This is a genomic window from Caballeronia sp. EK, assembly GCF_014384845.1.
Taxonomy (GTDB): domain Bacteria; phylum Pseudomonadota; class Gammaproteobacteria; order Burkholderiales; family Burkholderiaceae; genus Caballeronia; species Caballeronia jiangsuensis.
Window position 1 is genome coordinate 856,421 of record NZ_JACSUE010000002.1, and the last position, 56,230, is coordinate 912,650.

At 64.5% G+C, this 56,230-nt stretch carries 51 protein-coding genes and 1 pseudogene (2 of these 52 cut by a window edge); 22 read left to right on the forward strand and 30 right to left on the reverse strand.

Annotation, left to right across the window (positions count from 1 at the left end; translation table 11 throughout):
- On the reverse strand, positions 1 to 7,166 hold the 5' portion of the coding sequence (locus tag IAG25_RS08335; protein ID WP_187604416.1) for a non-ribosomal peptide synthetase. 2,395 nt of this gene lie to the left of the window's left edge; only the first 7,166 of its 9,561 coding nucleotides appear in the window; its start codon is at positions 7,164 to 7,166; its stop codon lies off the left edge, out of view.
- A 205-nt stretch (positions 7,167 to 7,371) separates the two neighbouring features.
- Here IAG25_RS08335 and IAG25_RS08340 point away from each other — a divergent pair, with 205 nt between their 5' ends.
- Positions 7,372 to 9,111 carry a cyclic peptide export ABC transporter gene (locus IAG25_RS08340; RefSeq protein ID WP_187604417.1) on the forward strand — a complete coding sequence of 580 codons (1,740 nt, stop codon included), beginning with the start codon at positions 7,372 to 7,374 and terminating at the stop codon, positions 9,109 to 9,111.
- Positions 9,112 to 9,261: 150 nt separating this feature from the next.
- Positions 9,262 to 9,675 (forward strand): inner membrane protein YiaA, encoded by a 414-nt coding sequence (gene yiaA, locus IAG25_RS08345; protein ID WP_187604418.1) that lies wholly within the window; start codon positions 9,262 to 9,264, stop codon positions 9,673 to 9,675.
- Positions 9,676 to 9,699: 24 nt separating this feature from the next.
- On the opposite strand, the gene IAG25_RS08350 is transcribed toward yiaA, so the two are convergent.
- The 7 genes from IAG25_RS08350 to IAG25_RS08380 form a co-directional block, all read right to left on the reverse strand.
- Entirely contained in the window at positions 9,700 to 10,686 is a 987-nt protein-coding gene (locus IAG25_RS08350; protein ID WP_375336508.1) for an ABC transporter substrate-binding protein, read from the reverse strand.
- Entirely contained in the window at positions 10,683 to 11,450 is a 768-nt protein-coding gene (fhuF, locus tag IAG25_RS08355) for a siderophore-iron reductase FhuF (protein ID WP_187604419.1), read from the reverse strand. The genes IAG25_RS08350 and fhuF overlap by 4 nt, the downstream gene beginning before the upstream one ends.
- Positions 11,447 to 13,537, reverse strand: coding sequence for a Fe(3+)-hydroxamate ABC transporter permease FhuB (gene fhuB / locus IAG25_RS08360; protein ID WP_187604420.1), 2,091 nt, complete (start codon positions 13,535 to 13,537; stop codon positions 11,447 to 11,449). Before fhuB ends, fhuF begins: the two co-directional genes overlap by 4 nt.
- 94 nt (positions 13,538 to 13,631) lie before the next feature.
- On the reverse strand, positions 13,632 to 14,447 hold the full coding sequence (locus IAG25_RS08365; RefSeq protein WP_187604421.1) for an ABC transporter ATP-binding protein: 816 nt from the start codon (positions 14,445 to 14,447) through the stop codon (positions 13,632 to 13,634).
- Positions 14,444 to 15,442, reverse strand: a complete 999-nt coding sequence (locus IAG25_RS08370; RefSeq protein ID WP_187604422.1) for a TauD/TfdA family dioxygenase — start codon at positions 15,440 to 15,442, stop codon at positions 14,444 to 14,446. Before IAG25_RS08370 ends, IAG25_RS08365 begins: the two co-directional genes overlap by 4 nt.
- Positions 15,443 to 15,465: 23 nt before the next feature.
- The gene (locus IAG25_RS08375; protein WP_187604423.1) at positions 15,466 to 15,717 is read right to left on the reverse strand and encodes an MbtH family protein; all 252 of its coding nucleotides are present in this window, start codon (positions 15,715 to 15,717) and stop codon (positions 15,466 to 15,468) included.
- Between the two features lie 64 nt (positions 15,718 to 15,781).
- Positions 15,782 to 16,465: an RNA polymerase factor sigma-70 gene (locus tag IAG25_RS08380; RefSeq protein ID WP_187604424.1), complete on the reverse strand. Its 684-nt coding sequence runs from the start codon at positions 16,463 to 16,465 to the stop codon at positions 15,782 to 15,784.
- A 320-nt stretch (positions 16,466 to 16,785) separates the two neighbouring features.
- Between IAG25_RS08380 and IAG25_RS08385 the strand changes: the two genes are divergently transcribed.
- Positions 16,786 to 17,949, forward strand: a complete 1,164-nt coding sequence (locus IAG25_RS08385; RefSeq protein WP_187604425.1) for a GGDEF domain-containing protein — start codon at positions 16,786 to 16,788, stop codon at positions 17,947 to 17,949.
- Positions 17,950 to 17,976: 27 nt separating this feature from the next.
- On the opposite strand, the gene IAG25_RS08390 is transcribed toward IAG25_RS08385, so the two are convergent.
- The 5 genes from IAG25_RS08390 to IAG25_RS08410 all read right to left on the reverse strand — a co-directional run bounded on the left by IAG25_RS08390 (position 17,977) and on the right by IAG25_RS08410 (position 23,286).
- Positions 17,977 to 18,480 carry an RES family NAD+ phosphorylase gene (locus IAG25_RS08390; protein WP_187604426.1) on the reverse strand — a complete coding sequence of 168 codons (504 nt, stop codon included), beginning with the start codon at positions 18,478 to 18,480 and terminating at the stop codon, positions 17,977 to 17,979.
- Entirely contained in the window at positions 18,477 to 18,905 is a 429-nt protein-coding gene (locus IAG25_RS08395; protein WP_187604427.1) for an antitoxin Xre/MbcA/ParS toxin-binding domain-containing protein, read from the reverse strand. Before IAG25_RS08395 ends, IAG25_RS08390 begins: the two co-directional genes overlap by 4 nt.
- Positions 18,906 to 18,971: 66 nt before the next feature.
- Positions 18,972 to 20,057, reverse strand: a complete 1,086-nt coding sequence (locus IAG25_RS08400) for a lipocalin-like domain-containing protein (RefSeq protein WP_187604428.1) — start codon at positions 20,055 to 20,057, stop codon at positions 18,972 to 18,974.
- Positions 20,057 to 22,600 (reverse strand): FtsX-like permease family protein, encoded by a 2,544-nt coding sequence (locus IAG25_RS08405; protein ID WP_187604429.1) that lies wholly within the window; start codon positions 22,598 to 22,600, stop codon positions 20,057 to 20,059. The genes IAG25_RS08400 and IAG25_RS08405 overlap by 1 nt, the downstream gene beginning before the upstream one ends.
- A complete protein-coding gene (locus IAG25_RS08410; RefSeq protein WP_187604430.1) occupies positions 22,597 to 23,286 on the reverse strand; it encodes an ABC transporter ATP-binding protein in 690 nt (229 codons plus the stop codon). Before IAG25_RS08410 ends, IAG25_RS08405 begins: the two co-directional genes overlap by 4 nt.
- A gap of 210 nt (positions 23,287 to 23,496) precedes the next feature.
- Here IAG25_RS08410 and IAG25_RS08415 point away from each other — a divergent pair, with 210 nt between their 5' ends.
- From IAG25_RS08415 to IAG25_RS08430, 4 genes are all read left to right on the forward strand, one after another.
- Positions 23,497 to 24,189, forward strand: a complete 693-nt coding sequence (locus tag IAG25_RS08415; RefSeq protein WP_187604528.1) for a GntR family transcriptional regulator — start codon at positions 23,497 to 23,499, stop codon at positions 24,187 to 24,189.
- A gap of 107 nt (positions 24,190 to 24,296) precedes the next feature.
- A complete protein-coding gene (locus tag IAG25_RS08420; RefSeq protein WP_187604431.1) occupies positions 24,297 to 25,088 on the forward strand; it encodes an SDR family oxidoreductase in 792 nt (263 codons plus the stop codon).
- Positions 25,089 to 25,102: 14 nt separating this feature from the next.
- Positions 25,103 to 26,035 (forward strand): 3-keto-5-aminohexanoate cleavage protein, encoded by a 933-nt coding sequence (locus IAG25_RS08425; RefSeq protein WP_187604432.1) that lies wholly within the window; start codon positions 25,103 to 25,105, stop codon positions 26,033 to 26,035.
- 143 nt (positions 26,036 to 26,178) lie between these two features.
- Positions 26,179 to 27,507: an MFS transporter gene (locus tag IAG25_RS08430; protein ID WP_187604433.1), complete on the forward strand. Its 1,329-nt coding sequence runs from the start codon at positions 26,179 to 26,181 to the stop codon at positions 27,505 to 27,507.
- Between the two features lie 12 nt (positions 27,508 to 27,519).
- On the opposite strand, the gene IAG25_RS08435 is transcribed toward IAG25_RS08430, so the two are convergent.
- Both IAG25_RS08435 and IAG25_RS08440 read right to left on the reverse strand, forming a co-directional pair.
- Complete coding sequence (locus tag IAG25_RS08435; RefSeq protein WP_187604434.1) at positions 27,520 to 28,092, reverse strand: DUF1993 domain-containing protein; 573 nt, start codon at positions 28,090 to 28,092, stop codon at positions 27,520 to 27,522.
- Positions 28,093 to 28,160: 68 nt separating this feature from the next.
- On the reverse strand, positions 28,161 to 29,936 hold the full coding sequence (locus IAG25_RS08440) for a PQQ-binding-like beta-propeller repeat protein (protein ID WP_187604435.1): 1,776 nt from the start codon (positions 29,934 to 29,936) through the stop codon (positions 28,161 to 28,163).
- Between the two features lie 283 nt (positions 29,937 to 30,219).
- On the opposite strand from IAG25_RS08440, the gene IAG25_RS08445 reads away from it, so the two are divergent.
- From IAG25_RS08445 to fnr, 5 genes are all read left to right on the forward strand, one after another.
- The gene (locus IAG25_RS08445; protein WP_187604436.1) at positions 30,220 to 30,480 is read left to right on the forward strand and encodes a hypothetical protein; all 261 of its coding nucleotides are present in this window, start codon (positions 30,220 to 30,222) and stop codon (positions 30,478 to 30,480) included.
- Positions 30,481 to 30,544: 64 nt separating this feature from the next.
- Complete coding sequence (locus IAG25_RS08450) at positions 30,545 to 30,775, forward strand: hypothetical protein (RefSeq protein WP_187604437.1); 231 nt, start codon at positions 30,545 to 30,547, stop codon at positions 30,773 to 30,775.
- A 46-nt stretch (positions 30,776 to 30,821) separates the two neighbouring features.
- Positions 30,822 to 31,916: a PAS domain-containing sensor histidine kinase gene (locus tag IAG25_RS08455; protein WP_255503586.1), complete on the forward strand. Its 1,095-nt coding sequence runs from the start codon at positions 30,822 to 30,824 to the stop codon at positions 31,914 to 31,916.
- A gap of 77 nt (positions 31,917 to 31,993) precedes the next feature.
- Complete coding sequence (locus tag IAG25_RS08460; protein WP_187604439.1) at positions 31,994 to 32,641, forward strand: response regulator; 648 nt, start codon at positions 31,994 to 31,996, stop codon at positions 32,639 to 32,641.
- A gap of 161 nt (positions 32,642 to 32,802) precedes the next feature.
- The gene (fnr, locus tag IAG25_RS08465; RefSeq protein WP_250486003.1) at positions 32,803 to 33,537 is read left to right on the forward strand and encodes a fumarate/nitrate reduction transcriptional regulator Fnr; all 735 of its coding nucleotides are present in this window, start codon (positions 32,803 to 32,805) and stop codon (positions 33,535 to 33,537) included.
- Here fnr and IAG25_RS08470 read toward each other — a convergent pair.
- The 3 genes from IAG25_RS08470 to IAG25_RS08480 form a co-directional block, all read right to left on the reverse strand.
- Positions 33,513 to 33,818 (reverse strand): DUF1488 domain-containing protein, encoded by a 306-nt coding sequence (locus tag IAG25_RS08470; RefSeq protein ID WP_035505033.1) that lies wholly within the window; start codon positions 33,816 to 33,818, stop codon positions 33,513 to 33,515. The two genes, fnr and IAG25_RS08470, sit on opposite strands and share 25 nt — an antisense overlap.
- Positions 33,819 to 33,900: 82 nt before the next feature.
- The gene (locus IAG25_RS08475) at positions 33,901 to 34,197 is read right to left on the reverse strand and encodes a hypothetical protein (protein ID WP_187604441.1); all 297 of its coding nucleotides are present in this window, start codon (positions 34,195 to 34,197) and stop codon (positions 33,901 to 33,903) included.
- 31 nt (positions 34,198 to 34,228) lie between these two features.
- Complete coding sequence (locus IAG25_RS08480) at positions 34,229 to 34,675, reverse strand: universal stress protein (protein WP_187604442.1); 447 nt, start codon at positions 34,673 to 34,675, stop codon at positions 34,229 to 34,231.
- Between the two features lie 215 nt (positions 34,676 to 34,890).
- On the opposite strand from IAG25_RS08480, the gene IAG25_RS08485 reads away from it, so the two are divergent.
- Together IAG25_RS08485 and IAG25_RS08490 are read left to right on the forward strand one after the other, a co-directional pair.
- On the forward strand, positions 34,891 to 35,718 hold the full coding sequence (locus IAG25_RS08485; protein ID WP_187604443.1) for a universal stress protein: 828 nt from the start codon (positions 34,891 to 34,893) through the stop codon (positions 35,716 to 35,718).
- A gap of 50 nt (positions 35,719 to 35,768) precedes the next feature.
- Positions 35,769 to 35,963 (forward strand): hypothetical protein, encoded by a 195-nt coding sequence (locus IAG25_RS08490; RefSeq protein WP_075583912.1) that lies wholly within the window; start codon positions 35,769 to 35,771, stop codon positions 35,961 to 35,963.
- Positions 35,964 to 35,985: 22 nt separating this feature from the next.
- On the opposite strand, the pseudogene IAG25_RS08495 reads toward IAG25_RS08490, so the two are convergent.
- The 9 genes and pseudogenes from IAG25_RS08495 to catA all read right to left on the reverse strand — a co-directional run bounded on the left by IAG25_RS08495 (position 35,986) and on the right by catA (position 45,541).
- Positions 35,986 to 37,332, reverse strand: a pseudogene (locus tag IAG25_RS08495) (MFS transporter).
- A 255-nt stretch (positions 37,333 to 37,587) separates the two neighbouring features.
- Positions 37,588 to 39,129 carry a dynamin family protein gene (locus IAG25_RS08500; RefSeq protein ID WP_187604444.1) on the reverse strand — a complete coding sequence of 514 codons (1,542 nt, stop codon included), beginning with the start codon at positions 39,127 to 39,129 and terminating at the stop codon, positions 37,588 to 37,590.
- On the reverse strand, positions 39,126 to 40,376 hold the full coding sequence (locus IAG25_RS08505; protein WP_187604445.1) for a GTPase: 1,251 nt from the start codon (positions 40,374 to 40,376) through the stop codon (positions 39,126 to 39,128). Before IAG25_RS08505 ends, IAG25_RS08500 begins: the two co-directional genes overlap by 4 nt.
- Positions 40,373 to 40,780 carry a RidA family protein gene (locus tag IAG25_RS08510; protein ID WP_187604446.1) on the reverse strand — a complete coding sequence of 136 codons (408 nt, stop codon included), beginning with the start codon at positions 40,778 to 40,780 and terminating at the stop codon, positions 40,373 to 40,375. The genes IAG25_RS08505 and IAG25_RS08510 overlap by 4 nt, the downstream gene beginning before the upstream one ends.
- A gap of 30 nt (positions 40,781 to 40,810) precedes the next feature.
- The gene (benD, locus tag IAG25_RS08515; RefSeq protein WP_187604447.1) at positions 40,811 to 41,587 is read right to left on the reverse strand and encodes a benzoate diol dehydrogenase BenD; all 777 of its coding nucleotides are present in this window, start codon (positions 41,585 to 41,587) and stop codon (positions 40,811 to 40,813) included.
- Positions 41,584 to 42,612: a benzoate 1,2-dioxygenase electron transfer component BenC gene (benC, locus tag IAG25_RS08520; RefSeq protein WP_187604448.1), complete on the reverse strand. Its 1,029-nt coding sequence runs from the start codon at positions 42,610 to 42,612 to the stop codon at positions 41,584 to 41,586. Before benC ends, benD begins: the two co-directional genes overlap by 4 nt.
- 35 nt (positions 42,613 to 42,647) lie before the next feature.
- Positions 42,648 to 43,136 carry a benzoate 1,2-dioxygenase small subunit gene (benB, locus tag IAG25_RS08525; RefSeq protein WP_187604449.1) on the reverse strand — a complete coding sequence of 163 codons (489 nt, stop codon included), beginning with the start codon at positions 43,134 to 43,136 and terminating at the stop codon, positions 42,648 to 42,650.
- On the reverse strand, positions 43,133 to 44,491 hold the full coding sequence (locus IAG25_RS08530; protein ID WP_187604450.1) for a Rieske 2Fe-2S domain-containing protein: 1,359 nt from the start codon (positions 44,489 to 44,491) through the stop codon (positions 43,133 to 43,135). The genes benB and IAG25_RS08530 overlap by 4 nt, the downstream gene beginning before the upstream one ends.
- Before the next feature lie 114 nt (positions 44,492 to 44,605).
- Positions 44,606 to 45,541, reverse strand: a complete 936-nt coding sequence (catA, locus tag IAG25_RS08535) for a catechol 1,2-dioxygenase (RefSeq protein WP_187604451.1) — start codon at positions 45,539 to 45,541, stop codon at positions 44,606 to 44,608.
- 178 nt (positions 45,542 to 45,719) lie between these two features.
- Between catA and IAG25_RS08540 the strand changes: the two genes are divergently transcribed.
- The 4 genes from IAG25_RS08540 to IAG25_RS08555 all read left to right on the forward strand — a co-directional run bounded on the left by IAG25_RS08540 (position 45,720) and on the right by IAG25_RS08555 (position 49,407).
- Entirely contained in the window at positions 45,720 to 46,640 is a 921-nt protein-coding gene (locus IAG25_RS08540) for a LysR family transcriptional regulator (RefSeq protein WP_187604452.1), read from the forward strand.
- Between the two features lie 108 nt (positions 46,641 to 46,748).
- A complete protein-coding gene (locus IAG25_RS08545) occupies positions 46,749 to 47,873 on the forward strand; it encodes a muconate/chloromuconate family cycloisomerase (protein ID WP_035505068.1) in 1,125 nt (374 codons plus the stop codon).
- Positions 47,874 to 47,905: 32 nt separating this feature from the next.
- Complete coding sequence (gene catC / locus IAG25_RS08550; protein WP_035505070.1) at positions 47,906 to 48,184, forward strand: muconolactone Delta-isomerase; 279 nt, start codon at positions 47,906 to 47,908, stop codon at positions 48,182 to 48,184.
- Positions 48,185 to 48,201: 17 nt separating this feature from the next.
- Positions 48,202 to 49,407: a benzoate/H(+) symporter BenE family transporter gene (locus IAG25_RS08555; RefSeq protein ID WP_187604453.1), complete on the forward strand. Its 1,206-nt coding sequence runs from the start codon at positions 48,202 to 48,204 to the stop codon at positions 49,405 to 49,407.
- A 1-nt stretch (position 49,408) separates the two neighbouring features.
- Here IAG25_RS08555 and IAG25_RS08560 read toward each other — a convergent pair whose 3' ends face one another.
- Both IAG25_RS08560 and IAG25_RS08565 read right to left on the reverse strand, forming a co-directional pair.
- Complete coding sequence (locus IAG25_RS08560; protein WP_187604454.1) at positions 49,409 to 50,182, reverse strand: SDR family oxidoreductase; 774 nt, start codon at positions 50,180 to 50,182, stop codon at positions 49,409 to 49,411.
- A gap of 11 nt (positions 50,183 to 50,193) precedes the next feature.
- Positions 50,194 to 50,607 (reverse strand): acyl-CoA thioesterase, encoded by a 414-nt coding sequence (locus IAG25_RS08565; RefSeq protein ID WP_187604455.1) that lies wholly within the window; start codon positions 50,605 to 50,607, stop codon positions 50,194 to 50,196.
- An 89-nt stretch (positions 50,608 to 50,696) separates the two neighbouring features.
- Between IAG25_RS08565 and IAG25_RS08570 the strand changes: the two genes are divergently transcribed.
- From IAG25_RS08570 to IAG25_RS08585, 4 genes are all read left to right on the forward strand, one after another.
- Positions 50,697 to 51,401 (forward strand): Crp/Fnr family transcriptional regulator, encoded by a 705-nt coding sequence (locus tag IAG25_RS08570; RefSeq protein ID WP_187604456.1) that lies wholly within the window; start codon positions 50,697 to 50,699, stop codon positions 51,399 to 51,401.
- 99 nt (positions 51,402 to 51,500) lie between these two features.
- Positions 51,501 to 52,853: an MFS transporter gene (locus IAG25_RS08575; protein WP_187604457.1), complete on the forward strand. Its 1,353-nt coding sequence runs from the start codon at positions 51,501 to 51,503 to the stop codon at positions 52,851 to 52,853.
- A gap of 40 nt (positions 52,854 to 52,893) precedes the next feature.
- Positions 52,894 to 53,814 carry a 3-keto-5-aminohexanoate cleavage protein gene (locus IAG25_RS08580; protein ID WP_187604458.1) on the forward strand — a complete coding sequence of 307 codons (921 nt, stop codon included), beginning with the start codon at positions 52,894 to 52,896 and terminating at the stop codon, positions 53,812 to 53,814.
- A 2-nt stretch (positions 53,815 to 53,816) separates the two neighbouring features.
- Positions 53,817 to 54,758, forward strand: a complete 942-nt coding sequence (locus IAG25_RS08585) for a 3-hydroxyacyl-CoA dehydrogenase NAD-binding domain-containing protein (RefSeq protein WP_187604459.1) — start codon at positions 53,817 to 53,819, stop codon at positions 54,756 to 54,758.
- On the opposite strand, the gene IAG25_RS08590 is transcribed toward IAG25_RS08585, so the two are convergent.
- Positions 54,712 to 56,230 carry the 3' portion of a class I adenylate-forming enzyme family protein gene (locus IAG25_RS08590; RefSeq protein ID WP_187604460.1) on the reverse strand. Its footprint extends 56 nt past the window's final position, so only the last 1,519 of its 1,575 coding nucleotides appear in the window; the start codon falls outside the window, past its right edge; its stop codon occupies positions 54,712 to 54,714. The two genes, IAG25_RS08585 and IAG25_RS08590, sit on opposite strands and share 47 nt — an antisense overlap.

Sequence of the window (56,230 nt, forward strand, 5' to 3'; positions counted from 1 at the left end):
ACGCTCGTCCGATGCGTCATGCGCTGCAACGCGAGCGCCCACGCGCCTTGCACGAGTGTGTTGAGCGTCACACGCAGACGACGCGCGGTATCGATGAGGCGTGCGGTCGTCGCGGCACCGAGCGTCGCGCGCCACGTACGGTGATCGTCGAGCGAAGGTCGATCGCTCGCCTCGCGTTGCGCGATACGCGTCGGTTCGTCCAGACGTCCAAGACGTTCGAGCCAGAATGCCTCGTCGGCCTGCGCGTCGCCTTCAGCGAGCCATGCGATGAAGTCGCGATAGCGCGTCTTCATCGAATGCGCGGCGAAGGGCTGCGCGCGAGGCGGCTCGATGTAATCGCGCAACACGTCCGCGAACATGCGCGCCGTGCTCCAGCCATCGAGCAGCAGATGATGACGCGTCCACACGATGCGCCATTCTTCATCCGAAAGCCGAATCAGCGTGACGCGCATCAAAGGCGGCACCGCGAGATCGAAGCCGCGTGCGCGGTCGTCCGCGAGCCACGTTTCGAACGATGCAAGCGCATCGCTTCGATCGCGCCAGTCGAGCACGTCGAACGGCATGCGCGCCTGACGATGCACGATCTGCATCGGCGCGGCTTCGTCGGGTGTGAAGCCGGTGCGCAGGATATCGTGACGCGGCACGGCCGCTTCGAACGCCGCGCGCAAACGCTCGACGTCGGGCGCGATCAGCGTCGCCGCGAGCTGGTTCACATACGTCGATTGTTCCGGCGCGAACAGCGAATGGAACAGGATGCCCTGCTGCATCGGCGATAACGGATAGATGTCGGTGACGCCGCGCAGATCGACCGGCAGACGTTCGAGCGCCGCTTGCGTCAGTCCGCCATCGCGTGCAAGCGGGAAATCGCCCGGCGTCGCGCCCGCGCCCTTGGTCGCGATGCGTTCCGCGCACGCGCTCACGATTTCGGCAAGCGCGCTTTCGAACCGTTGCGCGAGCGCTTCGATCGTCGCGCGCTCCAGTTGCGTCGAACCGTAGCCCCAGTGCAGTTTGAGCGTGCGTTCGTCGCTGTCGTCCACGTAAGCATGAATCGCGAGTGCATTGCCGAGCGGGCCCGAAGGATCGCGCTCACAGCCCGCGCCGCCGAAACGCGGCGTGAACGCGGCGTCGCGCGCGTTCTGTGCTTCGAACTGGCCGAGATAGTTGAAGGTCACGCGCGGGCGCGGCAATGCTTCGAGCGATGCGCGCGTCGCGTCGTCGCCGTAATGGCGCAGCACGCCGAAGCCGAGGCCTTTGTGCGGCACGGCGCGCAACGTGTCCTTCGCGGCGGCGAGCGTGGCGACCGGCGATGCTTCCACCGGCACCGGCACCGACACCGGATAGTGACTCGTCAGCCAGCCGAGCGTGCGGCTTGCGTCGATGTCGTCGAAGAGCGCTTCGCGGCCATGTCCTTCCAGCTCGATACGGCATGTCTTGCCGATCGCATGTGCGAGCGCGGCGATCAGCAACTCGACCGTCTGCGTGCGATAGGCGGCGTTCGCTTCGGCGAGCACGGCGCGCGTGAGCGTGACATCGAGTGTCTGTTCGATGACGGCGGCATCGGCGTTCGTCGCCTTCGCTTGCGGGTGATCGAGATGCAGGTCATCGCCTGTCGCGATCATCGTCGTCCAGTACTTCGCTTCTTCGGCGAACGGCGATTGAAGATCGCGTGCCGCCTTCGCAAGCCGCGCGCCCCATTGCGACGCTGTAGCGCCGGTGCGCGTGAGGCTCGCGATGCCGCGCGTTTCGGCCGCGCGATAAGCATTCGACAGATCATCGAGCAGGATGCGCCACGACACGCCATCGACGATCAGATGATGAATCGCGAGGTACAGTTTCGTGCGTCCGTCGGGCAGCGATGCGGCGAGCGCGCACGCGAGCGGGCCGCGTGAAATGTCGAGCGTGCGCTGGATCGCATCGAATTGCGCGAGCGCATCGGCTTCGTCGTGTGCGGCGACGGCGGCGAGCGGCAACGTGTCGAACGCCTTCGAAGCCTGCACGATGCGCCACGCATTGGTCGCGGCGTCGCGCTCGAAGCGTTGCCGAAAAATCTCGTGATGCGTCTGCAGCGCATCGAAGGCGCGCGCGAAGGCATCGAGATCGAACGATGCGTGTGCGTCGAATTCGATCGACTGATTCCAGTGGCCGCGCTGCGCAATATCCAGCGCGAAGAAGCGCAATTGCGCGGGTGTGAGCGTCGCGTTTTCATCCGCTTGCTTCGTTGCAGCGACGGGCGCTTTCGCCTCGGCCGTTTCGATCGCCTTCGCGACGCGTGCGAGTTGGGCGACCGTCGCGTTGTCGAAGATCTGCTTCGGCGTCGCGCGAAGGCCGCGTTTGCGCAGACGCGCGATGATTTGCAGCACGAGAATCGAATCGCCGCCGAGCTCGAAGAAGTTATCGTCGCGGCCGATGTGCTTCGCTTTCAACACGTCCTTCCACACCGATGCGATCGCTTCCTCGACTTCGCCTTGCGGTGCGTCGCTCGTCGCGGCGGCTTCGACTGGCTTCATCGCGATATCGCGCAGCGCGGCACGATCGATCTTGCCATTGGCCGTCACGGGCAGCGCGTCGAACACGACGATCGTCGCGGGCACCATGTAGTCGGGCAAGCGTGCGGCGAGCGCATCGCGCAGCGTGGCTTCGCTTTGCGCCGTGCCGCTCACGAACGATGCGAGTTGCAGACGGCCATCGCGATCGACCGGCAAGGTCTCGGCCTGAGCCACGCCTGCAATCGCACGCAACGTCGCGCTGACCTCGCCCGGTTCGACGCGATAGCCGCGAATCTTGACCTGATCATCAAGACGTCCGAGGAATGCGATACGTCCATCGGCGAGCAGACGCGCACGATCGCCCGTGCGATAAAGCCGCTCACCATGCGCGAACGGATGCGGCACGAAGCGCTCGGCGGTGGCGGCAGCACGTCCGAGATAGCCGCGCGCTACGCCCGGGCCGCCGAGATACAACTCGCCGATACCGCCCGGCGGCACGCACGCGCCCGATGCGTCGAAGACATAAGCGCACGCGTTCGGCAACGGATGGCCGAGCGGCGCGCCCTGCGCGTTGCGTTCATCGTCGGCGAATGCGGATGCCTCGCACGCGATTGCGCCGACCGTCGCTTCGGTCGGACCGTAGTGATTGATCACGCGACACGATGGCTTCAACGCGCTGACACGATCGACGAGCGCCCACGGCAAGGACTCGCCGCCCGTCACGAGCGCATGCGAAGGCAATACGTCGGCGGGATGCTGAGCTTCCAGGAGCGCGTGCAGATGACTCGGCACGATCTTCAACACGCCCACTTCGCGCGTGCGCATCTCGGCGGCGAAACGGTCCGGATCGAATGCGCATCGAGCGTGCAGCAGATGCAGCGTGCGCCCCGAGCACAGCGCGCCGAAGAGCGTCGTGTGACCGAGATCGGCGGCGACGGTCGAGACCATCGCCATCGATGCGCCCGACGCGAATGTAAGTTCATCGAGCATGCCCTGCACGTAGTCCGCAAGCGCGCGATGCGGCACGGCGACGCCCTTCGGCGTGCCCGTCGAACCCGAAGTGAAGATGACGTAGGCGGTTTGTTCCGGCGCGGGCTGCACGCGCTGCACGGCGGCATTCGCGAGCGATGCATCGTGCGCGAACGTATCGACATCGAGCAAGTGCGCGTTGCCGAGTGTGCGCGGCGCGTTGTCGTCGTTCGTTGCGACGAGCGCGAGGCGCGCGCCGCACGCTTCGATCGCGGCATCGAGGCGTGCCTGCGGCATCGACGGATCGAGCGGCACCGCGTATGCACCCGACTTCATCGCACCGATCAGCGCGACGACGAAGCGCACCGAACGTTCGATGCACACGGCCACCGCGCGCTCGGCCTGCGCGCCCTCCTGGCGCAACGCGAGCGCGACGCGGTTCGATGCGTCGTCGAGTTCGGCGTAGCTGATTTGCGTGTGCGCATCGGCGAGCGCGATGCGATGCGGCGTCGCGCCCGCATGCCGTGCGATCAGCGCGAGGATATCGTCGGCGGCGAACGTCAGCGCGCGGCCGCGTTGCGATTCGCGTTGCGTCGTGCAATCGAGCGATGCGATCGCACGCGAAGGATCGCGCACTGCATCGGCGACGAGCGTCGCGAAGCTCGCGAGCCATGCGTGCGCGGTGGCGTCATCGATGCAATCGCGCGCATGAGCCGCGACGAGTTCGATGCCGCGCGCGTCGTCGGTGAAATCGAGCGCGAAATCGAAGCGCGCCGCGAGATCGGGACCGGGCGTCGCGATTGCCGTTGCGTTCGGCAGCGTCGCCTTCAATTCGGCATCGAACTGCTGGGCGAATTTCACGCGCAGCCACTCGTCGCCACGCGCGACGGGCGGCTTCACTGCATCGAGCACGCGATCGAACGGCACGTCCTGATGCGCGAATGCATCGAGCGCATGTGCGCGCACATCGTCGAGCAAACGGGAAAACGATTGATGGGAATCGACGCGCACGCGCAATGCCAGCGTATTCAGGCACAGCCCGATGAGCGATGCTGTCTCGGGCCGCTGCCGATGCGCGACCGGCGTCGCGACAACGAAATCGTTTGCGCCGGTCAACCGATGAAGCCATGCATCGAACGCCGATAGCAGCACGACGAACGGCGACGCGTGCCTCTCGCGTGCGAGTTCACGCAACGCATTCGATGCCTCGACGGACAAGCGCAACGACACACGTCCGCCACGATGATTGCGTTCAGCGGGACGCGCGCGGTCATATGGCAGCGCGAGCGGCTCGGGCGCCGCATCGAGCGCCTTGCGCCAGAAGCCGAGTTGACGCTCGCCCTCCGCGCCTTCGACCAGATCGCGCTGCCATTGCGCGTAGTCCGCGTATTGAATCGGCAATGCGGACAGCGATGGCGCTTCGCCTTGCACGTAAGCGCCATACGCGTGCGCGAGTTCTTCGAAGACGATGCGCGAACTGTAGCCATCGGTGATTGCATGATGCGCGGTCAACATCAGGCGATGCGATTCATCGCCGAAGGTTACGAGCGTCGCGCGCAACAGCGGACCATTCGACAGATCGAACGCTTCGCTCGCGTGACGTTGCGCAAGCGCTTGTGCATCATCGATTGCATCGGCGTTTACACGCGCGATCGTCACCGGCAACGACGCGTGAATGCGCTGCATGACGATACCGTCGTCGTTCTCGACGAGCGTCGTGCGCCATGCCTCGTGACGCTCGATCACATGATCGAGTGCGCGCTGCAAGGCGTTTGCATCGAACTTGCCGGTGATATCCCAATGACCCGCGATGTGATACGCCGAGCCCGCATCGCGCGTTTGCGCCAGCACCCAGAAGCGTTGCTGCGCGAACGATGACGGGCGATCAATGTAAAGCGCATTCTTCGATGCCGCGCTTCTCACGATGACCGTATCGCTCGTCTCTACCTCGCTTGCGTCGATCAGCGCGGCGAGTGCTTCCAGCGATGGATCGTCGAAGATCGCGTCGAGACGCAGGTTCACGCGCCAGTCGATGCGAATCGCCGCCTGCAACTGCATCGCCGCGAGCGAATCGCCGCCGCGCTCGAAGAAGCGATCCGCGCGGCCGATGGGCGCGGCATCGTCGAGAATGCGTTGCCAGGTCTGCGCGAGACGTTGTTCGGTATCGGTCGCGGGTTTGATGTGCTCCACGCCACGCACGGCCGACGTTGACGCAACCTGAGTCTTCAACGCATCGCGATCGAGCTTGCCGTTCAACGTATAAGGCAGGCGCGCGAGCCGCACATAGCGATGCGGCTGCCACGCTGCGGGCAACTGTTCCGCGAGATACGTCTTCAACGCGGCATCGCTCGCAGCTTCATGTGCGACGACGAGACAGGCGGTTAGTTGCGTGCGACCATTCGTCGATTCGGCGAGCACGGCGGCATCGCGAATCGATGGATGCGCGCGCAAGCACGCCGCGATTTCCGCAGGCTCGACGCGCACGCCGCGAATCTGCACCTGATCGTCGATGCGTCCGAGATAGTCAAAGGCACCATCGGCCCGTTCGCGCGCGAGATCGCCCGTGCGATAGATGCGCGCGCCCGGATCGCCCAAAGCATCCGGCACGAAACGTTCGGCCGTCAGCGCCGCGCGTCCGTGATAACCGCGCGCGATGCAGACGCCGCCGAGCAGCAGCTCGTCATCGTCGATGCGCGCGACACGCGGACCGATCACGCGTCCGATGGGCAGCGACGCGTAGGCATCGGCATCGCTCAGATCGGGCGTGACGTGCGGCTCGACGGGCCATAGCATCGGCGAAATGACGGCTTCTGTCGGCCCATAACCGTTGATGAGACGCTGCGCCGCGAACACGCGCCGCACGCGTGCGAACGCTTCGCGCGACAGCGCCTCGCCGCCGAACGCGAGCACGCGCAACGTCGCGGGCACGCCCTTGCGCTCGGCAAGCGCCGCGAATTCGCGCAGGTAAGCCGGCGGAAACGCCGCGACGTTCACGCCTTCGCGCTCGATCAACGCATGCGCCGCTTCAGGCGCGAACGGCGGCGGCGCGGTAATGACGATGCGCGCGCCCACTGCGAGCGGCGCAAGCCAGCATTCGTGCGCAGCATCGAAATTGACCGACGCGAAATGCAGCAGGCTGTCGCCCTCGCCGATGCAAAGCGCGGTCGCGAGCGCGTCGCAATGCGCGGCGAGCGGGCCATGCTCGACGACGACGGCCTTGGGCAAGCCCGTCGATCCCGACGTGTAGATCATGTACGCGGCCGCGCGCGGATGCACGGGCGTGTCGTCATCGAGCGCGGGCGCATCGGCGTGATCGTGATGGACATCGAAACATTGCGCGAAGCGTGCGCGCATCGCGTCGTCGGCGGTGGCATCGACGATGCCGTGCGCGAGGCCCGCATCCTTCGCGATCCAGTCGAGGCGCGCGGCGGGATGATGCGGATCGAGCGGCACGAACACGCCGCCCGCCTTCAGCACGGCGAGCAATGCGACGAACAGTTCGCACGAACGCTCGACGCACACGCCGACGCGCACTTCCGCGCCGACGCCTGCCGCGCGTAATCGCGTCGCGAGCCGTGACGCGCGAGCGTCGAGTTCGCCGCGTGAGAGACGCGCGTCGTCATGGGCATTGAATGCGAGCGCGGGCGCATCGGGTTGAAGGCGCGCAAGGTTCTTGATACGAAGATGCAGCGCGGTCGGGAAACTCGTCATCGGCATGAATTCCTTCGGTTCTGGCCGCATCGGAAAATGCTGCGGCATGAACGGTGGGCCGCTGAAAGTGCGGCTTCACTCGGGATGACGATTCGCGCGAAAAAATATTTACCGCTTTTCCGGCGCTAAAGATTCGCCGCGCTGAAACGTCTCTATGTAGAGGTGCCTTCAGCACCGCTTTCCCGACTTCAGCGACGCCTTGCCAATGACTGCCATCAACGAGCCTTTAGATTCCTCCGCCACGCAGAAGCCCGCGGCGCGCCTGATCCTTGCGTTGCTCAGGCGCTCGCGCGGCGCGTTCGCAACCGCGCTCGTCGCCTGTGTGATGAACGGCATCGCGAGCGTGATGCTCGTCGCGACGCTCAATCGCGCGCTGTCGACGCCCTCTTCCGCCGATGGCGCGCTCGCCTGGCGTTTCGCGTTATGCGCGGTGATCGCGCTCTTCACGCGCGTGATATCGGGCGTGCTGTTCGCTAGGCTTTCGCAGGACACGATGGCGCAGTTGCGCGAACACGTCGCGCGACGCGTGGCGGCGGCGGAGTTGCGCGATGTCGAGCGCATCGGCGCGGCGCCCGTGCAATCCGTATTGACCGACGATGCCACCAACGTGTCGATGCTCTTCTTCGCGTTGCCGAACATCGTCATGCACGGGTCGATCGTGTTCGGCTGCCTTGGCTATCTCGCGTGGCTGTCGTGGCCGGTGTGCCTGCTCGCGCTCGCGGCCATCGTCACGGGCTCGCTCGGCTATCACCTGGGTGATAAACGCGCGATCGCATCGCTCGAAGCCGCGGGGCAATCGCAGGACAAACTGTTCGGCTATCTCGGCGCGTTGTTCGCGGGGGCGAAGGAACTGAAGCTGCATCGCACGCGCTCGCAACAGTTCGTCGACGGACAACTGGGCGCGGCGATCGGTGAGGTGCGCGATCATCGCCGGCGTGCGTTCAGCGCGTATGCGGTCGGCGTGGGCTGGATCATCTTTCTGTTCTACGGTTTTCTCGGCGCGGCGGCGTTCTGGCCGTCGCTCGGCGTGCGCGCCGATGCAGGCTCGACGGCGGGCTATGTCGTCGTGTTTCTCTTCATGCTCGTGCCGCTCGATGGTCTGCTCAACAACATTCCCACGCTGAACGCGGCGCGTGTCTCGCTCGCGCGCATCGAGAAGGTGATGGCGGAGTTCGGCAGTCTGCGCGTGCAGGCGTCGCCGGTTTCATCGACGCACGATGCGAGCTTCGAAACGCTCACGATGCGCGGCGTTACGCACTCGTATTTTCATGAGCGCGATGAGCGCATGTTCCGCATCGGTCCCGTCGATCTGACGTTCAGGCCGGGCGAGCTCGTGTTCATCGTCGGCGGGAACGGCAGCGGCAAGACCACGCTCGCGAAAGTGCTGACGGGGCTTTATGAACCGGAGTCGGGCGTGATCGAAGTCGATGGCAAGGCAGTCGATGCCGATAGCCGCGCGGCGTATCGCGAGCGCTTCACGGCCGTGTTCAACGACTTCCATCTTTTCGATGCGCTGCTCGGCATCGTCGATCCGAACGATGCATCGCGCGCCGCCGCCGATGCGCGCGCGAATGCGCTCGTCGCGCGGCTCGCGCTGGATCACAAGGTGAAGGTGATCGATGGCGCGTTCTCCACGCGTTCGCTTTCGACCGGTCAGCGCAAGCGGCTCGCGCTGGTGGTCGCATATCTCGAAGACCGGCCGCTTTATCTTTTCGATGAATGGGCCGCGGATCAGGACCCGGCGTTCAAGGCGGTGTTCTACGAGCAGTTGTTGCCCGAGTTGCGCGCGCGTGGGAAGACGGTGATCGTCGTGACGCATGACGACCGGTATTTCTCGCTCGCGGATCGGGTGCTGAAGCTGGAGAACGGGATGGTGGTGAACGAGACGCGTAGTGGGGTGAGGTCGGCGGTGGTGGATGTGGCCGCGAATGGGACGATGGGGTGAAGGACCGGGGCGCGATGCCCCGTTTTTTATGCAGGCGAGACACGCAGCCGCCCCATGTATCTCGAAATTTTTCTTTGATAGAGTGCGAACCCTCGTTCGCGATGCACGCAAGCTGAACGCTCCAATACATCTATCGATAAGGAAAACAAAATGGCCCGCAACTCTTCTCAACAGCCTTCATTCGCTTTCGTATCCGCATCGTGGGGCGCATTGCTCGCCGGCTTTTGTGCCTATCTTGCCGGCCTCTGGAACGCAGGCATGCAGCTCAACGAGAAAGGCTATTACTTCACCGTGCTGGCATATGGGCTCTTTGCGGCGGTCTCGCTTCAAAAGAGCGTTCGCGATCGCGTGGAAGGCGTTCCGGTCACCGGGATCTACTACGGCTTGAGCTGGCTGTCGCTCTCGCTCGCCATCCTGCTTCTGGTAGCCGGCCTGATGAACGCGACGCTCGCGCTCAGCGAGAAAGGCTTCTACGCAATGTCCTTCGCGCTGACTCTATTCGGCGCGATCGCGGTTCAGAAGAATACGCGCGATATGCAGGCCACGCCGCAGCACGCCGAATAACCGGCCTTCAACCGATTTCGCCCGCTACGGAGCAGTTCGCGGCAACGCCATCAACTTCTCCGTAATCACATCCCCCAGCCTCAACGCCGACATCGGCCCGCCGAATCCCCAGATATTCGGTTCGACGAGCGTCACGCGCCCTTCCTTCTTCGCAGGAACGAAGCGCCACACGGGCGAATCGAGTTTCGTATCGACGGGCACGTGCGCACCCGAAGCCGTCACGAACAGCACGGCCACATCCGGCTGCTTCAAAAAGTCCGCCGACGTCAGATACACCGTGCCCTCGCGCGTCGGCTTCTCCGGCCACAGACGAACGCCAAGCGCGCGCGCCACGCCCGCCGCCGTGCTGTTGCCCGTATAAGCCCAGTATCGATCGGGCAAGCCGAGTTCCTGCAACAGCGCGAAGCGCGTGCCCGTCAAACCCGCTTCTTTCAAACGCGCCGCGTCGCGCGCGAGACCCGCATCGAGTTTCGCGTCGGCATAGCGCGCTTGTCGCTCACGCCCCGTCATGCACGCGATCGTGTGAAAGATGCTGCGTGTCCATTCGAGCTGCGTGCGTGCGCCGTCGCCGTTGCCGTTCTCGACATCTGGACTGAACTGAAAGAGCACCGTCGGCGCAATGCGATCGAGCGCAGCGAAAATCGGCGCATGACGGTATCCCACGCCGATGATCAGATCCGGCCGCGTCGATGCAATCGCTTCCAGGCTCGGCTCCTGACGCGTGCCGACCGTCGGCACGCCCTTGAAGCGCGCGCTGTCGTAGCCGATCCAGCCGTCGTAATACTCGGGATCGACCACGCCGACCGGCGTCATGTCGAGCGCGGCCACATCCTCCGCGAACATGAATTCGAGCACGACGATGCGCCTCGGGTGCGCGGGCATCGTCTTGCTGAACTGCGAGACCGTCGGATTGCCGGCGAGCGGCGCGCATGCCTTGTTCTCGTCTGCGAACGCATGAGAGCCCGCCAGCGCGATGCACAGACACGCCGCAAGCGATACCGCGCGCTTCAGCGGATCGCGTCCTGCAACGCGAGTTCGTCGTCGCGCATCGTCAAAAGCAGCGGGCAGCTTGCGCACAGTTGCGTCTCTCCAGGAATTTCATAGCGCACGCAGCACACGCGGCGCGCGCGGAACGGGTTGGGCAGCAGCGGCGAACGCGGCGTCGTGTCACGGAGCGGCGCGCGCAGCGGGTTGTCATCGGTCGCGCGGAAGAGCCATGTCGCGTCGATGTCCGCATCGTTCAGAATCGAAGGGCAATTCGCGAGCAGATAATCCAGCAGATTGCCCGCGTTGCTCCACAACACACGCGGCGCGATCTTCGTCATGCCCGCGATCATGCCGATCACGCTATCCAGATGCGCGACGAGGCCCGCGTAGCGGCGCGCGGGATCGGCGTCGGGCGCGCGCAATGCATCGGCGTCGAAATGAAGGGCGACGGGCATGCCTTCTTTCAGCACGAGATGCGTGCGTTCGGGCGCCATGTCGAGCGGACGGCCGAGCAGCCGCGCCGCCGCTACGCCAGCGGGCGCGGCAAGTCCGAAGTAGTACTTGCTCCACTGCGACAGCAACGCGCGTGCGTGCAGCCCGGCATCGCCGCCGTAGAGCGCGATCATCGCGGCGAGCAATGCATCGCGATGATCGACGAGCGCTGTCAGTGGAATGCGCACGGCGTCATCGCCGGGACATTCATCCGGCGTGCCGAGCCACACGTTTTGCAGATACGGCGCGAGTTCGGGCGGCGCGAACGCGGCGAAGCTGCACGCTTCGGGCTTCATCGCGCGCGGCCTCGTCCCTTGTCGCGGCGCGTTTCGATCACGAGCAGCGCCAGCATGTAAGGCGCGCCGATCAGGGCAGTCAGCACGCCCGCCGGAATCTCGCGCGGCGCGAGCAGCGTGCGCGCGGCGAGATCGGCGGCGGCCAGCACGAGCGCGCCCAGCAACGCCGCGAGCCAGAGCCGCGTGCCGTGCGAACGCGCGCCGAGCATCGTCGCGAGATGCGGCGCCATCAGACCGATGAAGCCGACCGGTCCCACGGCCGCGACCGCCGCGCACGCGGCGAACGTCGCCACGGTCAGCACGAGCGGACGCAGCAACGCGATCGGCAGCCCGAGCGCGGATGCCTGATCGTCGCCGAGCGCGAGCAGATCGAGCGGACGCGCGATCAGCGCGAACACCGGCAGCGCCAGCACGCACCACGGCAGGATCGTCGCGACTTCGCCCCAGCTTCGCCCATACGTGCCGCCGACCAGCCACACGACGAAGCGCGCCGGCTGCACGCTCTGCTGCGTGATGAGCCATTGCGCGAGCGTCGTGCACAGCGTGCCGATGACGATGCCCGTCAACGCCACCGCGAGCGGCGCGTATTGATGCCGTCGATTGAAAAGCAGCGTGACGACGAGCGTCGCACCGCCGCCGACGAGCGCGGCCGCGGCGAGAAAGAGATGACCGGCGAGCGGCCAGATCATCAGCGCGGCGAGCGTCGCGAGTCCCGCGCCTTGCGTCACGCCGAGCACTTCGGGACCGGCGAGCGGATTGCGCACGATGCTCTGCATCAGCACGCCGCTCGCCGCGAGCAACGCGCCTGCGAAGAGCGCGCACAAGAGACGCGGCGCGCGCAGTTCGAGCAGCATGCGGGCGATGTCGTCGGAATGCGTGAGGGCATCGATCCAGCGCGCGGGGCCGAGCATCGTCGGACCGATGGATGCGCCGATCACGAGCACCGCGCATCCGATGACGACGAGCAGCGCCGCGAGCGCGGGCCACGGCAGCGCCGACAACATCCGCACCGCACGCATGCCGCGTTTCACCGATTCACCCACCTGGCCCGCATGCAGCGCGCCGGACCACGCCGCGCCGCTGCGGATCATCGCGAGCATCAGCGGCGTGCCGACGAACGCGATCGCGACGCCCGTCGACAAGGTCGAATCGAGATCGAGCGCGAGCACGGCGCTGTCGGTGGCGAGCACGAGCGCGCCGCCCGCGAGCGCCGAAAGCGGCACGAGCGCCGCCAGCTTCGACGACTTCGCGCCGCGCATCATGCGCAGCAGATTCGGCGCGATCAGCCCGACATACGACAACGGCCCCGCGATCGCCACCGCGACGCTCGCGAAGCCGACCGCGACGGTCATCGCGAAGAGGCGCGTCGCGTCGACGCTCACGCCGGCGGCTCTGGCGGCATCGTCGCCGAGCGCGAGCGGATCGAGCGGACGGATCACGAAGGGCAACGCGGCGAGCGGCAACACGAGCCACGCGAGCGCCGACAGCAATCCCGATGCGCCGGGCTGGTACAAACTGCCGCTCGCCCACAACGACGCCCCGACGACCGTCTGCTCGAACAATGCGAGCAGGAGCGTCGAGATCGCGGAAAAGAGCAGCATGCACACGCTGCCCGCGAGCACGAGCCGCAGCGGCGTCGCGCGCCAGCCGCCCGCCGCTGCCGCGACGCAGCCCGCCGCCGCGAGTCCGCACACGAACAGCAAGGGCGCCGACGCCGCGCCGACGATCTGCGGCACGATCATCGCCGCGAGCAGGCCGAGTTGCGCGCCGCCGGTGATGCCGAGCAGATCGGGCGCGGCGAGCGGATTGCGCGTCAGCGCCTGAAAGAGCGCACCCGCGACCGCGAGACAGCCGCCCGCGACCAGCGCCGCCGCGACGCGCGGCGCATTCAGATCGAAGAGGAAAACATGCGCGAACTGCGCGGCATCGCTGCCCGGCGGCGCATCGAGCCATGCGCGACATTGCGGGCCGAGACGCCATGCGGCGAGCGCGAGAATCGTCGCGATCAACGCAGCCGCGATGACGCCGACGCGATTGCGCGCAGCCACACGATGCGGCGACGCGTTGGCATGAACATGCGTCGTCATGCGGTCTTCCGTCCGACGATCAGCTCGATCACGAGCGACAAGCGCCGCCAGAACGAAGCCTTGTGACGCCAGCGGCGCCGGGTAGCGAGCGTCGTCATGCAGCGATATCCCTTTGCCCGATGCCTTCGTAAGCGGGCACGCACATCGGCGCGCCGGTCTGCGGATGCGTGACGCGCAGCATGCGCACGCCGAAGGTCTCCTGCAAATGACGCGGATCGATCATCGCCTCGGGCGAGCCCTGCGCGACGATGCGCCCCGCGCGCATCAACACGATCTCGTCGGAGAACGCCGCCGCCTGATTCAGGTCGTGCAGCACCCAGACGATCGTGAGTCCGCGCTCGCGATTGAGCCGTCGCAGTTCCTGCAGGATGTCGAGTTGATGATGGATGTCGAGATACGTCGTCGGCTCATCGAGCAGCACGATGGGCGCTTCCTGCGCGAGCGCCATGCCGATCCACGCGCGCTGCCGCTCGCCGCCCGAGAGCGCGGCGACATCGCGTGCGGCGTCGTCGGTGAGTCCGCTCGCATCGAGCGCCGCATCGATCGCCGCGTGGTCCGCGCGCGTGAGGCCGCGCATCCAGCCGCCGTGCGCATAGCGCCCATATGCGACGAGTTCCCGCACCGTGAGCCCCGCCGGAATCTGGTTGAACTGCGCGAGCATCGTGAGCGTGCGGGCGAGCTCGCGGCGGCGCATCGATGCGACCGGCTTGCCGTTCACGTCGACGATGCCCGCGCGCGCGGGCTGCAATCCGGCGAGCGTGCGCAAGAGCGTGCTCTTGCCGCAGCCGTTCGGCCCGCACAGCGCGGTGACGCGGCCCGCGGCGATATCGATATCGAGGTTCTCCAGTACGACGTCGTCGCGATAACCGACCGTCAATGAACGCGCGCGAAGCGCCGGACGAACTGTCATCGCGCCTCGCGGTAACTCTGCGCCATCGCGACGACGACCTTGCGCGGCCCTTCGAAGGGATCGCGTGCGTGCGCGCTCAGCATGTTGTCGAGCATCAGCACATCGCCCGTGAGCCACGGGAACGTGATGCGCTCATCGTCGAGCACGGCGCGGATCTCGGCGAGCGCATCGGCTTCGAGCGGCGCGCCGTCGCCGTAAAAGACGTTGCGCGGCACGTTGTCCAGCCCGACGGCATCGACGAGCGCTTCCTGCATGTCTTCGTCGAGCGTCGAAAGATGGAAGAGATTCGCCTGATTGAACCAGACCATGTCGCCCGTGCGCGGATGGCGCGCGACTGCCTGACAACGCTCTTCCGTGCGCAGCAGCCGTTCGCCGTCCTCGCTGTCGCGCCATGCGCAGGCGATGCCGCGCGCCGCGCAGATTCGCTCGACCTCGCGCGGATCTTCCGTGCCGAACGCGTTCTGCCACGGCAGATCGAGCCCTTGCCCGAAGTTGCGCACGTAGAGCAGTTCGCGCTTCGCAAAGCGTTCGACGAGCGATGGAGACAACGCGCGATACACCGCGCGGCTGTCCGCGATCGGCGTCGCGCCGCCCGAGCGCGCGGCGAGCGCGCAGTGGAACCAGATGCGCATCGGCCATTCGCGCGTATACGACTGCTCGTTGTGCAGCGGAATCGAGCGATGCGGCGGATATTCCGTCGACGTGTACACCGCGCCTTCGACCTGGCTGCGCGGCGTCGATGCGAATTCATAGCCGATCAGCGGATCGCCGAACGACGCGGCGAAGCGCTGGAACGCCTCGATCGACTCGACGCGAAAGCCGGTGAAGCGCACGCCGCCCGCGCGTTCGAGCGACTCGGCGACGATTCGTTGCAGCAGCGGCGTGGCGTCGGCGAGCGTCATGTCGGCACCCGAGCGCGGCGATACGACGACCGGCAGGCCCGGCTCGATGCGCAGATCGGCCAGATCGGGCGCGGTCACGGATAGTTCGGTCATGCTGAATCCTCGAAGCGTGCGGATCAGTTGAGGCGCGACTTCGCCTGCGCGTTCAGCGCGTCCATGTGACGGCGCAGGCTCGCGGGCCGCATGTCGGTCCACGCGCTCTCGATGTACGCGAGGCAATCGGCCTTCGCGCCGCGCTTGCCGGCTTCGCGCCAGCCCGCGGGCACTTCGCGGAAGGTCGGCCAGATCGAGTACTGCTCTTCGTCGTTGATGACGACCGTGTAGAGGAGATCGTCCGCTGCGTGATTCTGGTTTTGCTGTTGCGTCATGGTGATGGGTCTCTCTGATGCGAAATGGGCCTTCATCGAATAGACGTTCGAGGCGCGCGCTTTTTTACCGCCGACGCGCCCGCCCGCCGACGAACACCGGACACGCGACATTGCGTTCGCGCGCATCGAGACAATCGGCGCAATGCTGCTGCGCGTCGCGCACCATGAAATGCACGAGCGTCTGCGAGACGTTCAGCGCGCGCGCCGTGCTCTGCAGCGTCTCTTCGCCGAGGCGAACCATTTCGAAGGCGGTGCGGCTGCGGTCGGGCAACTGCGCGAGCGCATCGCAGACGCGGCGCAGCGTGTCGCGCGCCTGCACGCGCGCTTCGGGCGTGAGTTCCTGCGAGGGCACGTCGAAGCCGTCTTCCTCGTCCGCGCGATAGATGTTTTCGAGGCTTTGCCGGCGGCATGCGTCGATCGAGGCGTTGCGCACCATGCGCGCGATGTAGCCCATCGGCTGACGCACCGCGTCCTGCTGCGGCAAGTCGATGAGACTGACGAAGACGTCGTGCACCACGTCCTCGGCGCGGCTCGCGCAACCGACGACGCCGCGCGCCATGTTCACGAGCATCTGCCGGTTCGCGACGGCGATATCGAGCAGGCTCGGCTCGACCGATGGCCGCTCAGGCACCGCTTCGGGCGCGACCGGATCGAGCCGATGCCAGTACGCATCGAGAGACAGATTCGAAGGCGGCGGCGAGATCGAAGAACGCTTCGACGATGCCGGCTGGACGCGCATGTAAGCCATAAATCGTGCTCCACTTTCGTAGGAGCCGCAAAGCTAGCGTAAACGCGAATCATTCTCAACATAGCCCCTGCGCGTCAGGAGGTTGTAAGTTTATGCCCGAGTTCGGCGCATTCCCTGTGTGGGCGCGGGAGTCCGCCGAGTGGACAAAATGTCAAGAACGTCCGCCGAATCAATATTTTTTATCGCGCGTGCAATCTCCATTGCATGCGTTGGCCGGCGGCCGCCCGCCTAAAGTTTCGATCCGAACGACCGTTATCCGATGTGTGGTCCGGCTTTCCCGCGAGGGTTCAGCCATCGCCGGACCGCCGCCGGAATCCAACATGGACCAACAGACTGAGGTGTTCACCCTGCCGCGCGGACGTGCGGCAACGTGGTTGCTGCACGCGGGAGCCGATATCCCCCGCGCGATCCGTGTCGCCCTCGTCGGGAGCCTGTTCGGGACGCTGCCGATTTTCGCGGGCGGCGTGCTGAATACGGTCGCCGTCGCGTGGGTGCTGGCTCGCCGGCATCCGACGACCGCGTTCCACATCTGGCTCGCGCTCGAAATCGCCGTGTGCCTCGTGCGGCTGTGCGTGCTCGTCGTTGCCCGGCGTCGGGCGCGCGCGCGCAAATCCACGCTGACCGACACCTACGTGCTGCTCGCGCCGCTGTGGGGCGCGACGGTCGGCTACGGCGCGCTCGTCTCCGTGCTATCGGGCGACTGGATCGCCTCGACGCTCTCGTTTCTATCCGCGGCCGCGATGGTCGGCGGCATCTGCTTCCGCAATTTCGGCGCGCCGCGTCTCGTCGCGGTGATGATCTTTCTGTCGCTCGGGCCGTGCTGCATCGGCGCGGTGCTGGCGGGCGAGCCGACGCTCTGGCTCACGCTGCTGCAAATCCCCTTTTATCTCTTCGCGATGAGCGCCGCGGCATGGCGCCTGAACGGCATGCTCGTCTCGACGATGAAAGCCGAGCAGGAAAACGACCGCCGCGCGCGCCACGACGAACTGACCGGCCTGTTGAACCGCGCGGGCCTCTTTCAGGCGGTGCGTTCGCGCGTAGCGGGGCATGCGCGCGACAGCGCGGGCACTGCTTTGCTGTATCTCGATCTGGACGGCTTCAAGGCCGTCAACGATGCCCACGGCCACGAAGTCGGCGACACGCTGCTCGCGCTCGTCGCGCGGCGCCTGCGGCATCTGTCGGGCGAAGGATCGCTGGTCGCGCGGCTCGGCGGCGACGAGTTCGTGATCGTCACGCCGCCGCACGCCGATCCGCTCGCGCTGCCCGATGTGATCGTGCGCGAACTGTCGAAGCCGTTTCTCACCGATGGCGGCGTGACGCTCGAAATCGGCGTGAGCATCGGCATTGCGATGTTCGACCATCATCATGACGAGCTCGACGGCGTGCTGCGCGACGCCGACAACGCGCTCTACGAGGCGAAGCGCGCGGGCAAGAGCCGCTGGGTTTCGGCGGGTGTGCGCGAGGTGGTCGGGCTCGTGGCCTGAAGTGTCAGCCGTTCAGGGTGCGCCTTCTCAAGCACGATCTTCGAACAACCGCCGATCCCACAGCACCGGGCGCGGTTTCGACACGTCGAACCTGGCGGCATCCGGATGCGCCGGATTCACGATCGCGTTGTACTCCGCGCGCGCCACGACGGATGGCACGAACAGGATGGCCGACCTCGCTTCATCCAGCCATTGATCGCCGATTCGACGTGCGATGCGCAAATCCGGGCCGTCCCATCCTCTGGGCAGATCGGCGGCTTCGATGCGCTCGATGCCGACATCGTCGGGCACGGTCGCCTCGACCCAGACATGCGTCTTCGGCACTTTGCCGATGCGTGCATGCACCAGCACTTCGAGCATCGCGCCCGCGAAATTCAGCGCGGCATAGATGGCGAACTTTCCCGGACTATTGAAGCGCCCCCCGACCAGCATGGCTCCCGTGCCGTTCCAGACCGGATAGCGCCCATCGGCAATGCGGAACAGCCGCCGTTGACCCGCGCCTTGTTCTTTTTGCTTTCTTGCAGCGTTCACGCAGGCAGCCCATAGAAGAGTTTCCACATCAACTCTTCGACGCGCCGGGCGCCGAGTTCCGTGAGCGACACCTCGAGCGGCGTGCGCCCTTCGAGCATCGGATGGGGAACATTGAGGAATTCGCGTGCATCGTCCTCGTCGTCCCACACGTATTGCGCGGTCGCGACGACGCGCGCGAGCCGCTCCGTCCTCTCCGATTCATCGGGACTCAAACGATCGCGGCGACGCTTGAAGGTCGCCTCCGGAACGATGCGCGCCAGCAGCGCGCGACGTTCTTCGGCGCTGCGCGTCGCATGTTCGACCCCTTCCTTCAATGCGGATTTCGGCAATCCGCCACGAATCTGCTCGTCCAGTTCCGCGACGGAATGAGGGACGGGCTTGAGCGCCATCACTGCGGCGATTCTTTCGGGTGATACGAGTATCATTCTGCCACCTCGGCATCATATGATGCTTACTGATAGCTCAAATGATACCGTATTTCGGCATCGCACTCAGCGCTTCTCCACTTCCACCGTCTTCGCATAGCCGGTAAGTTCGAGATACCCGCGCCCATTCCCGCCATCGCCGTCCAACGTCACCGCGCCTTCCCAATACAGCGCCCCGGTCGAATCGCGCGAGTCGAGTTCCTGATCGTCGATGAGCGGAGTCAACCGCCAGCGCATCCCGCCGACGCGCACGTTCATCGCGACCGGATAAATCGTGTTCGTGCGCGGCGAGCGCCATTGCCGCTCGGGCGTGAACTCGACATCGCCCGGGCCGAATCGCCGCATTCGACCGTCGCGCTCGCGCAGCGCGGCGTGCGCCCAGACCGCATGGCCGTCGCGGGCGCGGACCTTGAAGGCCATCAGCGCGGCGCCGTCGTCGAGATTGGCGCCGAGCCAGTCCCAGCCCGCCGCATCGGATGACAACAGCGTGCTCGACCATTCGTGATCGAGCCACGCGCGGCCCGTCACCGCGACGCTCGCATTCGCCTTTCCCGATGCCGATGGCCGCGTCACGCTGCCCGTCACCCGCAACTGCGGCTCGCTGTAGTAATAGCTCGCCTGCTCCGGCGACGGACCCTTGCGCGAATAGCCCTGCTCGCCCTGGATCATCGGCGGCTGCGTCGGCGTGAAGGTGAGATGGAGCGCGAAACCGGCGGCATCGGCGATGACCGCATAGCGGCCATCCGCCTCGCGCGTCATGCGCCACGCGTCGAGCTTGACGTCGGTGTTGCCGTCTTTCGCATACGCGAGGCCGAAGCCCTGCCGCGCGACGTTCTGATCGTGCACGAGCCGTCCATACGCGGGATCGGACAACGCCGCGTGCGCGATGATCAGTTGCGACGGATCGAACGCGCTCCCGCCCTGCTTCTTTCCCGTGTTCGAGCGAAAGAACGTGATCTGAAAACCGAGCGGCCGATGATCGGGCGTTTCGAGCCAGCCGGTCGCGTACCACCATTCCGTGCGATACGACGGATGCGCCCCGGTATCCTTCGGCCATTCGATCGCGTGTCCCGGCACGACGGGCGCGAATGCTGGTTCATCGGCGAATGCGGCCAACGACGAAAACAGCCACGCGAGCAGCAGGACGCGCATCACCAGTCCTCCCGCACGGCGCGCACCGCATCGACGGACACGGCGCGGCGGCCCGACAGCACCGCCGTCGCGCACGACGACGCCAGCATCACGCACGCGATGATCGCGATCATCGTCCACGGAACATGCAGCGACATGCTCCAGTGAAACGACTGCGGGTTCACGACGAACACGAGGATCAGACTGATCGCGAAGCCGAGCACGCAGCCCATCGCGATGCCGAGCAGCGTGAGCCATCCCGCTTCGGATGCCAGCAACGCGAGGATCTGCGCGCGCGTCACGCCGACGTGCCGCAGCATGCCGAATTCACGCGAACGCGCGAGCGTCTGCATCGAGAACGTCGCGCCGACGCCGAACAAGCCGATCACGATCGCCACCGCTTCCAGCAAGTACGTCACGGCGAAACTGCGATCGAAGATGGTCAGCGTGCGCGCGCGAATCTCGCCGGGTTGCGAGAATTCGAGCGCGTCGCCGAACGGGAGCTTTTTGATCGCGTCGATGACCTGCGCCGCGCTCGAACCCGCGCGCAACGTGATCGCGATATCGGTCGTGGTCGTGTCGCCGGTGAGCCGACGGTAATCGGCGATACGCATTTGCAGCGCGCCCGTCTGCCGCACGTAGTCGCGCCAGATTCCCGCGACGACGAAGCGCTCGTTCGCCCCGCCGACAGGCAAGCTCACGCGCTCGCCCACGCGGTAGCCGTACAGATCGGCCATCGCTTCCGAAGCCCAGACCGGCGTCTCGTCCGCGCGCCATGCAGACGGCGGCAACACGTCGCCGGTCATCTGCAAGCTCGCGCCGGGATCGGCGGCGTCGAGTTCGCGGGCGATCAGCGCAACGGGCGGTTTCGCGGCATCGAGCGTCAGTTTCGACGCCCGCGTGAACGCCGCGTGCGCGACGCCGTTCGCCGCGGCGAGCTGCATCTGCTGATCGGGCCGCAAGCCGCCCGTGTCGCCGCTCGACGCCATGCGCACATAGAGATCCGCCGACAGCAGATGCGCGAGCCAGTCTTCCACCGACACGCGAAAGCTCGTCACCATGATCGCCATCGCGACGATCAGCGTGAAGCTCGACAGCACGCCGCCCATCGCGATCGATGCCTGGCCCGGCGCATTCGCGATCCTCGCGAGCGCGAGCGCCGCGACGGCGTTGCGCGGCATCGGCGCGCGGCGAAACACGATCGCCGTGAGACGCGGCATCAGCGCGATGCCGCCGACGAGCAGCAGCGCGACGGCGACATATCCGGCGATGGGTGTATCGAAGACCGGCGGCGCTTGCGTCAGCGCGGCCCCGGCCGCGAGGCACACGAGCGCGGGCCACGGCGTGCCGAGCGGCGCGAGCGCGGCTTCCTCGCTGCCCGCCTTCAACGCCGGCGCGGGACGCGCGCGCGCCGCTTCGAGCGCGGGAACGAGCGTGCCCGCGAGCGCGACGCCGATGCCGAGCGCGAGAAAAATCGCGCTGGCGACCGGCTCGAAGGCGATGCGCGGATCGACGCCGGGGAAATATCCGCCGCCGAGATCGCTGCCGAAAAAGCGCAGCGCGAGCGCCGCGACCGTGAAGCCGAGCGCGATGCCGAGCACGCCGCCCACGACGCCGAGCAGCGCGCCTTCGAGCATGATCTGCCGCACGAGCGACGCGCGCGTCATGCCGAGCACGCGCAGCATCGCGAACTGCGCGCGGCGGCGCACGACGCCCGCGGCCTGCGTGGAAAACACGAGAAACGCGCCGGTGAACAGCGCAACGAGCGCCAGCACGTTCATGTTGATGCGATACGCGCGGGAAAGCCGGTCGGTGCGGCTTTCGATATCCTGCGTTTCCGTGACGACGAGCCGCCCGCCGAGTTCGCGTTGCAGCGTCTGCCGGAACGCATCGCGATCGACGCCGCGCGCGAGCTGCAGATCGACGCGCGAGAGCTTGCCCGCGAGCGCGAAATGCGTCTGCACGGCCGCGATGTCCATCACCGCGATGCGTTGCCCGGCACGCGTGCGCGCGATGCCGCCCGCGACACGCAACGTCACCGGCGACGTGCCGCTCTGCAACTCGACATGCCTGCCATCGTGCGCGCCGAGCCAGGTTTCTGCGGCAGGCGAAAGAAAGATGGCGTCGCCGTCTAGCACATCGAGCGATGCATCCGGCCTCGGCACGCCGGTCAGATCCGGCGCAATGCGTTTCGCGCGGAACACGTCGATGCCGAGCACCTTGAGCGGCGTGTTCTTGCCGGGCACGGCGACATCGACTTCGAGCACCGGACTCGCGAGCGCGACGCCCGGATGCGTCGCGAGTTGCGGATAGACGTTCTCGTCGATGAAAGGCTGCGCGCCGCGCACCTGCAAGTCCGCTTGCCCCGAGAGACTGCGCGCGGCGGCGGAAAACTCGTTGAACGCCGCGCCGTTGATGAGCTGCACCGCATATCCCAGCCCGACGCCCAGCGCGATGGTCAGCATGGCGACCAGCGCGCGGCCCCGATGACTGCGCCATTGCGCGCCGAGCAGCCAGCGCGTGAGCGTGTCGAAACCGCGGCGCGTGACGGCGACAGCGTTCATCGCGCGAGCGTCGCGGCGTGCAATGCGCCGTCGCTCAGGATCACGATGCGATCGGCGAATGCGGCGGCCGCTTCCGAATGCGTGACCATCACGGTCGCGGCTTGCGTCGCCTTCGTTTCGGCGCGCAGCAATTCGAGCACTTCGTGCGCGGTCTGCGGATCGAGATTGCCCGTGGGTTCGTCGGCGAGCAGAAGGCGCGGCCGATGCACCAGCGCCCGCGCAATCGCGACACGTTGCAGTTCGCCGCCGGAAAGCTGGCGCGGCATGTCGTCGCCGCGTCCGTCGAGGCCGACCGCCGCGAGCATCGCGCGCGCCGGTGCGGGCGGCATCCCGTTCAGCAGAAGCGGGACCGCCACGTTCTGATAGAGCGTCAGATGCGGCAGAACATGGAACGCCTGGAACACAAAGCCGAGCTTTTGCCGGCGCAAGCGCGTGGCGGCATCGTCGGAGAGCGTGGAGATCGATGTGCCGTCGATCAGCACGTCGCCGCTGTCGGCGGTATCGAGACCCGCGATCAGATTGAGCAGTGTGGATTTGCCGACGCCCGAATCGCCCATGATCGCGACGAACTCGCCCGCCCCCAGCGCGAAGTCGAGCGCGTCGAGCACGATGCGGCCGCTGCCGTACTTCTTCGAGAGGCGGCGGCATTCGAGGGCGGGAGAAACGTCCGGGTCGGCGGGTCGCATTGCGGATTGGATGGGGAGGATGTCGCGGTTCGGGATTTCGCAAGCATTGTGCCCAACGATCGCGCTTTCGGCTCGAATGCGTCGCGAGGCATGTCGGGTTATCCCTGATGCGCTCCGCATTGACTTAAAACGACGTCGAAATCAAACTGTGATCACAGATCAAAGATCAGCAAGGAAACGCACGTGTCGCCCCGATCCCTGACGCAACCCATGCCGCAACTCGAAGTCATCGCCACGGAAACGATGGCGACCAAGGTCTATCAGCAACTGCGCGAAGCGATCATGAGCGGCAGTTTCGCCGCCGGCCAGCCGCTGAGCCTGCGCGGCGTCGCCGAAGCAGTCGGCCTCTCGACGATGCCCGTGCGCGCCGCGCTCACGCGACTGCGCGCGGAAGGCGCGCTGGTCGATGGCCCGTCGCGCGGCCTGATGGTCCCGCCGATGACGCTCGAGTTGCTCGAAGAACTGCGCGACGTGCGCATCGCGCTGGAAGGCTGCGTCGCGGAACGCGCGGCGGCCCGCATGATGAACGACGACGTCGCCGCCGTGCAGCGCATCTTCGACGAAATGGATGCCCACGTCGAAGCCGACGATGCCCGCGCCTATCTGCGCTGCAACTTCGCGTTCCATACGAGCATCTACCGGCACGGCGCAAGCGAGATGACGCTCGCGACGATCCAGAACATGTGGATGCGCATCGGTCCGTTCCTGAACATGGTCGCGCCCGACGTGGCGCACATGCGCGTGTCGATGCAGGCGCACCGGCAGATCATCGATGCGCTGTGGAAACACGACGGCGCCGCCGCGCGCGAAGGTATCGCAAAGGACATTCGCGACGCGGCGAGCGATCTCGAAGCGCGTCTGCGTTCGCAGGAACCGCGTATGCGGCGTCACGCGCAAAGCTGAACGACGAAGGCGCAACGCGCGCCTCTTCATATAATCATCAGTATTACTAATCGCTTGAGCGAGGACGGCGCACGTCCCGCAAAACATAACCAGAAAGGAGTCGTTCGATGGATTTCACCAAAATGCTCGTTCCCCGCGCAGGCCTGCGTGTGCTGATCACGGGCGGCGCGTCGGGCATCGGTCTCGCGATCGCGAAGGCGTTCGTGTCGACGGGTGCGCGCGTGCATGTCTGCGATGTCGATCCGAAAGCCATCGACGCGATTTCGACCGTTTCACCGTCGATCACCGGCACGCGTGCGGATGTCGCGAGCAAGGACGACGTGAAGCGCGTCTTCGAAGACGTGCGACGCGAGCTCGGCGGCCTCGACGTGCTGATCAACAACGCGGGTATCGCGGGCCCGACGGGCGGCATCGACGCGATCGATTCCGACGACTGGGAAAAGACCATCGACGTGAATCTGAACAGCCAGTACTACTTCTCGCGCGAGGCAGTGCCGATGTTGCGCGACGCGACCGATGGCGGCGTGATCGTGTTCATGTCGTCGGTGGCGGGACGTCTCGGCTATGGCTTTCGCACGCCTTATTCCGCGACGAAATGGGCCGTGGTCGGCCTCGCGAAGAGTCTCGCCATCGAGCTCGGTCCCGACAACATTCGCGTGAACGCGGTGCAGCCGGGCATCGTCAAGGGTCCGCGCATGGAAGGCGTGATCGCCGCGCGCGCGAAACAGCTCGGCATCGGCTACGAAGAAATGGAAAAGCAATATCTCGCGAAGATTTCGCTGCGCCGCATGGTCACGCAAGAGGAAATCGCCGCGAGCGTGCTGTATCTCAGCTCGCCCGCCGGCAGCGCGGTCTCGGGTCAGGCGCTCTCCGTCTGCGGCAACGTCGAAACGCTTTGAAGCAAGAGGAAAACATGGCAACGAAACGCAAGGTCATCATCACGTGCGCACCGACGGGCGCGATCCATACGCCGTCGATGTCGCCGTATCTGCCGGTCACGCCCGACCAGATCGCCGAAGCCGCGCTCGCGGCAGCGAAGGAAGGCGCGGCGATTCTGCATCTGCATGCGCGCGATCCCGAAGACGGACGCCCGACGCAAGACCCCGCCGTGTTCCAGCGCTTCCTGCCGCGCATCAAGTCGCAAACCGATGCCGTCATCAACCTGACGACGGGCGGCAGTCCGCACATGACGGTCGCGGAACGCCTGAAGCCCGCGCATCACTTTCAGCCGGAAGTGGCGTCGCTGAACATGGGCTCGATGAACTTCGGTCTCTATCCGATGCTCGACCGCTTCAAGGATCTCAAGCACGACTGGGAACGCCAGCATCTCGAGAAGAGCCGCGATCTCGTGTTCAAGAACACGTTCGCCGATATCGAATACATCCTCACGTCGTGCTCGGCCAACGGCACGCGCTTCGAGTTCGAGTGCTACGACATCTCGCATCTGTATAACCTCGCGCACTTCGTGGATCGCGGGCTCGTCAAGGGACCGTTCTTCGTGCAGAGCGTGTTCGGCTTGCTGGGCGGCATCGGCGGGCATCCGGAAGATCTCGCGCACATGAAGCGCACCGCGGATCGGCTGTTCGGCAACGACTATGTGTGGTCGATTCTCGGTGCCGGTCGCAATCAGATTCCGCTCGGCTCGATCGGCGTCGCGCAAGGATCGAACGTGCGCGTGGGTCTCGAAGATTCGCTGTGGATCGGGCCGGGTCAGCTCGCCGAGTCGAGCGCGGCGCAGGTGCGCAAGATCCGTCAGGTGATTGAAGGCATGTCGCTCGATGTCGCGACGCCCGCCGAAGCGCGGCAGATGTTGTCGCTCAAGGGCGGCGACAACGTGAACTTCTGATTTTCAAACGCACGCGCCGCGTGACCGGCGCGTGCGCTCGCCATTAAAAATACAACGCTTAACGGAGACACTTTCTTGAAACGCCTTCCCGACACCGCATTGCCCGCGCGCATCGCGCGCCCCTTCTGATTCCGGGAGTCATCATGTCCAAGCCCAACACGACGAGCGTCTCGTCGCACGCATCGCTCAACAGCCTGATGCTGCGCAAGCTGATGCCCTTGCTGGTGATCGTCTATGTGATCAGCTTTCTCGATCGCACGAACATCGCGCTTGCGAAGCATTCGATGAGCATCGATCTCGGCATCTCCGCCGCCGCATACGGACTCGGCGCAGGTCTCTTCTTCCTGACCTATGCGGCCTTCGAGATTCCCAGCAACCTGATCATGCACAAGGTCGGCGCGCGCTTCTGGATCACGCGCATCATGGTGACATGGGGCGCGCTGTCCGTCGCGATGGCCTTCGTCACCGGCGAGACATCGTTTTATGTGATGCGCCTCTTGCTCGGCGCGGCCGAAGCCGGACTCTTCCCCGGCGTGATGCTCTATCTGACGTACTGGTTCGGACGCGAGGAACGCGCCCGCGCCACCGGCTACTTCCTGCTCGGCGTGTGCGTGGCGAATATCGTCGGCGGCCCGCTCGGCGGCGCGCTGCTCGAACTCGACGGCCGGCTCGGCTTTCACGGCTGGCAATGGCTCTTCGTGATCGAAGGCGTGCCCGCGATTCTGCTGGCGTTCGTCGTGTGGAAAATGCTGCCCGATCGTCCGACGAGCGCGTCGTGGCTTTCACGCGATGAAGCCGTCGCGCTGGAACGCCGACTCGCCGCCGAACAGGACGCGCAGGGCGGCGGCCACGGCGCGGGCGCATTGCGCAGCGTGCTCGGCGATCGTCAGGTGTGGCTCGCGATTCTGGTCTACTTCTGCCATCAACTGACGATCTACACGGTCATCTTTTTCCTGCCGGGCATCATCGGCGCGTCGGGGAAATTTTCTCCGCTGATGATCGGCATGCTCAGCGCGACGCCGTGGGTCGCAGCCGCGATCGGCGCAGCCACGCTGCCGCGCTTCGCGAGCGATTCGTCGAAGAGCCGTCGCATCCTGATCGCCGGACTCGTCATCATGGCGTCGGGCATGCTGATCGCGGCATGGGCGTCGCCGGTGATCGGCCTGCTCGGCGTGTGCCTGTCGGCGCTGATGTTTTTCGTCGTGCAGTCGATCATCTTCACGTTCCCGCAGTCGCGCCTGTCGGGCAGCGCGCTCGCGGGCGGTCTCGGTCTCGTCAATTCGTGCGGCCTGCTGGGCGGCTTCGTCGGACCGACGGTGATGGGCATCATCGAGCAGACGACCGGCCGCGCGATGAACGGGCTCGTGTGTCTCGCGATCGCACTCCTGATCGCCGCGGTGTGCAGCACGCGCCTGCGTCATGGCAACGAGGATTGCGCCGACGACAAACGCGGCGTGATGTCGAACGCGTAATACGCCGACGCTTCAACCCTGCGGCAACGTGCCGGGCCGGATATACGCGAACATGTGCGCTACGTAATCCGGCTTGCCGAGCGGCACGCCGTGATTGCGCAGGATCGCGTATGCGGTCACGGCGTGAAAGTAAAACTGCGGCAAGCACCAGTCGCGCGCGTATTGCTCGCCGGTCATATCGAACACGATGCCGTTGGGCAGATCGAGCGCGATCTGCGCATCGGCGCCGGCATCGAGCGCATCGGGCGCAAGGCCCGAAAGAAACGCGATCGCTTCCGCAATGCGCGCCTGCGCGTCGGCGAACGAGCCTGGCTGCTCGTTCGACTTCCATCCCTCTTCACGCACGCTGCGCAAGGTCGGCGGCACGGCTTCTCCGCGCAATCGATACGCCGGCTCCTGCGCCTGAAAGCACACGAAGCGCACTTGCGCCGCGAGCGGATACATATCGGGCGCGAGACGCAGGGTCACGAGCGCATCGGGATTCGCGTCCTTTTCCTGCTGATGCGCGGCGGCCTTGTCGAGCCATGTCGACAGGTTCTTCAGCGTCTGCAAGAAGGTCGGAACGAGAAGACGGGTCAGTTGCATGAAAAACGCTCCACGGGTTGAAGTTCCGCGATCTTATCCCGATGCGGAACTTCCTCGCGCGGAACGCTTCACAGCAAGCCAAATACGACGACGCCCGTTTTCGTGCCCACGTACACCTTGCCGTTCGCGATGGTCGGCGAGATGAACTTGTTGTTGCCGAACTGATCGCGTGTGCCCGCCTGATTGCTGTTGTACAGCTCGGTCGCGAGATTGCCCGCGTTGTACGCATGCAGCACGGCAGTGGGCGTGGTGTTCTCGACGCCCCATACGATGCCGTTCGTGCTGCCGTTCGCGGAGATGACGGGCGCGAGGCCGGGGAAATTCCAGTTGCCCGCCGGGCTCGTGGTCTGACTCGACGCGACCGTCGCCACCACCGCGTTCACGACCGGCAGCGCCTTGAGGTGATCGCCCGCAGGACCGATATAGATCGTATTGTTGTAAAACGCGGGCGCGGTGAACACGGGGCCGGTGATCGTCGAATACAGCGGCTGATAGATGTGATCGCCGTTCGAATCGAACTTGCCCATCGAGTCGCGATTCACGACGTACAGCACGCGCGTCTTGCCGCCGCCGATTGCGAGATGCTGCACGTTGCCGTTGATATCGGTGACATCGGGGAGGACCAGCACGCCGCCCGAGCCGAGATCGAGGTCCGCGTTCGATTCCGCGATGGTATCCGACGGCTCGAAGTAATCGCTCACCTGAAGCGCCAGCGTCGGCGTCGGCGTGACCTTCAGGAAGCCGTTGCCGAAGTCGTTCTTGTTGGGCATCTCCTGCGCGTTGGTGGTCGGATCGAAGGTGCCGTTGCCGTCGAGGAAATAGATCGACGTGCCATCCGACGCGAGGCCCGCGCCGCCCATCCAGATGCCGCCCATCTGGCCGTTCGGCGTCACGTTGACGATGCCTGTCTGCTTGAGCGTATCCGCGCTGTAGCCGATGACCCAGCCGGTGTACGGCAAGGCGTCGCAATGCGAGCTCCATGCCGTGTAGACGACGCCGTTCATGAGCAGCAGCGACGCGCGCTCGATGTACTGGCCGGGCGTGAAGGGCACGACGCCGTTCACGCTGCCCGATCCGGTGCCGGGATACGAACCGGTGATTTCGGTCGGGCCGCCGAAGAGCTCGGCGCCTGTCGCGATGTCGATTGCATGAATGCGCTGGTGATACGCGCCGCCGCTGTCCTTCGACATGCCGACGACATACATCGCGCCATTCGGCCCACGCGTGCGATCGATGACGGGCGTCGCCGTGATGCCGATGGTCGGCGTGGTCTGGTCGCAGCCGTGATCGTCGCTCGGAACTTCGCCCGCGAGCAGCGTGGAGACGTGCCAGAGCACGGTGCCCGTGTCGGCATCGAACGCGTAGATGCTTGCGTTCTCCGTTTCGACATACAGCACGTTATGCGTGCCGCCCGCGATCGGCACGTTGCCGAGAAAGAGCGGCTGGGCATCGACGGCGCCATCGACGGTATAGACGCCGAGCTTGCCGAATGTCGAGCTGTTGACGTTGGCAAGCGTGAGTTTGGTTTCGGCGAGCTGCTGCGCGGTGCGGCGCATGTCGTTGTGATACGTGGTGACGTCCATCGGCGTCGCTGCGGACGGCCGGGTCGTCGCGGGCGTGCTCGCGCCCGAAGGTGCGCTCGCGCCGCTTGCCGGCGATGCCGACGATGCGGATGATGCCGACGATGCCGGCGTCGCCGGACTCGACGCCGCAGCCGGCGACGATGCCGATGCCGCGCCTCCGGATGTCGCGGACGGATCGGAGCTGGAACTGCCTCCGCTGCATCCGCCGATGATCGCTGCAATGGCAACTGCGGTCACGCCAACCGATAAATGCCCTTTCATCTGCGGATCTCCGTTTCGGGACGAGCGGCCGGCCCCCGATGCTCGCGATTATTGTCTGCGGCGGCTTAATACGGGAAAAGATCGTCGGGGGACGGCTAGGATTTGGCGGAACGGTCGGTCTCGCTCCCGTGCGCCCTTCCCTCTGAGTTAAGCACACGCCGGAGAAAAGTAAAAAAGCTTAAATCGGATAAGCCGACAAAAATTGAACGGTTAGGCTTATTGCTTACGGAATGAAGGGCATCACAAGTGCCACTCCACCGAAAACATAGAACCTGAGAGAACGATGACCCAATCAGAAAATGTCATCTACAAAGGCCATGTGCTGAGCGCGACCGCCGTGCTGGAGCAGGACCGCTATGCGGCGATGCTCATCGTCCGGGAACCGGACGGCACGCGCCGCTCAAGCGGCATGCTCGGCGAATTCACCAGCGCGACCGGCGCGGTCCGCTACGCATTTGCGTATGGCATGGCCGAAATCGATCACCGGCAGTCCATGCAGCACCCGCGCCCTTCCAGCGGCGCCCGCGTTGACCAGCACGCCTGATCCCGGGCGCAACTCGCGGCACGCACGCCGCCCGCGCCTCCGACCATTCCGACAAGTCAAATCTATGATCATCTATCATCGGGGAGCGGCTTTTCAGCCCTCCGTCACTCGTGTGGGCAATGCGTTCGTCGCGACCGCGTCGATTCTGGAAGAGGACGGCCACGCCACCTCGCTCGGCAATCTCGGCGCGTTCGCAAGCAAGGACGGCGCGCTCGGTTTCGCGGTGCGCTGCGCGACCGCCTTTCTCGATGGCGACGAACTGCCCATGCCGCCTTTCCGGCTGACTACGCAATAGCATTGCAACGCGTCGCACGTTGCTTGCGCGCCTGCCCCTTGCAACGATGACGAACGCACCCGCAACCGAACCCGTCGATCCACGCGCGCCGCTCTCGCCCTCGCTGCAAACGGATGCGTCTTTCCGGCTTCTCGTGGAGGCCGTCGAAGACTATGCGATCTTCCTGCTCGACGCGCACGGCAACGTCGCGACATGGAACAACGGCGCAAAAAGGATCAAGGGCTATGACGCGCGGGAAATCGTCGGCCGTCATTTTTCCGTCTTTTATCCGCCCGAGGACATCGCGGCAGGCAAACCGCAGAGCGAACTCGCGATAGCGGCGCAGGCCGGGCGCGTCGAAGACGAAGGCTGGCGCATTCGCAAGGATGCGAGCCGCTTCTGGGCGAACGTCGTCATCACCGCGCTGCACGACGCGCACGGCAATCTGCTCGGCTTCGCCAAGGTCACGCGCGACATGACCGACCGGTTGCGGCTCACCGAACTGCAACACGCGCGCGAACTCTCCGCGCACGTTCAGAGCGCACTCGAAAACGAGCGCGCGTCGATCGCCCGCGAATTGCACGACGATCTCGGCCAGCAACTCGCCGCGCTGAAGATGCAGATCTCCCTTCTCGACACCGGCGCGCACGATGCGCATATCGCGAAGCAATCGCTCGCGCAGATCGACACGATCATCGGATCGGTGCGGCGCATCGCGGCAGGCCTGCGCCCGCCCGTGCTCGACGACCTCGGTCTCTTCGCCGCGATCGACTGGCTCGCCTGCGACTTTCGCCGGCGCTACGATCTGACGATTCATCTGGATCTCGAAGGCGAGGAAGACGGATTCGACACGACCGCCTCCACCTCGGTCTTCCGGCTGGTTCAGGAAGCGCTCACGAACATCGTGCGCCATGCGCGGGCCAGCGAGGCGCGCATCGCGATCGTCTGCGCGCAGTCGCGCTGCACGCTGACCATAGAAGACGACGGCTGCGGCGCCGATGTCACGCGCGGGCGCACCGCCGGCGCGTTCGGCCTGCTCGGCATGGGCGAGCGCGTGCGTCAACTTGGCGGCGTCATCGCGTTTCGCAGCGCGCCCGGCGAAGGCTTTCGCATTCGCGCGGAGATTCCGCTCGGGCATCGCGCCGGCGACGGCTTCCCTTGATTTGAGTCAACCGCTACGAGGCTGTCGTCGGTAAACTCGAACTCCGCGCGAGTCGGTCGACAAAAGGAATCGCATCGATGACGATAAGAGTGCTGATTGCCGATGACCATGCACTCGTGCGCGACGGCCTGCGCCACATTCTCGCGAACGCACACGGCTTCGAGGTCGCCGGCGAAGCGAGCGACGGACCGGCTACCCTCGCGCTCACACGCGCAACCGATGCCGACGTGCTCGTGCTCGATCTCTCGATGCCGGGCCGCGGCGGCCTCGACCTGCTCAAGCAGATCAAGGACGAAAAGCCCGCCATGCGCATCCTCGTGCTCACCATGCACGCTGAACAGCAATACGCCGCGCGCGCCTTCAAGGCGGGGGCGTCGGGATACATCACCAAGGAAAGCGCGAGCGCGGAACTGGTCGCGGCGGTCGGCAAGGTCGCGTCGGGCGGCGTCTACGTGAGCCTCGCGATGGCCGAACGCTTCGCGCAGAGCCTCAGCGAACCCGCCGACGCGCTGCCGCATCAGCGTCTGTCGAACCGCGAGTTCGAGGTGTTCCGGCGCTTGTGCGCGGGTGAGTCGATCAGCGATATCGGCGAGGCGCTGTGCGTGAGCGCAAAGACCGTCAGCACCTACAAGGCGCGCATCCTCGACAAGATGCGCATGCCGCACGAAGCAGCGCTCGTGCGTTACGCGGTGCGCCATCAGCTCTTCGACGACGACGGCGCCTGATCCCGATCGACGCGTGTCAGCGTTTCCCTACACGGCTTCCCGAACGCCTACAGTACGATCCGCCTGCGCCGATTTATTTTCGAGATGAAGCAGCCAATAATCCGAGGCGTGGCATTCAGGATCGCGCATCGATGCGCGATCCGCTCGACAGGAGGCGCAGCATGATTCCCGCGAGCGCAGAGACTCTCGGCACGAGAGCCGAGGTGAAGCGCACGAACACACGTTGTTCGACATGCTCGATGCAGCGCATCTGCATGCCGTCGGATCTATCGCCGGTCGATTACGAACGTCTCGACGCGATCATCTGCTCGACGCGTTCCGTGCGGCGCGGCGAAACGCTCTTCCGTTGCAGCGATCCGTTCCAGAGTCTCTACGCGGTGCGCAGCGGGTGCTTCAAGACCGTCGTCATGCACCGCGAAGGCCACGAGCAGGTCACGGGTTTTCATCTGCCGGGCGACGCGCTCGGGCTCGACGGCGTGAGCGCCGATCGTCACACGTGCGATGCGATCGCGCTGGAAGACAGCGTCGTCTGCATCATTCCGTTCGACCTGCTCGAATTGCTGTGCCGCGAAGTCAGAGCGCTCCAGCATCACGTGCATCGCGTGATGTGCGGCGAAATCGTGCGCGAATCCAACCTCATGATGATGCTCGGCACGATGACGGCGGAGCAGCGCGTCGCGGCGTTCCTGCTCAATCTCTCGACGCGCATGAAGGCGCGCGGCTATTCGCCGGCGCAATTCGTCCTGCGCATGACGCGCGAGGAAATCGGCAGCTATCTCGGCCTGAAGATCGAAACCGTCAGCCGCATGTTCTCCAGGCTGCAGAAAGCCGGTGTGATCGATGCGCGCGGCCGCGACGTTCGGATTCTCGATCAGGCCCGGCTCGAAGAAGTCTGAGCGCGTGCCTGGCGGAAGCGGAAAAATCCGCTGCGCAGCATGACCGATGTGCCGCCGACGCGGCTCAGCACATGTTCGGCGGCCCCTTCGATCGACGAGCGATGGCTCTCGAAAGCCTGCTGTAAATCTTCCTCCCGCCACGACGCCGCGCCGAAGTGATCTTCCAGCGCCTCGGCGGAAATGGTGCACGCGATGCGCTCGCCATCGGCGAAGGCGGCGAACGTGAGTGAAGGGACATCGCCCTGATAGACGGGCGGCTGGCTGGGAAATGTGATGTTCATGCCGATACCTCGCAATGGTTTCGACCTGCGGCGCATATCCACTGAGTCTCGGCCATGAATTCGCGCTGCGTATTGATCTGGATCAATACCGCTCGCGCAGGATTCGCACGGCGTGGTCGAAGGCGTGATGCATCGCCACGGTCGGATCGGCGTCGGTGTTCCGCTGCACCGTGACCTGCTCGGAATCGCGCGTGAGAAGCACTAGTTGTGCATCGTAGACGGGTTGCCCGGACGGGTCGGGACAGGCCTTGATCGTGAGCCGGCAATCGACGATATCCGTCGCGACGCCCGCAAGCCGCACGAGTTCGACGCCCGCTTCCCGTTCGATCACGTTCGAGCCGGAAAAGCCGAGGTAGGCGATCTGCATTCCGAGGCCCATGTGATTGTTTCTCCTGTCAGGCCGCTGATCCTCACCCATCCTTGCCCTCACCATTCGACGCACGCATCAGCAGCACGGGACACGTCGAGCGTCTGACGAAAGCTTCGGCGACGCTGCCAAGCGCAAGCCGCCGCAATCCAGTCCGGCCATGCGTGCCCATCACGACGAGATCGGCGGGCATATGCGCCGCGCGTCGCTGCAGGCATTTCGCGATCGTGTCGGTCACGTTGCGCGTTTCGGCCAGTTCGGTTTCGCAGTCGATGCCCGCGGCGATCGCGCGCGCCTGCGCGGTCTCCAGCGTGCGCGTGCCGTCCTCGCGCACGCTCACGCGATACTGCGCAGGAAACGACGAAAGCGCGGCCACGTCGATGACGAAGACGATGTTCACCCTGGCGAGCGTGCCGATACGGATCGCTTCATCGAGCGCGCGTTGCGAGCATTCACTGCCATCGAGCGCAACCAGGATATTGCGGTACATCGTCTTTCGTCCTTCACGTCTGTGCGATGCGTTCGCGCACACGGCGCGGCGAACGCACTCACTCTATCGCGCTGCTCGTCTGCGCAATTGACCTGAATCAAGCGCAAGCACATCGGCGCGCGACCCCGCTTCCGTTGATCTGAGTCAAGCGACTCACGGCGGCGTCTCCTTAGACTCGGGGCCATCAACTCTCAGCGGACTCCAGGAGTCATTCGATGAGCTACAAGACGATCCTCGTGCACCTCGATACGAGCGTGCGCGCCCATCCCCGTCTGGAAACCGCGCTGCAACTCGCGAGGCAATTCGACGCGTATGTGATCGGCCTCTATTCGGTTTTCGAGCCGAACGCGCGCGCGTTCAACGTGATGGCCGGCACCGCCGCCTATTACGAAGCGCGGGCCGCCGTGCGCCGCGAACAGGCCGGCGCGCTGGAACGGCTCTTTCACGCGGAATTGAACCGTGCGGGCGTATCGGGCGAATGGCTCGCGCCAGCCGAACCCGCGGATCATGCGGTGCCGCATCACGCGCGCTGCGCCGATCTCGTGATCGCGGGCCAGGACGATCCCTCCGATCCCGAGTCCTATATAGGCGACGGCTTTCGCGAAAATCTCATCCTGTCCGCCGGACGTCCGGTGCTGCTCGTGCCCTGCACCGGTTTCTTTCCCTCCATCGGCCGGTTTCCGATGATCGCGTGGGATGGCGGCCGCGAAGCTGCGCGCGCGGTCCACGACGCGTTGCCATTGCTGAAGGCGGCCGGGCGCGCGACCATCGTCAGGGTCGATGAGAAAGCGGACGAACGCATCGCGGACGCGGACATCGCCGCTTGCATCGCGCGGCATGGCGTGGAGGTCGATATCGTGTCGGGCGCGAGCGGCGCGGATGCATCGGCGGGCGACATCCTCCTATCGCGCGCCGCCGATCTCGGCGCGGATCTCGTCGTGATGGGCGGCTACGGTCATGCGCGCTGGCGCGAACTCGTGCTCGGCGGCGCGACGCGCACCTTCCTGCAATCGATGACCGTGCCGGTGCTGATGTCGCATTGATGTGCGCCGTGTACGATAGACACGTCGACTATCGGATTTCAGGAGGCGCCATGAAAGCGGTATGCCCGCTGCACGGGCCGACGACCATCGTCCGCACGAACGCGTACGGCTTTCCGGTCTACGCGTGCTGCTGCGACGACGTGCCTTATGCCACGCCGCCGGATGCATGCACGAGGGCGCCGACGCAACGCGGCGCCCCTTCCGAGCCGCAGAAGCCCCGGCAGCCGAAACCTCGAAAGGAATGATTGCGGGGCGCGCGCAATTGCTTCAAACCGGATCGGCCTGCGCAGCGGGAATGGCGCCAGCTTTTCGCGGTGAACGGCGCGAATCGATCAGGCACACCGCCAGCATCGCGATGACGCCAGGAATGGCAATCGCGACGAAGTTCTGCTGAAGCGGCAACGCGCGGCTCACGAGAAAACCGATCACGATGGGCGCGAGAATCGCACCGCTGCGCCCGATGCCCGACGCCCAGCCGATGCCCGTCGATCGAATGGCCATCGGATAGAACTGGCCGGCGAACGCATAGGTGACGATCTGCGTGCCGATGGTCGATGCGCCCGCCAGGCCGACAAGGAAAAACAGCACACCGATCGGTACCTTCACGCCCAGCAGGCTGATGGAGATAGCCGCGAGCGCGTACATCGCGATGAGGACCTATTTGATGTTGAAGCGGTCGGCGAGCCATCCGCCGCCGATCGCACCGATCATCGCGCCGAAGTTCAGGACGAGCACGAACGTGAGGGCCGAGCCGAGGCTATGTCCGGCACTCGCCATAAGCTTTGTGAGCCATGAACTCAGCGCGTAGACCATGAAGAGGCACATGAAGAACGCGATCCACAACATGACCGTGCTCAGGCCGCGACCTTCGGCGAAGAGTCGTGCGATCGTCGAGCCGGGGACGGCTTCGCGGTCGGAGAGCGAGAAGTTGTCGCCTTGCTGCGGCACGTATGCTGGGTCGACGCGCGGAAGAATGCGTTTCAGGTTATCCGCGCGATTGTTTCGAATCAGGAACGCAAGCGACTCGGGCATGTACTTCAAAATTACGGGCGCAAGCAGAGCCGGAAAGCCCGCGGCAATGAACACCGATTGCCAGCCGTAGCGCTCGATCATCGCCTTGCCGACGAGCGCCGCAAGCATGCCGCCGATGGAATATCCGCTGAACATCACCGTCACCATCGTGCTGCGGATCTTGCGCGGCGAATACTCCGTCATCTGCGCGACGACGTTCGGCATAACACCGCCGATGCCGAGTCCCGCGAGAAAGCGGGCAATGCCGAAGATCACGGGGTCGCGTGTGAATCCCGCGGCCGCCGTGAATACGCTGAACAGCAGGAGACAAATCACGATTGCGGGCACCCGGCCGATTCTGTCGGCGATCGTTCCGAGGAACACCGCGCCGAGCATCATGCCGAGCAAGGCGGAACTCACCATGAATCCGGCGCTCGTCGGTTGAATGCCCATGTCGCTCATGATCGACGGAAGCGCGATTCCGACGACGGCGAGATCGTATCCATCGAAAATAATGATGAGCGCGCACCAGCAGAGAAGCAGCAAATGAAACTTTCTGAACCGGGCTTCGTCGCATAACTTTTGAACGTCGATATGACGCATGGTGTCTCCTTTAATGTAGGACTTGCTTTAAATCCGCGTTTTCTATTTCGATTGATTCGACGGCTCGATGCACGCGCGCGCGTTTCCCTTGCCGATTCCGAAGAGCAGCAAAAGTCGAGGCGGGCTGATGAATTCCTGCGCTGACGTTCTTATGTGTTAGTCGGCTCAGGATAGGCGAGCCGGTTATACACCGTCCAATACCGAATTGGTGCCCGGCTATACCTTTCGGGAATGAAAGAAGTTATCCGCTTTCGCTTAATTGAATTCGGCGCGAAGCCGGTCTTTCAGATCGAGCAGGTTCGTTTCATGGGTTTGCAAAACGTCCTGCAATCGCGCGGCCTGATCGATCGATCGTTCAATCGAAGTCCCGCATTGCGCGGTCGCGTCGCGGCAAAGGCGCAGGATATGTTGACGAATCGCATTGCCCAGCGCGGCGTGCAGGCGCTGATAGTCGATACCGGCGACGGTGTCATCGAACGCGGCATCGTCATCGAGGTGAATAACCGCGAGCGAGGCGTCCGGTTCGACGACGTAATCATGAAGCCGTTCGTTTGCCTCGCGCGAAAACGATTCGAAGATCGCCTGCGATAAGCGATCGACGATAGCTTTCACGTCGCGTGAGGACGAATGCGCATCGAGCAATGCCGGCAAGGTCGGAGCGACGCTGCGCCGCACGGCATTCGCGATCTGCTCCTGCCGCTGTTCGAGCGCCACGATAGCCGCATCCGATAACGCGCGCAGGTTAGCAAGCAACGCGTACACGTCGCGGCACAATGCGCTCATCACGTTTTCTTCCAGATGATGCAGGAACACTTCGGCCTGCTTGCGCCGCTTATAAGCCAACGTCTCTTCGGCAATCGCCATCAGCGCCGCGTAGAGCTTTTCGAATCCCGCATCGCTCATTGCCGCCTGTGTTTGTCGCTGCTCGCGGGCGAGATATGAGGAGATCGATACGGGCGTCTTCAACAGGCTTGTGGCCACGCCCATCGACACGAGCTTTTCTTCCGCGCGCATCTTTACGTCAGTCTCCTGCTCGGCGCGGTTCTCCGGCGTTTTGTTGCGCAGGTACTTGACGATTTCACCATCTATCTCGTCTTCCTCGTACACGTCGCTACGCGTGACCACGGGCAGCAGCGGCTTGTTGCGATGCAGTTCGCGGCCGAGTTCGTCCAGTTCCTGCACCTGTCCCGGCGATGTGGAACTCGTCAGCCACAACACGCCATCGGCGCTATCGATGAAGCGTTGAGTGAGCGCCGCGTTTTCCGGCGTGACCGAATGCAATCCCGGCGTATCCACGAGAACCAGCTTTCCCGCGAGACGTACGCCTTGAAGTCGCGCGGTGGTTTCCGTCACGCCTTCCCTGAAGCGTTCCGGCGTCTCGACGATACGCCCCGCATCGAGATAGAAGTACTCCACCGTCTTGCCGTGCGCTGTGAATCGATCGGCGAGCAGATTGCAGAAAGAACTCTTGCCCGCGTTGAACTTGCCGAATACGAGCAGCAGAACTTTATCGTCGAAGGTTTCGGCGAGCGCCTTTGCGGGTTCGAGATGCGCCCATTGTTGCGACCATGCGTGCATGCTTTTATGCACTACCGCGTTGATCGTCTCCGCATGTTGCGCCAGCGCGCCCTGCTCGTTCAGCCCTGCGCACACGAGACGGCTGGATTGCAGATTCGCGCGCAGTTGCGCGAGCCAGTCTTCCATCGAATGCAGAATGCGCCCGAGATCATGCGCGATGAATTCGAACGCATCGACATCGGCGATGAAGCGTTGCTCGTTGCTCGCGTCCGCTTTCATGTGGCGCCTTCCAGCGCGCGCAATGCATTCGACGCCTTATTCAAGGCATCGATCATCGATTCGCTTTGCGAAATCCGCGCAGCCAATGCTTTCCTGTCGGCCGACAGTTCGAAGTAATGGGCGAAGTCGCGCTGCATCCGTTCGCGGCCCGCATCCGTGCAGAACATCCTGCGCAAGTCCTTGCGAAATTTCACCGACACACCCATGACCGCCACCATCACGGAGTTGAGCGCGCGCGCCACCGTTTCCTGTTCCGATGGCAAGCCGATTACGCCGTGCCCCGCGAGAAAGCTATCGATTGCGATGCACGCACGCGAATAGGCGATCTGTATATGCGCGCGTTCGAGCTTGCCCGCGGTGATCGCATACGCGTCCCTCGCGGTATCCGGCACTGAAGCGTGGTCCGTACCGAGCGCGTTCAGCATCGCGTCGATATCGCCGCTTACTTTGTCGATGACGCTTTTCAATCCGTGATCGAAGTCCACGCGCTGTTGCCGCTGCGTCTGACGCAAATCATCGAGCAACTTCTCCTGCGCGATCAGAAGCTGCGCCAGTTCCTCGCGGGTTTCGTCGAACAACAGCGCGGCTTCATGCGCGCGAGTTTCCGGCACGCGGGCGAGCGCGGCGTCGATCGTCGCGCGCAGCGAAGGCATGCCGCTCTTTTCGAGCATCAGCTTCTTGCCTTCGTCCCGCCCCTTTCGATAACGCGTCGACGAAACGGCGTTCAAGCCGATGTCAGGCCATTGCGCACCGATCGCGCGACTGACTTTCTGCAACTCGGCATCGTCGGCAAGCTGGTCCACTTGCGACAGCACGAACAGCGTCTGACGTTTCGACCGCTCTCCGTCGGCGCAGAGTTCGGCGAGCAAGGCCAGTTCCTTCGCGTCGAGTTCCCCTTCCTTCGCGGCATGCACGAACAGGCGGATATCCGCATGCAGCCACGCGGCATGCAGCGCGTGACGATCGTCTTCGGTGCCGACATCCGCATCGAGCCCCGGTGCATCCAGCCAGCGCACGCCCTGATGGACGCTGTCCGACAGCTTCACCGTCTCGCGTTTGTCCGCGACGGCGAACGTGTCCCGTCCGATCAGCTCGTTCAGCAGACGGCTCTTGCCGTGGTTGTATTTGCCGATGACGGTGACGATCGGCTCGCCGTCCACAAGCAGGATCGCGAGACGCGCCATGTCGTCCGCGCGATCCGGCAGCACGGACACGACCTCATGCAATGCCCCGCCGCGCGCGTTCATTTCCCCGCTTCTGGCATAACCGCGATCGCCTTGATTTCGACGATATAACCGGCCGCGCCACCGAGCATATGCGCGCCGACGGCCGTCCACGCGGGAAGCGGATGCATGTTGAGATAGCGCTCGCGCACCTGCATGAACAAGGGCAGATCGCGCATGTCGGTGTGGAACGTGGTCACGTCGACGACATCGCTCAACGACGCGCCCGCCGTTTCCAGCACGAGCTTCAGATTCTCGAAGGCCTGCACGATCTGCGCTTCGCGGTCTTCGACCAGTTGCATCGCCGCATCGCGGCCGATCTGCCCGGACACGTAAATCGTGTTGCCTGCCCGGACTGCGGGTGCGTAGCGAATCTTCTCGTACACCGCTTCCATTCCCGGTGGAACGATAGCTTTGTGTTCACTCATGGCATGCGTCTCCTGCACACTCAACCGTTATCAACCGTTATCGCCGCCGGCGACCGGCAGCACCGCGCCCGTGATATAGCCCGCTTCGTCCGAAGCGAGGAACAGGATCGGCCCAACCTGCTCTTCGAGGGTGCCGTAGCGCTTGAAGAAGGTCGATTCGGTAACCTGCTTCACCGCTTCGCCCATCCAGATTTTTTCCTGTTCGCTGTCGCCGCTCGCGTTGCGCGGGACGCGTCGGGCAGGCGCTTCGGTTCCGCCGGGCGCTGCGGCAACCACGCGGATATTGTGTTCGCCGTATTCCATCGCCAATGCCTGCGTCATCGCGTTGACGCCGCCCTTCGCGGCCGAATACGGCACGCGTCGAATTCCGCGCGTGGCATTCGAAGACACATTCACGATGGTTCCACCGCCGCGTTCGAGCAAATGCGGCAATACCGCGTGGCAAGCGTAGAGCGTAGGCATGAGCGAGCGTCGAATCTCGGCATCGATCTGCGCGGGCTCGAACTCCGCATACGGACGCATGCGGATCGCGCCGCCGACGCCGTTCACGAGAATATCGATGCCGCCGAACCTGCTCACCGCGAAAGCCATCGCCGATGCCGCGCCTTCATAAGTCTCGAGGTCTGCGACGAAACCGGCGGTATCCGCGCCCTCTGCTTCGGCCGCCACTTCGGATACGAAATCCGCACGATCGACGAACAGCACTTTCGCGCCCTCGGCGGCCGCACGCAGCGCCACGCCGCGTCCGATGCCCTGCGCCGCGCCAGTCACGACCATTACCTTGCCGGCAAATCGTTGCGTGTTCATGCGGTCACCGGCGCGGCGTTGGGCGTGAATTTCTCGTAGTGGAAGCTGTTGGGCTTCACGCCGTTGTCGTCGAAGTGCTTGCGCACCGCATCGACCATCGGAGGCGGACCGCACAGGTACACATCGACATCGCCGTCGTTCAGCGATTCCGCCGGCATGTGCTGCGTCACCCAGCCCTTGCGCGGATGATTCGAATCCGCATCGGCGACGACGGTGCTGAACGTGAAGTTCGGCAGCTTCGCCGTGTAGGCTTCGATCGCGTCGACCTGCACCAGATCGAGGTCGCGCGTCACGCCGTAGATCAGGTGAATCTTCTGCTGCGAGCCGGTGCGCGCGAGCACTTCGAGCATCGAGAGGAACGGCGCCAGGCCCGTGCCGCCCGCGAGGAACAAGAGCGGCCGCTCCACGGCGCGCAGGTAGAAGCTGCCGAGCGGGCCGGTCAACTCGACCGTGCTGCCCGCCTGTGCGGATTCGAGCCACGTGCTCATCACGCCGCCGGGAATCTTCTTGATGAGGAAGCTGATCTTCGTCTGACCCGGCGCCGACGAGAACGAATATGAACGATGCTGGCCGCTGCCGGGCACATCGATATTCACGTACTGGCCCGGCAGGAAAACCGGTGCGGGTGTGGCGGCATCCACGTCCAGTTCGAGCACGACGGCGGCATCGTTATGCGGCTCGATCTTCGTGACCGCCGCGGCGAACTTGCTCTGCGCCGTCTTGCATGCCGTGGAAGACGCCGGGACCGCGATCACGCAATCGCTCGACGGCACCATCTGGCAGGTGAGCACGAGACCGCCTTCCTTCTCGTCGTCGGAGAGCGCGTCTTCGATGTAGTCGTCGCCGAGATCGTAGCTGCCGCTTTCGGCGCGGCACTTGCAGGTGCCGCACACGCCGTCGGAGCAATCCATCGGCAGATTGATCTTCGCGCGGAAAGCGGCGTCGAGAACCTTCTCGCCCGCCTTGCATTCGACGAACCGCGTGACGCCATCTTCGAAATTCAGTGCAATGTTGTAGCTGGACATGTTGCCTCCTACTTCCTGTCTCATCACCGGGAGCATCAGACGTGGTAGACGTCGAGCACCTGACGGATATAGTCGTTCTTCAGCACAATCTTCTTGTGCGCGATCACCAGAATGTCGCCGACCTTGCGCAGCGTCACGAAGATCGTGCCGAAGAAATGGTCGGTGATCTTGTACCGATGGCTGAGCGTGTCGAAGTTGTAGCGCACATCCACTTCGTTCTCGCGCTCGGCCAGCACTTCCACGTTGGTGACGTTATGGCTCGTGCGCGGCTCGGGCATCGATGCGCCGCTGCGCTCGGTCTTGATGCGGAACACGCGATCCTCGAGGCCGCCGCGATCGGGGTAATACATCAGCGAGATCTGGCTTTCGTGATCCTCGGTGATCCGGTCGTCATCGTCCCACGCGGGCATCCAGTAGGTGACGTCTTCCGCGTAGCAGCCCAGCCATTCGTCCCACTGACGGTCATCGAGAAAACGTGCTTCGCGATACAGCGTCGCGCAGATTGTGTGGTAATCGAAGCTCATGCCAGTGCCTCCGCTTGTTCCTTCTTCAGGGCGTCGCGCATCACGTTCACCCAGTATTCATGCTGCACGACGAAGAGGCCTTCGTCCTCGCTGCGTTCGCCCGAGATGAGCGGCTTGAGACCCATGTTCTTCGCGTTGTCGTCCGGACCGTGAACCCACAGCGGCGCACCGCGCGACAGGTCGTTCCACATCGCCGTGATGCCGGCATAACCCGACTGGCAGGCGCGGAACTCTTCGAGATCGTCGCTCGTGCCCATGCCCGAGACGTTGAAGAAGTCTTCGTACTGGCGAATGCGAATCGCGCGGTCCTCGGCGCTCTCGCCCTTCGGCGCGAAGCAGAAGATGCTGACTTCGGTCTTGTCGACACCCAGCGGGCGCACCACGCGAATCTGCGTGCTGAACTGATCCATCAGGAACACGTTCGGATAGAGACACAGGTTACGCGTCTGATTGACGATGAAGTCCGCCTTCTCTTCGCCCACGCGCGCCTTGATTTCCTCGCGATGCTGATAGACCGGGCGCACTTCCGGGTTCATCGTCTTGGTCCACAGCAGGATGTGGCCATGATCGAAGCCATATACGCCCGCGACCGACTTGCTCCAGCTATTGGCATCGACGGCTTTGGTGCCTTCGACCTTGCGGCGGCCCATCGTCGCGGCGTAGTTCCAGTGCACGGTGCTGACGTGATAGCCGTCGCAGCCGTTCTCCATCTGCATCTTCCAGTTGCCGTCGTAGATGTACGAGGAATTGCCGCGCAATACTTCGAGGCCGTCCGGCGCCTGATCGACGATCTGATCGATGATGACCTTCGTCTCGCCGAGATAGTCTTCGAGCGGCATCGAATCCGCGTTGAGGCTGCCGAACAGGAAGCCGCGATAGCTCTGGAAGCGCGGCACCTTTCGCAGATCGTGCGAGCCGTGCGTATTGAACTGAATCGGATATTCGGTGGTCTTCTCGTCCTTCACCTTCAGCAGCTTGCCGGTATTGGAGAACGTCCAGCCGTGGAACGGGCACGTGAAGCTGCCCTTGTTGCCGTGCTTGCGGCGGCACAGCATCGCGCCCTTGTGTGCGCAGGCATTGATGACCGCGTGCAGTTCGCCGGTCTTGTCACGCGTGACGACCACGGGCTGGCGGCCGATCCACGTCGTGTAGTAATCGTTGTTGTTGGGAATCTGGCTTTCGTGCGCCAGATACACCCAGTTGCTCTCGAAGATATGCTTCATCTCGAGTTCGTACAGATCGGCGTTGGTGAAGATATCGCGGCGGCAGCGGAATACACCGTTTTCCTTGTCGTCCTGAACGGCCGTTTGCAGCAGTTCGTCGAGCTGGCTGACTGTGTTGGTAATGGCGGACATGTGTGCTCTCCCTATGCGGCTCCGGTCATGGAGCGCTTGCATCGGTATCGAATGAATCTTGCGGAGTGTCGAGCGGCGACAGAACTGTCACCGCTCCGGGCGCGTGCCGGGCGATTACGCCGTGGCGGATACGCGCGGGCGATGGACGAGCTGGTTGTCCTTGCCATGCAACAGCGGCGTCAACTGGATGTCGAACGCGATTTCCTTGTATGCGTCGGTCTTGAGTCCCAGCGCCGTCCCGCCAGTCTTTTCGACGACGTGCGGCACCAGTTCCTCGCGGGTCGCGTAGGCGAAGTCATCCCAGATCAGCGGATCGCCTTCGATATTGATCTGTGTCGTCAGCTTGCGATGGTTCTCGCTGGTCGCGAAAAAGTGCACGTGCGCCGGACGATTGCCATGACGCGCAAGCGTGTTCAGCAACTGCTGCGTCGCGCCGTGCGGCGGGCAGCCGTAGCCCACGGGCATGAGCGTGCGGAATTCGTAGGTGCCGTCGGCGCCCGTCTTCACTGCGCCGCGCAGATTGAAGTCGCTTTGCGCGCCGGTCGGGTCGAAGTGCGAATAGAAGCCCTTCGAGTTGGCGTGCCAGCATTCGACCACCGCATTCGCGACGGGCTTGCCGTCCGTGCCGGTGACCGTGCCGCGAATGATGAGCGGACCGGCATCTTCATCGGGATCGAGATCGATCTTCGACACGCCGTCGCGCACCGGCGCACCGGCCACATACAGCGGGCCTTCGATGGTGCGCGGCGTGCCGCCGTGGATGTCCGCCTCGCGGTCCTCGGCATCCATGCGGATGTCCAGATACTTTTCCAGACCGAGGCCGGCGGCCAGCAGCGCCGCTTCGCCGTCCTGACCCAGCTTGTTGAAGTAGGTGACGCCGGCCCAGATTTCATCGGGCGTCATATCGAGGTCGTCGATCGCCTTGAACAGGTCGCTTAACAGGCGGTGCGTGATCTCCTTCGCGCGAGCACTGCCGTCCTGACTTCCGAGGTTGGCAGCGGCCTTCAGCAGGTCCTGCACTTCCTTCGTATCGAACACTTTGATGCTCATGTCTGCTCCTGAATCTCGCAATTTTCTGGTGGGGGTTAACCCTTGCTTCAACACCAGTACGAATATGCTCGGAAGGTATGGTCGGGTGTTGAAACAGAGCGTGAAGGCAGGATAATGGACGCAAAGAAGGCCAGTCCAACACTGATTTAGTATTGGGCCATATCCAGGAGGTATAGAGATGGAGCTGCGGCATCTCCGCTATTTCGTAGCGGTGGCAGAAGAACGCAATTTCACGCGCGCCGCGCAGCGACTGCATATCGCCCAACCGCCTTTGAGCCGTCAGATACAGCAGCTCGAAGAGACGCTCGGCGTGCAGCTATTCGAACGCAACTCCCGGCCGCTGAAGCTCACGGAGACGGGCAAGTTCTTCTATTCGCACGCGGTGCAACTGCTCGCGCAGACCGCCGAGCTGGAATCGATGACGCGTCGAGTAGGCAATATCGAACGCAGCCTTTCGGTGGGTTTCGTGGGCTCGACCCTATATGGGATGCTGCCGAAGATCATCCGGCGCTTTCGCGACGAGAACGCCACCGTCGAACTCAGTCTGCACGAAATGTCGACGATGGACCAGATCCGCGCGCTCAAGGACGGCCGCATCGACGTGGGTTTCGGCCGCATTCGTCATGAGGATGCGAATATCCGCCGCGTGATTCTGCGCGAGGAGCAGATGATCGTCGCGCTTCCCGTCGGCCATCAGCTCTCGCTCGGCAAGCCCATTCTCTCGCTTCGCGACCTGACCAACGAGACCCTGATCATTTTCCCGAAGGCACCGCGCCCCAGCTATGCGGATCAGGTGCTCGCGGCCTTCCAGGACCGCGCGCTCGCGCCGCGCAAGATCTATGAAGTGCGCGAATTGCAGATCGCGCTGGGTCTGGTCGCGGCGGGCGAAGGCATTTCCGTCGTGCCGAGCAGCGTCAATGGCCTCAAGCGCGACGACGTGATCTACCGGGAACTCGACGACCCGACGCTCACCTCCCCCGTCATCATGAGCATGCGCGCGCTCGACGAATCGCGCGATATCAAGGAAATGCTCGAGCTCGTCTACCGGCTGTACGAGGAGGAGCACATCAGCTATACGCCGCGCACCGATCGCGGGTGATGACGCGCGTCATACCTTCGGGGTATGGCACTAGACGTCAACGGTGTTGGACAGGCGGCAAATGGGCGCGCAATACTTCAGCAACCCTTCCATTCCGACATTCCAGGTATGAACGCCCAAATCACATCCGTCGAAGCGATTCTGGTTGACCTCCCGACCATTCGCGCGCATCAACTCGCAATGGCGACGATGCAGCAGCAAACCCTCGTCATCGTCCGGCTGCGCACGAGCGACGGCATCGAGGGCCTTGGCGAAGCCACGACGATCGGCGGCTTGTCTTACGGCGATGAAAGTCCCGAGGGGATCAAGCTGACCATCGATACTTACCTCGCGCCCGCGCTCGTCGGACAGGATGCGACCAATATCAACGGCGCGATGCTCAGGCTGAACAAGATCGCGCGCGGCAACCGCTTCGCCAAGTCCGCGATCGAAACGGCGCTGCTCGACGCGCAGGGCAAGCGCCTGGGCGTGCCGGTGTCCGAATTGCTCGGCGGCGCGGTCCGCAAGACGCTGCCCGTGCTCTGGACGCTCGCGAGCGGCGATACCCAGCGCGATATTGAAGAAGCCGAAATGCTGCTGGCCGAACGCCGTCACAACACGTTCAAGCTGAAGATCGGCCGGCGCGGCGTTCGCGACGATGTCGCGCATGTGTCGAAGATCAAGGCCGCGCTCGGCGACCGCGCCAAGGTCACCGTCGATGTGAACCAGGCCTGGAACGAAACCGATGCGGCGCTCGGCATCGAAGCGCTGGAAGCGGCGGGCATCGACCTGATCGAGCAGCCGACGCCGCGTGAGCAGCGCGGCGCGCTCGCACGGCTGTCGGCGCGCTTCATCGTGCCGATCATGGCCGACGAAGCGGTGACGGGACCGGAAGACGCGCTCGAACTCGTACGTCATGCATGCGCCGACGTGTTCGCGCTGAAGATCGCGAAGTCCGGCGGCATCTACGGAATGATGCGCACGGCCGCCATCGCCGATGCGGCGGGCGTGTCGCTCTACGGCGGCACGATGCTCGAAGGCAGCATCGGTTCGATTGCATCGGCGCATGGCTTCAGCGCGCTGCCGCAACTCGCGTGGGGCACCGAACTGTTCGGGCCGCTGCTCTTGAAGGACGACATCGTCACGGCGCGCCCGCAGTATCGCGACTTCGATCTGCACATGCCGGAAGGACCGGGCCTCGGTCTGCAGATCGATGAAGAAAAGCTCGCGTTCTATCGCCGCGACAAGCACTGAACGCTCACACTCAACACCTGATCGAGGACACTATGCTTTATCTCGTAAGAATGGACGTACATCTGCCGCACGACATGCCCGCCGCGAAAGCCGATGAAATCAAGGCGCGCGAGAAGGAATACTCGCAGGAGCTGCAACGGCAAGGGAAATGGCAGCAGTTGCATCGCGTCGTCGGCGAGTATGCGAACTACAGCGTCTTCGATGTCGATTCGCACGATGAACTGCACACCATCCTTTCGGGCCTGCCCTTGTTTCCCTATATGACGATGAAGGTCACGGCGCTCGCGCGTCATCCTTCGTCCATCCGCTGACACGGCAAAAGGATTTCATGAAGCGAGACCCGGAACCCGGTCTGATGTCGGCCGCGCCGAAAGGCAGCGGGTCCGTCGCGGCGGTGAGCGCCGGGCTGCTTGCCGTCATCATCTCGTATGCCGGGCCGCTTGCGATCTTCTTTCAGGCTGCGCACGCGGCGCATGTCGGCAACGACGTGGTCGCGTCGTGGGTCTGGTCCATTTCGATGGGCGCGGCCGTCTCGGGCATCGGATTGAGCTGGTGGCTGAAGCAGCCGATCATCACGGCGTGGTCCGCGCCCGGCACGGCCTTGCTGGTCACGCTGTTTCCCGGCATGCCGGTGAGCGAGGCGATTGGCGCGTATATCGTCGCGGGGGCGTGCATCTTCGCGCTCGGCGTGTCGAGATGGTTCGACCAGATCGTCAAGCGCATACCGAAAGGCATCGCCTGCGCGATGATGGCCGGCATCCTGTTTCAGTTCGGCACCAATGTGTTCAAGTCGGTGGCGCTCACGCCGTGGCTCGCGCTCGGGATGGTGGCGAGCTTCCTCGTTTTCCGCCGATGGGCGCCGCGCTACTGCCTCATTCTGGTTCTGCTCTCTGGCGGCGCGCTCGCCGTGGCGCTCGGCCTGACGAATTTTTCGTCGGTCAGCATTCATCTCACGCGCCCCGTGTTCACGATGCCGACGTGGACCTGGCAATCGACCGTGAGTCTCGCGGTGCCGCTCGTCATCGTCAGTCTGACGGGTCAGTTCCTGCCCGGCTTCGCGATCCTGCGAGCCTCCGGCTATCACACGCCGACGCGGCCCGTGCTCCTCACGACGAGCCTCGCGTCGATGCTGGTCGCGTTCTCGGGCGGCATCACGATCGTCATCGCGGCGATCACGGCGGCGCTGTGCACCGGGCCCGATGCGCATCGCGATCCCGGGCGACGCTATATCGCGGGCATCGCGAACGGACTCTTCTATCTCGTGGGCGGATGTTTCGCCGGAACGGTCGTGATGCTGTTCGCCGCGCTGCCCAATGCGTTCGTCGCCGTGCTCGCCGGGCTTGCGTTGCTCGGCGCGATCGTGGCGAACGTGGTCGGGCTGGTGCAGGACGAGGCGCATCGCGAGGCGTCGTTCATCACGTTCATCGCCACGGCGTCCAACATGAGTTTTCTGGGGCTGGGTTCCGCGTTCTGGGGGATCGTGTTCGGCACGCTCGCTCATCTGATTCTCGGACGGGCGAAGCACACGCGCTGACTCACGAGGCGCTTTGCGAGTCTCCATCGACGGGAATGATCTGGCCTGAGATGGATCGTCCCGCGCTCGATGCGAGAAATACCGCGAGCGCGGCGATATCCGCCGGATCGACGAAGTGCTTGATCGACTGATTCGCGAGCGCCGCCGCTTCCTCCTCGGCCACGCTGCGGCCGCTCACCGATGCGCGTCCCGCGAGCACCTGCTGAATGCGCGGACCTTCCACCGCGCCGGGCAGAATGGCGTTGACCCGGATGCCGAATTCGCCGAGCTCGCGCGACAGCGTCTTCGTGAACCCGACGAGTCCCCACTTGGTCACGGCATAAGGGCTGCGGTTCGGATAGCCGAACCGGCCGGCAAGCGAGGACATGACGACGATCGTGCCCGCGCGAGACTGCTTCAGATGAGGAATCGCATGTTGCGTCACGATGAAGGTGCCGGTGAGATTCACACGCAGCACGTTTTCCCACGCGTCCGGGTCCATGTCCGCGACACTCGCGGCGGGACCGGCGATGCCCGCGTTATTGACGAGCACATCGATGCCGCCGAGCGCGGCCGCGGCATCATCGACCATGCGCGCGGCGGCGATGCGATCGCCGATGTCGCATACGAGGGTCACGACGTCCGGCATCTGCGCACGCAATTGCTGCAGCGCGGCTTCGTCCAGATCGCAGACGCAGACCTTCGCGCCCGCGGACACGAACGCCTGCGCGATCGCGCGGCCTATGCCGCTCGCGCCGGCGGTCACCAGCACGCGTTGAGCGGTCGATATCGTCATGGAAGTCTCCGTCATACGCAGGCAGCGCGGATGAACTCGGGTATGGGAACGGCCTTGAGGCGTCCGTCCGCCTGCTTGACGCACAATGCGCGCGTCGCGCGGCCTTCGCAGATCAGCGTGTCGCCGCGCATGATCCGATGCTGCTGGATAAACACCTTGCCGCGCCATTCCTCGATGCTGCTATGAACCTCGACGGTTTCCCCGTAGGTAACGGAAGTATGGAAGCGCGTGTGCATCTCCAGAAGCGGCGCGCCGATGCAGTTCGGCAGGTCCGTCATCGCGCGCCACGGCGGCAGGCCGCACTGGATGAAATAATCGTGCGAGGCGGCGTCCATCCAGCGCGAAAAGTTCGGGAAGAAGACGATTCCCGCCGGGTCGCAATCGCCGAACTGCACGTCGATACGGTAGATAGTTTCCTTGCTCATGAGCTCATGATCTCCCTTCGATTACCTTCATTGTGCCCGTCCCGGCTTCGCGACACTGTCGATCCCGCGACAATCGTGAGCGCGACCCGATGACCCGGCCCAAGCGCATGCCGGTTCCATCGCTCACGCTCGACGAACTGCTCGCGCAGTCGGCGTGGTTCGCGCGGCTCGACGAATCCGCGCAAGGGCGCGTGCGCGCGGAGGCCTCGGAGCGCGTCGTCGCGATGGGTCAGGTGCTCGGGCATCATGGCGAGCGGCAGCACATGTGGTTCGGCATGCTCGAAGGCCTCATCAAGTGGTCGATCACCGCACGCGACGGACAGACCGTGACCCTCGGCGGCCAGTCCGTCGGAAGCTGGTTCGGCGAAGGCACGCTGATTCGCAATGCGCCGCGCCAGTCCGATCTCATCGCGCTGCGCGACAGCCGTGTCGCACAGATTCCGTCCGCCACGTTCAACTGGCTGCGCGAACGTCAACCCTCGTTCAACGAGTTCCTGCTGTTGCAGGTCAATGAACGCCTGCACTGGTTCATGGCCGTCGCCGCCGCGCACGGACTGCTCGATACCGACAGCCTCGTGGCACGGGCGCTCGTGGGCATGATTCATCCGCTGTCGAATCCGGGCGGCACGAATCATTTGCGCATTTCCCAGGAGGAACTCGCGAACCTCGCGGCCGTGTCGCGTCAGACCTGCAACAAGGCGATGAGCCGCTTCAAGAGCGCCGGCCTCGTGCGCGCCGAATACGGCGAAATCGTCATACTCGACCTGCCGGGGTTGCAGGACATCGCGCAATGAGGGCTTCGCGTATACGCTGACCCGGACTGTCGCCCGATCGACAGTTGCCATAAACGGATGTCGAAATAATGCGTGTCATACAAGACAGGGAGACACGCAATGAATCGCATTCGTTCGCTGACCGGCGCGGCGGTTATCGATAGTTCAGCCGGCCGCTCGGAAGAAGACGCGGTCTTTCGCAAGATCAGTCTGCGTGTCATGCCGCTCGTGCTGATCGCTTACGTGTTCGCGTTTCTCGACCGCATCAACATCGGTTATGCGCAACTGCAGATGAAGCAGGATCTCGCGTTCTCCGATGCCGTCTACGGTCTCGGCGCCGGCATCTTCTTCGTCACCTATCTGCTGTTCGAAGTGCCCAGCAACCTGCTGCTCGAAAAGATCGGCGCGCGGCTGACGTTTCTTCGAATCATGGTGCTCTGGGGCCTCACCTCGGCGGCGACCGCGTTCGTCTCGGCGCCGTGGCAGTTCTATGCCATCCGCCTGATGCTCGGCATCTTCGAGGCGGGCTTCTTTCCCGGCATCATCCTGTATCTCACGTACTGGTATCCGAGCCAGCGACGCGGCCGCGTGACAGGACTCTTTCTCTTCGGCATGCCGATCACCGGCGTGCTCGGCGGCCCGTTGTCCGGCACGATCATGAGCGGCATGGAAGGACTGGGCGGCATGCACGGCTGGCAATGGCTCTTCATCGTCGAAGGCCTGCCGACCGTGCTGATGGGTTTCCTGCTGTATCGCATGTTGCCGAACAAGCCCGCCGAAGCGTCGTGGCTCGACGACGCCGAGAAGGAAACGGTGCGCGCGGCGATGAGCGCCGATCACAAGGATGAGGCCGCACACGGCGGCCACGGCAAGCTGCTCGCAGCACTGGCCGATCCGATGACCTACGTGCTCGCCTTCATCTACTTCTGCTGCGCATGCGCCGTCTACACGCTGACCTTCTGGCTGCCGACGATGATCAAGGGCATCGGCATCGCCAGTCTGTCGACGATCGGCTGGTTCACCGCCGTGCCGTATTTCTTCGGCGCGCTCGGCGTGCTCATCATCAGCCGCAGTTCGGATCGTTTCGGTGAACGCCGCTGGCATGTGGGCGGCACGCTCGCCATCGGGGCGATCGCGCTGGCATCGACGTCGTTCGCCGGTTCGGGCGTCGGCATGGTGATGACGTTGCTGTGCATTGCATCGTTCTTCATTTTCGGCGGCGGCTCGCTCTTCTGGTCGATCCCGCCGACATACCTCGGCCGCAATGCAGCGGCGGCGGGCATCGCGGTGATCAGCTCGCTCGGCATCCTCGGCGGCTTCGTCAGCCCGACGCTGATCGGCTGGATCAAGGGCGCGACGGGCAGCATTCAGCTCGGCCTCTTCGCGTTGACCGCGGTCGTGCTCGCCGGTTGCCTGACCACGCTGATCGGTCTGCCGAAGCGCGCGCTTCGCGTCGGTCCGGGCGCGAACTGAAGCATCCACGAATCAAAACCTATTTCCGGAGAGAAAGATCATGAGCAAACCCAAAGTCATCGTGACGGTGGCGCCCACGGGCGGCATGGCGACAAAGACGATGAACCCGAATCTGCCGACGCAGCCTCGCGAAATCGCCGACGATACCTACCGCTGCTACAACGCGGGCGCGAGCGTCGTCGCCGTGCATGCGCGCCGTCCGGACGATCAGGCCACCTGCGATCCCGCGATCTACAGCGAGATCAACCGGCTGATCCGCGACAAGTGCGACATCGTCCTGAACAACTCCACGGGCGGCGGCATCAACGGCGACATGGTCCGCGAGCTGGACAACGGCTTGTGGGAGATCATGTGGGAAGAGCGCCTTAAAGGCATGCAGGGCGATGGCGTCGAAATGTGCACGCTCGATGCGCAAACCGTGATCGCGAGCTTCGAAGGCAAGGAGATTCTCGTTGCGACGCCGCCGTCGCGCATCCGGCAGATCGCCGGCATGATGAAGGAACGCGGCATCAAGCCCGAATGGGAAGTGTTCGGCCTCGCCGATATCGTTCAGGACGTGCAGCGCGCGCTCAACGAAGGCCTCGACGATGCGCCGCATTTCATCAACATCGTCATCGGCGCGAATGCCTTTCAGGGCGCGCTGCCCTACACGCCGCGTTTGTTGCAGACGATGGTCGATCATCTTCCGGCGCATACCGTGTTCAATGTCAGCGCGATCGGCGCGGCGCAATTGCCCGCCGCGATGAACTCGCTGTTGCTGGGCGGGCACGTGCGCGTCGGGCTCGAAGACAATCTGTACTACCGGCACGGCCAACTGGCGACGAACGTGCAACTGGTCGAACGGCTCGTGCGGCTCGTGCGCGAGATGGGATACGAACCGGCCACGCCCGACGAGGCGCGCGAGATCATCGGGCTTAAGCCCTTGCGCGCGGAAACGGGCGCTGCCTACATGGAGCATTGAACATGACGGCGAACGGTATCGAACGCGTGGCGGTTGTCGGAACGGGTGTAATCGGCGCGAGCTGGGCCGCGTATTTTCTGGCGCGCGGGCTCGCGGTATCGGCGACGGACCCTGCGCCCGGCGCGCGCGAGCGGCTGATGACGGCCGTCGCCCGGCATTGGCCGACGCTCGAAGAGATCGGCCTGGAGCAAGGCGCTTCCATAGCGAATCTCACGTTCCACGACGATCTGGAAAGCGCGCTGTCCGGCGCGCAGTTCGTGCAGGAGAACGGACCCGAGCGCGAAGACCTGAAGCTCGATCTGCTACAACGAATCGATGCGGCGCTGCCTGAAGATGTCGTGATCGCATCGAGCACGTCTGGTCTCCTGATGAGCCGCATGCAGCGCGCGTGCCGTCATCCGGAGCGGGTCGTGCTCGGGCATCCGTTCAATCCGCCGCATTTGATTCCGCTCGTCGAGGTGATCGGGGGCGAAGTCACATCGGCCGCGTCGCTCGAACGCGCGATGGGCTTCTACACGGCGATCGGCAAGCGTCCCATCCATCCGCGAAAGGAGCTGAAGGGCCACATTGCCAATCGCTTGCAGGCGGCGCTCTGGCGCGAGGCGTTTCATCTCGTGTCGATCGGCGCGGCGAGTGTCGCGGATATCGACGATGCCATCGCGTACGGTCCCGGCCTGCGATGGGCGGTGTCGGGACCGTTCGCCAACCTGCATCTCTCGGGTGGCGAAGCGGGCATTGCGCATACGCTCGATCATCTCGGCCCGCCGATGCAGGATTGGTGGGATGACCTCGGCACGCCGCGACTGACGCCGGAACTTCAGCGCAAAGTCGTCGAAGAGATGAAGACGGCGCTCGATGGCCGGTCGTCGGCGTCGATGGAAACGGAGCGCGATCGCGTCATGCTGGCACTGCTGAAGGCGAAGCGCGCGGCCTCTCCTCGCTGACGACGCCCGCATTCGACGCGTCCCTGCATAACCGCCCGATCGCCGCGCGATTCACTTTCCCCTGCTCAGTGAGCGGCACGCGTTGCACGGCGGCCATCCGCACGGCCTTCGCAACGTCCACGCCGCACGCCGATTCGAGCGCGCGCATGCATCGCGCGATATCGACACGCTTGCCCGCCCACGGCACGACGACGACATCCCACAGATATCCGCGCGCGACATCGGCCGATGCCACGGCGCGCGCGTAGCGGACATCGGGCAACGCGCACAGCGGCGTTTCGATCCGCGCCGGACCGATGACCGCGCCATCCATCTCGGCGACATCCGCGGCGCGTCCGAGCACATGCAGATGCACGTTTTCGTCGATGAAACCGATATCGCCCGTCAGGCACCAGCCGTCGCGAAACTTCTGCGCCGCTTCGATCGGCTGCCGGTAATAGCCCTGCGCCACCGCCCTCGATCTCACCTCGATGGCGCCGTGCTGCCCCTCGCGCGCGAACCTGCCATCGGCGCGGCGCAGGCGCACATCGACACCGGGACGGATGCGGCCCGCCGTGTCCAGCAAACCGGGATCGGCCAGATAATCCGATGGCGTCAGCACGCTCACGAGCCCCGCCTCGCTCGCCCCGTACATGTGCGTGAGCACGGGTCCGAGCCGCGCGATCGCACGCCGCCGCAGAATCGCGGGCGCCGATCCGCCGATATGCGCAATCGAGCGCAGCGATGACAGATCGCGCCGATCGACGTCCGGGTGATCCATCGTTTCGAAGAGTTGCGGCTCGACGAGCAGCACATCGGTGATGCGTTCGGCTTCGATCGTCGCGAGCGTGCCGGCGGGATCGTAGGAGGGTTTCAGCACCACGGTGCCGCCGCCCATCAACGTGTTGTCGACGAGCACTTGCGACAGATAGGCGAGCGCCCCGTTGACGAGTTGACGGCGGTCCTCGGGACTCGGCGCGCTCACCATCGCCGAATACACCGCGAAGCTGCGGCGGCTCGCTTTCGGCGCGCCGGTCGAGCCGCCCGACGACACGACCACCGCGAGATCATCGCGTCGTGCGCGGCTTTGCACGGGCACATCGTGCTGTACGCGTGCGCGCATGTCCAGACGCGAGCGCGCCGGGCCCGTGCCGACATAAGCGAGACGCGCGCCGCTGCGCTCGGGCACCAGGTGTTTTGTCTGCGCGAACGCGACGAGCAATGCCGGTTGCATGCGCGTCACGAAGGCCGCGCGCTGCTCGGCCGATGCGATCGCGGGCAGGAACATCGTCGCCGCACCGAGCAGGTTCGTCGCGTAACGGATGGCGAGCGCGTCGGGGCAATTCGGCGCGAACATCGCGACGAGCGCGCCGCGCGTAATGCCGAACGACGCGAGCGCCCGCGCATAGCGATAGATCGACGCGCGCAGCGCGCCGCCCGTCACGTCCTCGTCGAGATAGCGCAGCACCGCGCGATCGGCGTGCGCATCGAGT

What these genes read in the sequence shown, in the direction of transcription:
- IAG25_RS08340 (WP_187604417.1), top strand. Translation starts at nt 7,372, where the DNA reads ATGACTGCCATCAACGAGCCTTTAGATTCCTCCGCCACGCAGAAGCCC.
- yiaA (WP_187604418.1), top strand. Translation starts at nt 9,262, where the DNA reads ATGGCCCGCAACTCTTCTCAACAGCCTTCATTCGCTTTCGTATCCGCA.
- fhuF (WP_187604419.1), bottom strand. Translation starts at nt 11,450, where the DNA reads ATGAAGCCCGAAGCGTGCAGCTTCGCCGCGTTCGCGCCGCCCGAACTC.
- fhuB (WP_187604420.1), bottom strand. Translation starts at nt 13,537, where the DNA reads ATGACGACGCATGTTCATGCCAACGCGTCGCCGCATCGTGTGGCTGCG.
- IAG25_RS08365 (WP_187604421.1), bottom strand. Translation starts at nt 14,447, where the DNA reads ATGACAGTTCGTCCGGCGCTTCGCGCGCGTTCATTGACGGTCGGTTAT.
- IAG25_RS08370 (WP_187604422.1), bottom strand. Translation starts at nt 15,442, where the DNA reads ATGACCGAACTATCCGTGACCGCGCCCGATCTGGCCGATCTGCGCATC.
- IAG25_RS08375 (WP_187604423.1), bottom strand. Translation starts at nt 15,717, where the DNA reads ATGACGCAACAGCAAAACCAGAATCACGCAGCGGACGATCTCCTCTAC.
- IAG25_RS08380 (WP_187604424.1), bottom strand. Translation starts at nt 16,465, where the DNA reads ATGGCTTACATGCGCGTCCAGCCGGCATCGTCGAAGCGTTCTTCGATC.
- IAG25_RS08385 (WP_187604425.1), top strand. Translation starts at nt 16,786, where the DNA reads ATGGACCAACAGACTGAGGTGTTCACCCTGCCGCGCGGACGTGCGGCA.
- IAG25_RS08395 (WP_187604427.1), bottom strand. Translation starts at nt 18,905, where the DNA reads ATGATACTCGTATCACCCGAAAGAATCGCCGCAGTGATGGCGCTCAAG.
- IAG25_RS08400 (WP_187604428.1), bottom strand. Translation starts at nt 20,057, where the DNA reads ATGCGCGTCCTGCTGCTCGCGTGGCTGTTTTCGTCGTTGGCCGCATTC.
- IAG25_RS08405 (WP_187604429.1), bottom strand. Translation starts at nt 22,600, where the DNA reads ATGAACGCTGTCGCCGTCACGCGCCGCGGTTTCGACACGCTCACGCGC.
- IAG25_RS08410 (WP_187604430.1), bottom strand. Translation starts at nt 23,286, where the DNA reads ATGCGACCCGCCGACCCGGACGTTTCTCCCGCCCTCGAATGCCGCCGC.
- IAG25_RS08415 (WP_187604528.1), top strand. Translation starts at nt 23,497, where the DNA reads ATGCCGCAACTCGAAGTCATCGCCACGGAAACGATGGCGACCAAGGTC.
- IAG25_RS08420 (WP_187604431.1), top strand. Translation starts at nt 24,297, where the DNA reads ATGGATTTCACCAAAATGCTCGTTCCCCGCGCAGGCCTGCGTGTGCTG.
- IAG25_RS08425 (WP_187604432.1), top strand. Translation starts at nt 25,103, where the DNA reads ATGGCAACGAAACGCAAGGTCATCATCACGTGCGCACCGACGGGCGCG.
- IAG25_RS08430 (WP_187604433.1), top strand. Translation starts at nt 26,179, where the DNA reads ATGTCCAAGCCCAACACGACGAGCGTCTCGTCGCACGCATCGCTCAAC.
- IAG25_RS08435 (WP_187604434.1), bottom strand. Translation starts at nt 28,092, where the DNA reads ATGCAACTGACCCGTCTTCTCGTTCCGACCTTCTTGCAGACGCTGAAG.
- IAG25_RS08440 (WP_187604435.1), bottom strand. Translation starts at nt 29,936, where the DNA reads ATGAAAGGGCATTTATCGGTTGGCGTGACCGCAGTTGCCATTGCAGCG.
- IAG25_RS08445 (WP_187604436.1), top strand. Translation starts at nt 30,220, where the DNA reads ATGACCCAATCAGAAAATGTCATCTACAAAGGCCATGTGCTGAGCGCG.
- IAG25_RS08450 (WP_187604437.1), top strand. Translation starts at nt 30,545, where the DNA reads ATGATCATCTATCATCGGGGAGCGGCTTTTCAGCCCTCCGTCACTCGT.
- IAG25_RS08455 (WP_255503586.1), top strand. Translation starts at nt 30,822, where the DNA reads ATGACGAACGCACCCGCAACCGAACCCGTCGATCCACGCGCGCCGCTC.
- IAG25_RS08460 (WP_187604439.1), top strand. Translation starts at nt 31,994, where the DNA reads ATGACGATAAGAGTGCTGATTGCCGATGACCATGCACTCGTGCGCGAC.
- fnr (WP_250486003.1), top strand. Translation starts at nt 32,803, where the DNA reads ATGATTCCCGCGAGCGCAGAGACTCTCGGCACGAGAGCCGAGGTGAAG.
- IAG25_RS08470 (WP_035505033.1), bottom strand. Translation starts at nt 33,818, where the DNA reads ATGAACATCACATTTCCCAGCCAGCCGCCCGTCTATCAGGGCGATGTC.
- IAG25_RS08475 (WP_187604441.1), bottom strand. Translation starts at nt 34,197, where the DNA reads ATGGGCCTCGGAATGCAGATCGCCTACCTCGGCTTTTCCGGCTCGAAC.
- IAG25_RS08480 (WP_187604442.1), bottom strand. Translation starts at nt 34,675, where the DNA reads ATGTACCGCAATATCCTGGTTGCGCTCGATGGCAGTGAATGCTCGCAA.
- IAG25_RS08485 (WP_187604443.1), top strand. Translation starts at nt 34,891, where the DNA reads ATGAGCTACAAGACGATCCTCGTGCACCTCGATACGAGCGTGCGCGCC.
- IAG25_RS08490 (WP_075583912.1), top strand. Translation starts at nt 35,769, where the DNA reads ATGAAAGCGGTATGCCCGCTGCACGGGCCGACGACCATCGTCCGCACG.
- IAG25_RS08500 (WP_187604444.1), bottom strand. Translation starts at nt 39,129, where the DNA reads ATGAAAGCGGACGCGAGCAACGAGCAACGCTTCATCGCCGATGTCGAT.
- IAG25_RS08505 (WP_187604445.1), bottom strand. Translation starts at nt 40,376, where the DNA reads ATGAACGCGCGCGGCGGGGCATTGCATGAGGTCGTGTCCGTGCTGCCG.
- IAG25_RS08510 (WP_187604446.1), bottom strand. Translation starts at nt 40,780, where the DNA reads ATGAGTGAACACAAAGCTATCGTTCCACCGGGAATGGAAGCGGTGTAC.
- benD (WP_187604447.1), bottom strand. Translation starts at nt 41,587, where the DNA reads ATGAACACGCAACGATTTGCCGGCAAGGTAATGGTCGTGACTGGCGCG.
- benC (WP_187604448.1), bottom strand. Translation starts at nt 42,612, where the DNA reads ATGTCCAGCTACAACATTGCACTGAATTTCGAAGATGGCGTCACGCGG.
- benB (WP_187604449.1), bottom strand. Translation starts at nt 43,136, where the DNA reads ATGAGCTTCGATTACCACACAATCTGCGCGACGCTGTATCGCGAAGCA.
- IAG25_RS08530 (WP_187604450.1), bottom strand. Translation starts at nt 44,491, where the DNA reads ATGTCCGCCATTACCAACACAGTCAGCCAGCTCGACGAACTGCTGCAA.
- catA (WP_187604451.1), bottom strand. Translation starts at nt 45,541, where the DNA reads ATGAGCATCAAAGTGTTCGATACGAAGGAAGTGCAGGACCTGCTGAAG.
- IAG25_RS08540 (WP_187604452.1), top strand. Translation starts at nt 45,720, where the DNA reads ATGGAGCTGCGGCATCTCCGCTATTTCGTAGCGGTGGCAGAAGAACGC.
- IAG25_RS08545 (WP_035505068.1), top strand. Translation starts at nt 46,749, where the DNA reads ATGAACGCCCAAATCACATCCGTCGAAGCGATTCTGGTTGACCTCCCG.
- catC (WP_035505070.1), top strand. Translation starts at nt 47,906, where the DNA reads ATGCTTTATCTCGTAAGAATGGACGTACATCTGCCGCACGACATGCCC.
- IAG25_RS08555 (WP_187604453.1), top strand. Translation starts at nt 48,202, where the DNA reads ATGAAGCGAGACCCGGAACCCGGTCTGATGTCGGCCGCGCCGAAAGGC.
- IAG25_RS08560 (WP_187604454.1), bottom strand. Translation starts at nt 50,182, where the DNA reads ATGACGATATCGACCGCTCAACGCGTGCTGGTGACCGCCGGCGCGAGC.
- IAG25_RS08565 (WP_187604455.1), bottom strand. Translation starts at nt 50,607, where the DNA reads ATGAGCAAGGAAACTATCTACCGTATCGACGTGCAGTTCGGCGATTGC.
- IAG25_RS08570 (WP_187604456.1), top strand. Translation starts at nt 50,697, where the DNA reads ATGACCCGGCCCAAGCGCATGCCGGTTCCATCGCTCACGCTCGACGAA.
- IAG25_RS08575 (WP_187604457.1), top strand. Translation starts at nt 51,501, where the DNA reads ATGAATCGCATTCGTTCGCTGACCGGCGCGGCGGTTATCGATAGTTCA.
- IAG25_RS08580 (WP_187604458.1), top strand. Translation starts at nt 52,894, where the DNA reads ATGAGCAAACCCAAAGTCATCGTGACGGTGGCGCCCACGGGCGGCATG.
- IAG25_RS08585 (WP_187604459.1), top strand. Translation starts at nt 53,817, where the DNA reads ATGACGGCGAACGGTATCGAACGCGTGGCGGTTGTCGGAACGGGTGTA.